This is a genomic window from Methylosarcina fibrata AML-C10 (assembly GCF_000372865.1).
Classification (GTDB): Bacteria; Pseudomonadota; Gammaproteobacteria; order Methylococcales; family Methylomonadaceae; genus Methylosarcina; species Methylosarcina fibrata.
Map to the genome: position 1 here is coordinate 1,240,553 of NZ_KB889965.1, position 57,671 is coordinate 1,298,223.

Genomic DNA, 57,671 nt, shown 5'->3' on the forward strand with positions numbered 1-57,671 from the left:
AGACATCGGCAGCCAGTTAATCACGGCACTGGCGGCACAATCGAAAATCATCGAAGTGGATGAACTGACCAAACGAGTGGAAGCCCTGGAGGGAGAGGTGGAGCCGAAAAATTGAACAGCCTGTTAAGTGGAAGACCTGCTACTGTAGAATGTCCAGAAGGACGTTAAATCGGAGCAGAAGATGTCACTCAAAACGAGAAGAAAACACTCACCGGCTTTCAAGGCCAAAGTGGCCATGGCGGCGCTGGCGGGTGATAAAACCCTGGCGCAGCTGGCTCAGGAATTCGAAGTTCACCCAAACCAGATTACCGACTGGAAGCGACAACTGACGGAGCGGGCGGCCGAGGTCTTTGGCAAATCCCCTGAAACGGCGTCGCCCGCTGTCGATCTGCAGGCGTTGCATGCCAAGATCGGCCAGTTGACGCTGGAGAATGATTTTTTAGAAGGCGCGCTCAGCAAGGCGGGATTGCTGAGCGCAAAGCGATGATAGACCGTGACTCGAAACTGTCAATCAGCCGTCAGGCCGACTTGCTCAATATGAGCCGGGGTAGCGTCTATTATTTGCCCAAATCCGTCTCGGAGCGTGATTTGGACCTGATGCGGCGGCTGGATGAACTGCATTTGAAACACCCGTTCATGGGGGCGAGAATGTTGCGCGATCAATTGCATGACCAAGGCATCGCGGTCGGTCGCAAGCATGTCAAAACCCTGATGCAGCGGATGGGTATGGCGGCGCTGTATTGCAAGCCCAACACCAGTAAGCAGCAACCTGGACATAAAATCTATCCTTACTTGTTGCGTGGCATGGCGATTCATCGTTCTAATCAGGTGTGGGCACTGGATACGACTTAATATTCGACTGGCCAAAGGCTTTGCTTACCTGACGGCCGTGGTGGACTGGGCCAGCCGCAAAGTATTGGCGGCCAAACTGGCGATTACCCTGGAAGCCTGCCATGCGGTGGATGTGCTTCAGGAAGCATTCAGGCGGTACGGCACACCCGAGATCGTCAACACGGACCAGGGGAGTCAATTGACTGCCCAGGTGTTTGTCGATACGGTGCTGGAAAACGGTTGCAAGCTGAGCATGGACGGCCGGGGAGCTTGGCGAGATAATGTCTTCGTCGAACGCGTGTGGCGCTCAGTGAAATACGAGTGCGTTTATCTCCATGCTTACGAGTCGGTCGCTCAGGCAAGAACCTCGGCCATGAACTATGTGGAATGGTACAATCGAGCCAGGCCACATTCCAGCCTGGGTCGGAAAACGCCCTATCAAGCTTATACCGGCATGTTGCCACCGGTCAAAATGGCAGCGTAATCAACAGCAGGATTCCACCTTAATTTCGGAGATATCTGTTCAAAGCTTTGGGGCCACCTCTGACTACGTGATAGGCTTCTATAACAGCCAACGATTACATTCCACATTGTACTATCGACCTCCAACGTCTACGAACGTGAAATGGCCGCAAAACAACTTATCGCAGCGTCCGAAAAAACTTGACCACTACAATAGTGGCTAGATTTTATAATTCTCAGCCTGAGAGAATGTACATCAGAAACCAGTAGTTTTCCCATGGATTACTACCGCTTTCTATTTCTAATGGTGACTTATTGGTAACTCAGAAATAAAAAAGGCCTAGCCATTTCCAGCTAAGCCTTTGATTTATTTGGCTCCCCCGGACGGGCTCGAACCGCCGACCCGGTGATTAACAGGGGGCAATTACAAAATAACTTATTAATAAAATCAAAGCCTTGCAATTGCCTGCACAATTAAGCAAAGCTACAGAAAACCTTGATTTAACTGAGTGTAAACAATATAACGGCTACGATTTGGCTACGGTGGATTTATGCAAGTGGAAATAGACGATAAGACAATACAAAGATTAAAACAATTATTTCCGGGCCGCTTGGCATCCGTCATGAATACTACGGATGTAAGTTTCTTTACTGATTTTATGGCAGGCCTCGGCATCGATACTGTTAATGCAGTGTTGGAAAAAAACCCAGATTTAACTTTTGGCGATTTAATAACGCGCTATAGTTCACGGCATTGAATTAATCATTGCTAGCAACGTGCAGTGATGATATCAAAACGTTAAAAATAGGGAAAATACATCATAAGACAAACCCTATGCCAATCATAAGTTATTGAAAATACATAATATTAATAAAAGAATAAATATATATATTCCACATCAAAAAACATGCCAAATCATTGATATTGTGCCAGGTAAACCATACTTTTATTGTGTTTTACCTGGCGGGCATCTTGCCGGTACTACAAAATAATTTCGTAGCCATAAACTGCTTTTTAGCCGGGCGAACGGTAAGGCGCCGATGCTATCAGCCTGTTAGAACTATCCAGCGGATAAGGCGTTTTCGGTGGCGTTACTTTAAATCGTGACAAAGGCGAGGCCCTTACCGTTCGCCCGGCTTTTTGCTTTTTTCGTTACTGTAACGTTATTTCAGGTTAAGGCGTACTTATCCATAACCCGTAGTTATCCACAATCCGCCGGCGCGGGGCAGCGAAGCGGCAGCCCCAGAGCGCCGAGCGGGTTCGTGGATAACTTGCTTTCGGGTTGTGGGTAAGTTCGCCGCTAGGAGTCTTGATCTTTTTCAATATTTCTTTATACTTTGCTTGCTTTTTATTTTTAACTTTCGATCATTGTTTAAATATGTAACATGACCCTTAGCGGGGATTGGCTTATGAAAAGCCTTTGTAGTCGGGCGTAAAGTTCGTTCATGGATGCGTTACCTTCCGGATGAAGGTGCCGACGTTGCGTTTAAATGATAATTTCCGCGAATACCGCTCTTTAATTTGGTTTGTTTGCTAAAGGGGATTGCCGTTTATAGGCCTTGTCCGTATAACAACAACCTAATTTTATTCCGGCGAATTGATCGGCTAACTTATAGGTATGCCGATATGTTTTACTTCGTAATTCATCAAGTGGCTTGCCTGCAATCTTTGCAGGTGGCCCATGTCAGATAGAACAATTCGTTATTCTCGAAACGAGCAAACGAGCCGACAAAGCACGGCCTCGCCAGAGCCGGGCTTTGTCGGGAGTGTCGTCGATTCGCAGGCGGCGCAAGATCAAGCTTCTATTGTCCGCGCTCATGACTCAGTCATCCCCCCGGATAGTAATACGGGGGGAAAGTCTCCAGTTAACGCTAAGCTGGCCTTTATCGATTGGTTGGCTTTTACGTTTATCCCTCCATCTGAATTTGATCCTTTACCTTGGATCAAAGAAATTCTTGTTCAAGTCTTTAATTTTCCTGAACGTTTATATTTAGAATCCGGTCAACGGGGTTGGAACGGCTATAAGCATCGCGTCGATTTAGACCAATACGGATTATTGGCCTTCGGGGGTGAAAGCCAACGTGGCTCTTACCATATCGAGCTGAACGCTCACGGTTGCGCATTGGTTCAAGATTGGCACAAGGTGAAGCACTGGGGTGAAACCTTCGGCGTCAAGATTACCCGTTCCGATTTGGCTCACGATGACTATGAAGGTCAAACCGTTTCTATTCAAAAAGCCATTGAATGGTATGAACAAGACGGATTTACCAATTCCGGCAGGCCGCCGAAGCGGCATCTTCATCATGATTTTGAATCCGGGGACGGTAAAACTTTTTACGTTGGCGCTCGCGAAAACGGCAAGCTTTGCCGAGTCTACGAAAAAGGCCGGGAACAAGGCGACAAGTCTAGCCCCTGGGTTCGCGTTGAAGTCGAACTTCGGAACAAGTCCCGCGAAATTCCTTGGGATGTAGTCGTCAATCCGGGCCATTACTTGGCCGGTGCTTACCCATGCCTCGCTTTCCTATCAGCCATCCAGCAAAGAATCAAAACCATACAGAAATCCGTCAATATTAACTATGCTCGCTTGGTGTCCTGGCTGAAACAAGCCGCCGGTAAAGCGGTTTCTCTCATGTTGGAAGTCAACGGGGGTGATGCCGAAGCGGTGGTAGCTCAGATACTACGTCCTGGCCGTCCTAAACGATTTCAACACTTTGAAGACTTTGATATTCACGTTCTTATCGACGGGGTTCCGGTATGAAAACAAAGCCCTTTCGCAATCAATGCCCTGTCTGCCGTCAATGGGTAACGAACCCGCTGAATTACATCAATAGCTTTCGCCTTCAACCCAACGGCGAATATCGCATTATCGAGCTCTGCCGCGCCTGTCGGGACGGGGGTAAAGCATGAAAACCCTTACTATCGAGCAAGCGGCTGAATTGCTTTGCATGCACGTCGTGACGGTCCGCAATAAAGCCCGAACCGGCGAACTTCCGGCGGCCAAAATTGGCAAGCGGTGGCTGTTCCTGGAAATTGATCTCATTAATTGGCTACGGTTACAATACCCGGTGCAGGCATTGCAGGGTGACGAACCGAAAAAGGAAATTAAATTATGTCACTCTACAAACGTAAAGATAGCTCTGTCTGGTGGGTCAAGCTCACAGTCAACGGAAGACGCATACAGAAAAGCACTGGGACTGATGACCGCAAAGCCGCGCAAGAATACCATGATCGTTTAAAGGTTGAGCTCTGGGAACAAACCCGGCTCGGCGTTAAAGAGCGTTATACCTGGCATCAAGCCGTTTTACGCTGGCTGGATGAAACCAAGCATAAGGCTTCACGCGATCATGATTTATCTAATTTGCGTTGGCTCGATCCGCACCTAAGCGGTTTAATGTTGGACGAAATCAATCGGGATTGTCTGGACAGGGTCACCCATGCCAAGCTTGCAACCGGCGTTGCTAACAGTAGCGTCAATCGCATGCTCGCGGTGGTGCGTTCGATCCTGCGTAAGGCAGCAATGGAATGGGAATGGCTGGACAGAGCGCCTAAAGTTCGCTTGTTGCCTGAATCCAGCCGGCGCATTCGATGGATAACAAGAGATGAAGCCGATAGATTGATTCAAGAATTACCCGATCATCTAAAGGCAATGGTGCGGTTCACGTTGGAAACCGGGCTACGTCAAGCCAATGTAACGGGCCTGCAATGGTCACAGATTGACTTGGTGCGGCGTTGCGCCTGGATACATCCAGATCAAGCTAAAGCACGGCGGGCTATCTCGGTTCCGCTGTCTAAAGCCGCGGTGGTAATTCTTCGGGAACAGATCGGCAAGAATCCGGTTTACGTATTCACCTATCAAGGCGAACCCGTAACTCAAGTGAATACCAAGGCCTGGCGCTCTGCATTGAAGCGGGCCGGGATTGATAACTTCCGTTGGCATGATCTGCGCCATACCTGGGCAAGCTGGCACGTTCAAGCGGGGACGCCTTTGCATGTGCTTCAGGAATTGGGTTCATGGGAATCGGTCGAAATGGTTCGGCGTTATGCGCATTTTTCCAGTAAACATCTGGAAAGCTACGTTGACCAATTTTCAGGACTCCGGGCGGTTCCGGACGATTTGAACGGCTACGATTTGGCTACAGGCAACAAAAAAGGCCTAGCCATTTCTGGCTAAGCCCTTGATTTATTTGGCTCCCCCGGACGGGCTCGAACCGCCGACCCGGTGATTAACAGTCACCTGCTCTACCGACTGAGCTACAGGGGAATAGTATGTCGATAACTTGTTGTTTAATGGCGCGCCCGGAGAGATTCGAACTCCCGACCGCTCGGTTCGTAGCCGAGTACTCTATCCAGCTGAGCTACGGGCGCCTGATTGAGCCGCTCATTTTCCATTTATTTTATGTTATTGTCAATCTTTTTTTAAAACTAAATAAAATTTAATGAGCTGTGCATTTTGGCGGAGAGAGAGGGATTCGAACCCTCGATGGGAGATAAAGCCCATACTCCCTTAGCAGGGGAGCGCCTTCAGCCTCTCGGCCATCCCTCCTAAAACTTGATTACTCTTCGGAACCTTCAGAGCCGGTGGATTCGGCCTGTTCTTTCTTAATCCTTTCGTAGATTTCTTCCCTATGAACCGATACTTCTTTTGGAGCGTTAACGCCGATTCTAACCTGATTTCCTTTTACTCCAAGAACAGTGACAGTCACCTCATCACCGATCATTAAAGTCTCACCTACTCGACGAGTCAAGATAAGCATAGCTTCTCTCCCTAATTAATTAAATTCTCACTGTTCTTAGACAGCTTCCAGTCATAAAAAGGGATTATATCAGCTTTTTTTTTCAAATAAAACTTAAACCCCCTGTCTTCTTAACCTCTCAGGGATTGGCGATCCATCTCATACAAGGAGAAAGCGATCGCACAGCCAAATGAATCAAATTTAATAAAGGAAATGCTTTCCCAGAGCGTCTATGCAATTCAGATGCGGCCTTCTTCAAGCCATACGCTCTACTATAAAGAGGATATAACCAGAATAATCTGACCGAACCACCGCAAAATAATTCATGATGTTCATTGATCAGACAGCGTCAAAATGGTGCCCAGGGACAGAATCGAACTGTCGACACAAGGATTTTCAGTCCTTTGCTCTACCGACTGAGCTACCTGGGCAAACGCAGTATTTGATAAGACACTGTAGAGATGTATGCGGCAATGGTGCCCAGGGACAGAATCGAACTGTCGACACAAGGATTTTCAGTCCTTTGCTCTACCGACTGAGCTACCTGGGCAAGCCTGCAAAAAGACGTGTATTAAACTCGATTACCAAACGGCAGTCAACAAAAAAATCTATTGTGGCGGATTTAATCCTGTTCCGGAATTTTCGCGCCGAAAAAAGTGAATTAAGGCGGCAAAAATCTTTTTGACAGCCGTCCACAGCCGGGGCAACAGCCATATCATCAGCAGAATAAATACCGACAACGCAATCAAAAACGCTAGCGGATGGTGGATGCTGGCCCATACTCCGCCGATAACGGCAACATCCTCCCCTATCGAGGCAAACCAGTTACTGAAAGGTTCGGGCGAAGTATTGATCAAAACCCGAGTGCCCGCTTTGGTAACATGAGTTCCTGCCGCCAGGCCGCCGCCTAGAATGGCTGCAGCCATTTCGACCGCCGGATTGAGCTCGCCGACGGCTCCGGCTGCAAGCATGGCGCCGGCCGGAATCCGGATAAAGGTGTGGATGGCGTCCCAGCCGGTATCCACGCCGGGCGTCTTGTCGGCAAAAAATTCGACGAAGTACATCAGACCGGCAGCCGTCATGACGATCGGATTCGCGACTATCTGCAAATCCGGCGGCAGCGCGATATTTCCGCTATTGGCAAGTACTCCGAGCGTCAGCAGGGTCGCGTACAAATTGATACCGCTAGCCCAGGCCACTCCCATAGTTAAAGCCAAAGTGGCCGAAACGTGATCCAACGCATCCACAATCACCCCCTTCAAGTTCTTCTTAAAATTAAAGATTAGCACGATTAACTGAATTCCCACTTAACAAACTCCCCTTCTTTTTCCGTCTTAGAGATCTATTTTTATTTATTCCCACTTTGCTTGCAGACCATGTAAAATGGGGATCGTCTATTTGCAATTTGGGATTTTAAGGTGAATTTCAGAGGTACAACCATTCTTTCGGTACGCCGGGGCGGCAAAGTAGTCATCGGCGGCGACGGTCAGGTGACGTTGGGTAACACGGTGATGAAAGGCAATGCCCGCAAGGTGCGCCGCCTTTATCACGACAAAGTGATCGCCGGCTTCGCCGGAGCAACGGCCGATGCTTTTACGTTGTTCGAACATTTTGAAGGCAAACTGGAAAAGCATCGCGGCAATCTGACCCGCGCCGCCGTGGAAATGGCAAAAGACTGGCGAATCGACCGCACGCTGCGCCGGCTGGAAGCCCTGCTGACCATTGCCGACGCCAGAACTTCCCTGATCATCTCCGGCACCGGCGACGTGATCGAACCCGAATACGACCTGATGGCGATCGGTTCCGGCGGTGCCTTCGCCCAGGCCGCCGCCCGCGCCCTGCTGGAAAATACCGAACTCAGCGCCCGCGAAATTGTCGAGAGATCGTTACAGATTGCCGCAGACATTTGTATTTATACCAACCACAACCTGCGCATTGAAGAACTGGACGCCGAACCGAACGAGTAAACGAATGACACAGATGACCCCGAAAGAAATTGTAAGCGAACTGGATAAACACATTATCGGCCAATCCAATGCCAAACGTTCGGTCGCGATTGCTTTGCGCAACCGCTGGCGCCGCCAGCAGGTCGATGTCTCGCTGCGCGAAGAAATCACTCCCAAAAACATTCTGATGATCGGTCCGACCGGCGTCGGCAAAACCGAAATTGCCCGTCGGCTGGCTCGTCTGGCGAATGCGCCTTTCATCAAGATAGAAGCCACCAAATTTACCGAAGTCGGCTACGTGGGCCGCGACGTGGAATCGATCATCCGCGATCTGGCCGATACTGCAGTCAAAATGATGCGGATGAACGAAATGGAAAAGGTTCAAATCAAGGCCTACGATGCCGCGGAAGAAAAAATTCTGGACATTCTGCTGCCGAAGGCCGACAGGGGGACTTTGTCCGAAACCGTCGAAGCCACCCGCCAGAAGATGCGCAAAAAGTTACGCGAAGGCGAACTTGACGACAAGGAAATCGAAATCGACGTTCAGATTGCCCCGATGGGCGTTGAAATCATGGCGCCTCCGGGCATGGAAGAAATGACCAGCCAATTGCAGGGCCTGTTTCAGAACATGGGTGCCAACCGCACCCGGTCGCGTAAAATGAAAATCAAAAAGGCTTTCAAAGTATTGCATGAAGAAGAAGCAGCGAAGCTGATCAACGACGAAGACATCAAACTAAAGGCCGTCGAAGCCGTGGAACAGAACGGCATCGTCTTTCTCGACGAGATCGATAAAATCTGCAAGCGCTCCGAAATGAGCGGAGGCGGCGAAGTATCCCGCGAAGGCGTGCAGCGCGACCTGCTGCCGCTGGTCGAGGGCAGCACGGTCAGCACCAAGTACGGCGCGATCAAGACCGATCATATTCTGTTCATTGCTTCGGGCGCTTTTCATTTAACCAAACCTTCCGACCTGATTCCGGAATTGCAGGGACGTTTTCCGATCCGCGTCGAACTGGATGCCCTTTCCGCCGACGATTTCGTCCGCATCCTGACCGAACCGGACGCATCGCTGACCGAGCAATACGCCGCCTTGCTGGCTACGGAGGGTGTGTCGCTTTCATTTTCCGCCGACGGCATCAAGCGCATTGCCGAACTGGGCTGGCAGGTGAATGAAAAAACCGAAAACATCGGTGCACGGCGCCTTCATACGATTCTCGAACGCCTTTTGGAAGAAGTTTCCTACCATGCGCCCGATCTGATCGAAAAAGAAGTGGTCATCGATGCAGCCTATGTCGACCGGCACTTGAGCGAATTTGTCGAAGACGAGGATCTGAGCCGATACATTTTGTAGTCCGAAAAGCGCAAGGCGAAAACCCGCCGTTCTCCTTGCGCCCTTCGTCTTTAACCGTTGGCCTCGAATTTATGCGCCTGAATACCAAACCCTGCAACACGTTTCCGATCGAAATAAAACTTCATCAGGTTTCGCGTCTCCTTGAAATCAGCTTTCAGGACGGCAGTGTTTTTAAACTGCCCTACGAATATCTCCGCGTCTACACGCCTTCGGCGGAAGCCCTGGGCCATGCGCCGGGCCAGGAAATTCTGCAGGTCGGCAAAGAAAACGTTACCATCACCGAGCTCAAGCCGGTAGGTAATTATGCGATCGCCCCGCAGTTCAGCGACGGCCACAACACCGGCATTTATACCTGGGACCTGCTGTATCAACTGGGCTCCGAATATTCAAGCTTGTGGGCCGATTATCTGAAACGCCTGGAAGCCGCCGGCTATCAACGCCAAGCCCCCTTATCAAGTTAATTCCAACCATGACAAAAGATAACACCACCCATTTTGGTTTCAAGCAAGTCGCCACCGAAGAAAAAGTCAAACTGGTGCGCGGCGTCTTCGATTCCGTCGCCGAAAAATACGACATCATGAACGATCTGATGTCGCTTGGCATCCACCGCATCTGGAAGCGGATCGCCGTGCAGTTGAGCAATGTGCGCCAGGGCGAGCGGGTACTTGACCTCGCAGGCGGCACCGGCGATCTGACTTCGCTGTTCGAGCAGCGCGTCGGTAAAACGGGAGATTGCGTGCTGGCCGACATCAATGCACAAATGCTGCGCACAGGGCGCGACCGATTGATCGACAAAGGCCTGGCCGGCAATATCCATTACGCCCAGGTCAATGCCGAATGCCTTCCGTTTGCCGACAACACTTTCGATTGCGTCTGCATCGGTTTCGGGCTACGCAACGTCACCGATAAGGACGCGGCATTACGATCGATGCATCGGGTGCTGAAACCGGGCGGACGCGTGATCGTGCTCGAATTTTCCCATCCCACCGACAAGGTGACCGAAAAAGTCTATGACTTCTATTCCTTCAAGCTGCTGCCCAAAATCGGCAAGATCGTCGCCAAGGACGAAGACAGTTACCGCTATCTGGCCGAGTCGATCCGCATGCACCCCAAACAGATCGAACTAAAACAAATGATGGAAAATGCGGGCTTCGAACGCTGTGAATTTTTCAATATGACCCAGGGCATCGTGGCCGTCCATCGAGCCTATAAAATCTAGCATGCTCATTAAACCGTTGCTGATCGGCGCCATGGAAAGCGCCGTCAATCGTTATCTTGATCTGGACCGGAACAAAAACTCCTTCCTGGCGCCTTTGGCCGGCAAAGTCATCGCCGTGACCGTGCAGCCTTTCGGCGAAACGGTTTACCTCTGCCCGACCGCGGACTCCATTCAGATACTGGATCATTCCCCTACTCCACCCGACACTCAAATCAGTGGCTCGCTCTGGTCGCTGGGTTTGATGGGTCTCAGCTCCCGGCCGATGCGTTCGGTGTTTTCCGGAGAAGTCAAGATCGAAGGCGATATTCATACCGGCCGAAAATTTCAGGAACTGTTTGATAAGCTGGAAATCGACCTGGAGCGAAAACTGTCTCCTTACCTCGGCGATGGGCTGGCTCATCAGATCACCGGATTTTTTCGCTCCGGCCGGAACTGGACAAAAGATGCCGCGGAGACATTCAGGATCAATCTGACCGAATTTCTTCAGGAAGAAACGCGCGACTTGCCGGCTGTCCCGGAGACGGATATTTTTTATCAGCAGATCGATGAATTGCGTACCGCATTCGACCGCCTGCACAGCAAAACGGTCCGCCTGGAAAGAATTTTAGCGGCCAAGCGGTCGGCTTCCGGTTCCTGACGGTTATCGCGCCTTCCTCCCCAGCAACAGGTAACACGTGATCCGCCCAAAACTTCTATTTCGCCTGGTTCATATCAATTGGGTCCTGGTTTTTCACGGACTGGATGAAATCGTATTAAAAACCCATCTGTTCCGCCCTGTTCGGTTTCTGGCCGCTTTTTCTCCTTATTATTGGCTCAGCAAACAGTCGGATCCGCGCGGTGTCAGGATTCGCCGCACCCTGGAAGACCTGGGCCCCATTTACGTCAAATTCGGCCAGGCCTTGTCCACCCGCAAAGACCTGCTGCCGGACGACATCGCCGACGAACTGGTCAAACTCCAGGACCGAGTGCCGCCGTTTCCGAGCGATACCGCCCGCGCCATTATCGAACAACAACTGGGCATGCCGATCGCCGAAGCCTTCGCCGAGTTCGATCCGGTTCCGCTGGCTTCGGCCTCGGTCGCACAGGTGCATACCGCCGTCCTGCACAGCGGCGAGCGCGTCATCGTCAAGGTGCTGAGGCCCGACATCGAGGAAAGGATACATTCCGACATCGGCCTGCTTTACGAACTGGCCCGATTTGCCGAACGTTTTTGGGCCGATGCCCGGCTCTTGCGCCCTCTGGAAGTGGTGGCCGAATTCGAAAAAACCACGTTGGACGAACTCGATCTGATCCGCGAGGCGTCCAATGCTTCCAAACTGCGCCGCAATTTCGAGAATTCAAACATCATCTACATTCCCGAAATTCACTGGCCGCTGACACGTCAGAAGGTGCTGGTCATGGAAAGAATCGAGGGCATTCCGATCGGCGAAATCCGGCAGCTTCGAGAAGGCGGCGCGGACTTTAAACTGCTGGCCGAACGCGGCGTGGAAATCTTTTTCACACAGGTTTTCCGGGACAATTTCTTTCATGCCGACATGCATCCCGGCAATATTTTTGTCGACCTGCCCGCAAAATACATTGCCGTCGATTTCGGCATCGTCGGTTCGTTGTCGCTGTCCGACCAGCATTATCTGGCCGAAAACTTTCTGGCGTTTTTCAACCGCGATTACCGCAAAGTGGCGGAAATGCACGTCCAGTCCGGCTGGGTATCGAGCACGACCCGCATTGAAGAGTTCGAATCGGCGATCCGCAGCGTTTGCGAGCCGATCTTCGAAAAGCCGCTGAAAGACATTTCCTTCGGCCAGTTGCTGCTGCGCCTGTTCCAGACCGCGCGCCGTTTCGACATGCACGTGCAGCCGCAACTGGTTCTGCTGCAGAAGACCCTGCTCAACATCGAAGGACTGGGGCGCCAGTTGTATCCCGAGCTCGACCTCTGGCAAACCGCCAAGCCCTTTCTGGAGCGATGGTTTCAGGAACGCATGGGGCCCAAGGCCAAACTGACCAAGTTGATGAAACAATTCCCGGAATTGGCCGAACAGTTTCCGGAAATCCCTTCGCTGATCTACAAGGCTCTGGACAATGCCGCTTATGCGAGGCAGAATGCCGAATCCCACAACCGGGAACTGGCCCTCTTGCGCCAGCAAATGGAAAACAATCATCGAGTCTCGATGTGGGCCATGCTGATCAGCGCGGCGCTGATCGGCGCCGCCGTGTTCTTTCGCTGAGGTTCGCTCTGTCGAGGCGGCTCCAGGCAGGCTCCACGAGGCATCCTGCGGAGCCGAACCCGGGCTAGGACAACTGGCTGATGCGCCAGACGCTGGTGGCCAACCTGGCCAGCCATCTTTGCCGGGTGGCGATTCGGCCGGGCGTCCATTCGAAATAATCTTCCGCGATCTTTCGGGTCAGCTCGAAGTCGCTGTTGGCAAAGGCACTTTTCTTGACGGCAAATCCCGAATTACCCAGGATCTTGTTGGTTCCGGTGTTCAACAGCGTCATATTGCCCAACCGGTAAATCATCGCATCGGCTTCTTCATCACTGAAAATCTCCCAGCCGAATTCCGGGTTTTGCGGCAAGACGTGTTCGACGTTGAAACTGTCGCTGTCGAATTCGTAATCATGCCCGCTGATCTGCTTTTCCAGCGCGCAGAGAATGTAGCGTACGATCCGCAAATTGTGCGAATTGGTAGTACGGATGATTTTCTCGGCAAAAGCGCCTCTGAACACGTCGTCGTTCGGGTAAATGCCTTTCAATTCTTCCAGGGCGCCGACGGCGGTGGCAACTTCGCCGCCGGATATTTTTTGCGCAGCCGCATGATAGATCTGTTCCTGTTGATGAGTCGGCTGGCACCCGATCACGTTGTAACGGAGCGAAATGATCACGCTGCTTTTCAAAATCAACAGAAAATCCTTGTCCTCGAACCGGCGGTGCGCGGCAATGATCAGAGGAAACGGCTGGCGAACGTTGAACATGCGCAGGTTTTGCGCGTAGCCTTTGAGCTCCGGCGGCCAGTGCGAGGCTTCCGGCGCGGTCAACGCCAGGTAAGTATCCAGATCCTCGTCCATTTCGCGCAGCAATTCAAAGACGTCTTCCCGTTTCGACACGTTGGCCCGGATGGTCTTGAACAGCTCCGACTGGCGCACGAAAGATCTGCGGCTGATCCAGTGGATGCGCAGAAAATCGGGAAAACTTTCATTCCCCAGGCGGGTCACCATCGCCTCCCAGCGGTCTTCCAGCGCGTTCATTTCATTCGGATGCTCGCTGTTCCGGTGAAGCACCGAAAACAGATAATTTTTCAGCAAGTCGGTCGAGGACAGCCTGACGCCTCGGGCGTTCAAGGTTTCGAAAACCCGATAAGCGTTCAGTTCGTCCGTGACGCTGATGATCGTGAAAAAAAGGCGGTCGCTCATGGTTTCCACCAGCGAAGCCAGAACGACGCCTTTATCCTGTCCGGAAGCCGTTACGTAATCGCCTACTTTCCTGTCGAACCATTCGAACGCTTTCCTCAGGCTGTGCTCGGAGGCCCGAAACCCGCGCTGAGGCAGATGGACGAGAGGCACCAGATAGGTTTGAAAATAATGATCGTTGTTCCGGTTGAGCGTCAGTTTGGTTCGGGAAATCAGAGTCACCGGATCCAGATAGCCGATGTAGGTATGGCGGATCTGATCTATGCGCTGGCGGTTGCATTCCGGCTGATCGTTCTCATCAATCAAACGGTGCAGATTCTTGAGCACGGCCAGAATCACCAGTGTTAACGTGGTCAATCGTTGCTGTCCGTCGATCACGTCGTAGCTTTTTTCATCCTGCGACTGGAGCACCAGATAACCCATGTAATGCGCGGACTCGCCGCCGGGCCGGATCGTCTCCATGATGTCGGCCCAGAGATCTTCCCATTCCTCCTCGGTCCAACTGTAATCGCGCTGAAACCGGGGGATGCGATAGATCAGCCCGTTGCTGATCAGTTTTCGGTAGGTGATGTTTTCGGTTTTGAAATTTTGCGCGGACATGATGACCTCACCCTGACGATTGTGAGAATCCGTATTGCCAAGAAGCTTTATCCCTTTTCCGATTATGCCATCTTACCTCCGACGGCCCGCTCAAGTTAAGACGGACAGCCGATGAATGAGCCTCGGGATATGGAGACATTCGTTTAAGCCACGCCCGATCCCTGGCTTTCCTCTCTCCCGGACGGAACAGTCTCAGGCCAAGGTTAAACTCCGCATCAAAAAGGCAAAGATTACAAGGCATCTTCGTCTTTCCCGATTCGGAGGGAAGACGGGTCAAAGCAAACAAGACTTACCAACCTCTAATATTTTATAATGAACCCATCTTATTTAACCCAAACCAAGAGAGAATAATATGTCGATTAAAAGAATGGTTGATCTGGATTTATCGGGAAAACGGGTATTGATCCGTCAGGATCTGAACGTCCCGGTCAAAGACGGTAAAGTCACCAGCGATATTCGCATTCAGGCCAGCGTGCCGACGATTCAAAAAGCCCTGGAAAAAGGCGCGGCGGTCATCGTGATGTCGCATCTGGGACGTCCTACCGAAGGCCAATACGACGAAGCCTCTTCCCTGAAACCTGTGGCCGAGCGCCTGTCGAGCCTGCTCGGCAAACCGGTCAGGCTCGAAAAAGACTGGCTGGACGGCGTCGACCTCCAGCCGGGCGAGGTCGTTCTGTGCGAAAACGTGCGCTTCAACGTCGGCGAGAAAAAGAACAGCGACGAGCTGGGCAAAAAAATGGCCGCCCTTTGCGATGTCTTCGTCATGGACGCTTTCGGTACCGCTCATCGGGCCGAAGCCTCGACCCACAGCGTCGCCAAATTCGCGCCCGTCGTTTGCGCAGGGCCTCTGCTGGCCAGCGAGCTGGACGCCCTAGGCAAAGCACTGGAAACGCCGGCCAAACCCTTGGTGGCCATTGTCGGCGGCTCCAAGGTGTCGACCAAACTGACGGTGCTCAAATCGCTGTCGGAAAAAGTCGACCAGCTCATCGTCGGCGGCGGCATTGCCAATACTTTTATTGCCGCCTCCGGTTTCCCGGTCGGCAAATCGCTCTACGAACCGGATCTGATCGGTGAGACCAAGGAGCTGATTGCCGCGGCGAAGGCAGCGGGATCGGATATCCCCATTCCGGTCGATGTCGTCTGCGCCAAGGAATTTTCCGAAACCGCGACGGCAACCGTCAAAAAAGTAACCGACGTGGAAGAAGACGATCTCATTCTGGACATCGGACCCGAAACGGCCAGGCAATACGCCGACATCCTGAAATCCGCGAAAACCATCGTCTGGAACGGCCCGGTCGGCGTCTTTGAAATAGATCAGTTCGGCAACGGCACTCAATCCCTGGCGAACGCGATTGCCGAAAGCACGGCGTTTTCGATTGCCGGCGGCGGCGACACTCTCGCTGCGATCGACAAATACGGTATCAACGACCAGGTCTCCTACACTTCGACCGGCGGTGGCGCCTTTCTAGAATTTCTCGAAGGCAAGGAGCTCCCGGCCGTGGCTATTTTAAAATCCCGAACTTAATGGTATAAGTATATACTTTCCTTTATTGCCGGAGAATGCAACGTTATTCTCCCAAGACCGGTCAAACGGTCTGATTATTTTTAAATTTTTATACGTTAAGGTACTGGAATCACTCATGGCCAGAGTTACTATCGAAGATTGCTTGGAAAAAGTGGAAAACCGGTTCAAGCTGGTTTTATTGGCGGGCGCCAGAGCACGCCAGTTGAGTCACGGCGCGGCCGAATTCGTGCCGCGCGGCAAGGACAAAGACACCGTGGTCGCTTTACGAGAAATTGCAGCAGGCCATGTGACGGCCGGCAACATTAACCTGCTGCATCGTAACGTCGAATCGCACGAGCCGCCGCCCATGTTCTAAAATCCGACTTATGCTGGAATTAGCCGACACTATCGAGCTTGAACGTCCTCAGGACAAACTGATCAGGCGTTTGTGCACGGTCTTGTCCGGCTATCTGGACTCCGAACAGGTCGACGAATGCTATCGGGCATATGAATTCGGCGCCGCCGCGCACGCCGGTCAATTCCGCCGAAGCGGTGAAGCCTATATTTGCCATCCCGTTGCCGTCGCCATCAGCCTGGCCGAGCTTCGGATGGACGTTAACTGCATTATGGCGGCGATCCTGCACGATGTTCTGGAAGATACGCCGGTTACCAAACAGGAACTGGCGCAGCGGTTCAACCCGGACGTGGCCGAACTGGTCGACGGAGTCACCAAATTAACCAAGATCGACAGCAAATCGCATGCCGAAGCCCAGGCCGAGAACGTCCGCAAGATGTTTTTGGCGATGGCCAAGGATTTGAGGGTCATCATGGTCAAATTGGCCGACCGCCTGCACAACATGCAGACCCTGGGCGTGATGCCGGCAGGCAAAAAACGCCGCATTGCCCGCGAGACGCTGGATATTTACGCCCCGATCGCCAACCGTCTGGGCATGAACAACATCCGGCAAAAACTCGAATCGTTAAGCTTTGAAGCGATGTATCCGAGGCGCCACGCCATCTTGAAGAACGCCGTCAAGAAAGCGCGGGGCAATCGCCTGAAAATTGTCGAAACCATCGAAAGCGCGATCAAACGGCGCATCGAACAGGCCGGACTGGACTGCGACGTCGCCGGCAGAGAAAAAAACCTCTACAGCATTTACCAGAAAATGCTGCACAAAAAGATTTCCCTGATCGATATTTTCGACGTCTACGCCTTCCGGATTTATTGCGACAACGTCGATACCTGCTACCGGGCCCTGGGCATTGTTCACAACCTGTACAAACCGATACCGGGCCGCTTCAAGGATTACATCGCCCTGCCCAAAGCCAACGGCTATCAGTCGCTTCATACGATCCTGATGGGACCTTACGGCGTGCCCATCGAAATCCAGATCCGCACTCATGAAATGCACCGCATGGCGGAATCGGGCATTGCCGCACACTGGCTTTATAAATCCGACGACGATAAATCATCGGAAAAATTCCAGGCCCGCGCCAACGAATGGCTTCGGGATCTGCTGGAAATTCAGAAGTCGGCTGGCGATTCGCTGGAATTCATCGACAATTTGAAAGTGGATCTCTTTCCTCAGGAAGTGTTCGTCTTCACGCCCAAGGGCGAAATCGTCAAAATACCCCGAGGTTCGACCACCATCGATTTCGCTTACGCGGTACACACCGACATCGGCAATGCCTGCGTTTCCGCCCGGATCGACAAGCAGTTGGTACCCTTGCAGACCACGCTGGAGAACGGCGTTACCGTGGAAATCATCACCGCCTCCTGGGCCCGCCCCAACCCGCTCTGGCTGAATTACGTCATCACCGCCAAGGCACGCTCCAGCATTCGCAGCTATCTCAAGAATTTCAAGCAAAAAGAAGCGATCAGCCTGGGCCGCCGTTTACTGGAAAAGGAACTTCAGGCGATGAATCTGGAGCTCGACTCGATTGAACCGGAACGGATACAGGCCCTGCTTAAAGCGAGCGGCCTGCAGAGCCTGAACGATCTGCTCGAAGACATCGGCATGGGCAACAAGATGCCGTTTCTGGTCGCCAAGCGTCTCGCCCAGGACGACGTGCTGGCCGCCATCAAGCTGGAAGACTCCGACCAGGCCAAAAAGACCCCCTTGATCATCAAAGGCACCGAAGGCATGATCATCACCCTGGCCAAATGTTGCCGACCGATACCGGGCGATTCGATCATCGGTTTTTTCTTTCCGGGCAAAGGCATTGTCGTGCACCATCATGAGTGCCACAACAGCAATGACGTCAGGAAAAAGCAAAGCAGTTGGCTGGACGTGGAATGGAGCCAGGAAATCAACGGCGAATTTCCGAGTGAACTGCGGCTGGAAATTCTCAATCAGCGAGGCGCTTTGGCCACCATCGCCTCGGTCATCTCCGAAATGAATTCCAATATCGAAAACGTGAACGTCGTCGACCAGGACGACCGGGTCTGCGTCGACCTGATCACGTTTACCGTAAAGGACCGCGTTCATTTGGCCAAGGTCATGCGCCGGCTGAAGGAATTGCCGATCGTCTTGAAAATCACGCGGGTCAGAGCCTAGATACGGTTTTGCAGACCGCTTTCTAGAAGAACCTTCTCATGCAGCTTCATCCTACCAGGACTTTCAATGATAAAAGAGATCATTCAGACCGTTAACGCGCCCGAGGCCATCGGCACCTACTCCCAGGCGATCCGGGTGGATCGGCTGGTTTTCCTTTCCGGACAGATTCCATTGCTGCCCGACAAGATGACGCTGGTCGATAGTGAAATTTCTCCACAAATCGTGCAGGTTTTTGAAAATCTGAAAGCGGTGGCCGAAGCGGCCGGCGGCGATCTGGGCGACATCGTCAAACTGAACGTGTATTTGACCGATTTGATCCATTTTCCGCTGGTCAATGAGATCATGGGCCGTTTTTTTCAGGAACCTTATCCTGCCCGCGCCGCAGTCGGCGTGTCCGCGCTTCCCAAAGGCGCCCTGATCGAAATGGACGCCGTCATGTATTTGAAACCCCAGGAATATCCCGCTTCCTGAGTTTTTGCGGAAGACCTCCATCGGGAAAGCGCCGCCGTTAATGAATCTTCTTAAACAGCCGGTGACCGCTTTGGCCGGCATCGGCCATCAGACCGCCCAGCGATTTGAAAAACTCGACATTCACTTCGTGCAGGACCTGATTTTTCATTTGCCTCTGCGCTATGAAGACAGAACCCGAATTTATCCGATCGGCTCCCTTAAACCGGGAATGACGGTCCTGATCTGCGGCACCGTGGAATACACCGACACCCTTCCCAGAGGCCGCAAAAGCCTGATTTCGAGAATCAGCGATGCGACCGGCTTTATTACCTTGAAGTTTTTCTATTTTACCGCCCATCAGCACAACCTGCTGAAACCGGGCGCCATCGTCAGTTGCTTCGGCGAAGTCCGGGTCGGTTATGCCGGCCTGGAAATGGTGCACCCGGACTATAAAATCCTTGCCGACGGCGAGCAGGCAGCGACCGAATCCCGGCTGACGCCGGTGTATCCGTTGACCGAAGGACTGAGCCAGTCGACCATGCGCAAAGCGGTCAAACAGGCCTTGTCTTTATGCCGGAGCGATAACGGCGTATTAACGGACTGGATACCCGCCGAAATTCTCCAACGCTACCACTACCCTTCCCTCGCCGAAGCGATCTCGACCCTGCATGCGCCGGAAGAGTCGATGCCGATCGAAGCGTTACAGAACGGCAGCGCCCCCGCTCTGAAAAGACTGGCTTTCGAAGAGTTGCTGGCGCATTATCTGTCGCTCAGGCAAGCGAAGACCCGTGGTGAAAACCGGCACGCCCCCGTATTCGACGGCGACCGCATCGCCATCGATGCCTTCCTTCGCTCGCTGCCGTTCGCGTTGACCGGCGCCCAACAGCGGGTCATGACGGAAATTGCACAAGATTGCCGCCGCAGCCGGCCCATGATGCGGCTCATCCAGGGCGACGTCGGCTCCGGCAAAACGGTGGTCGCCGCTTACGCCGCCCTGCTGGCCTTGAGCGCCGGCTATCAGACGGCCATCATGGCGCCGACCGAACTGCTGGCTGAACAACACTACCGCAATTTCAACACCTGGCTTGAAGGGTTTGACGTCCGGGTCGTTTTACTGACCGGGCAATCGAAAGGCCAGCAACGTAAAAAATTGCTCCAGGATCTGGCCGACGGTTCGGCCCATCTCGTCATCGGCACCCACGCCCTGTTTCAGGAAGACGTCGAGTTTCACCGCCTGGGCTTGTGCATCATCGACGAGCAGCACCGTTTCGGCGTGCATCAACGCCTGGCGCTTCGGGAAAAAGGCGCGGACACAGGCCTTCGGCCTCATCAGTTGGTGATGACCGCCACGCCGATCCCGCGCACGCTGGCGATGCTGCAATATTCGGACCTCGACGTTTCCATCATCGACGAACTTCCCCCCGGCCGAAAACCGGTGGTCACCAGCGTGATTCCGGCCGAGCGCCGGGATGAAGTGATCGCCAGAATTCGGGGCTGGATAGAGAAAACACGGCAGGCTTACTGGGTCTGCACCTTGATCGAGGAATCGGAAGCCCTGCAATGCGAAGCCGCCGAAAAGACGGCCGAACGTTTGTCCGAAAGCCTGCCCGGCATCCGTATCGGTCTGGTCCACGGCCGTATGAAAGCTGCCGATAAGGAGGCTGTGATGACGGCTTTCAAGCATCGGGAGATCGACTTGCTGGTCGCTACGACGGTGATCGAAGTCGGGGTCGACGTGCCGAACGCCGGCCTGATGATCATCGAAAATCCGGAACGGCTCGGACTTTCCCAACTGCACCAGTTGCGCGGCCGGGTCGGCCGCGGCGAAGGCGACAGTTATTGCTTGTTGATGTATCAATCGCCTTTATCCGATACTGCCCGGCAACGACTCGGCATACTGCGCGACAGCAACGACGGTTTCGTCATCGCCGAAAAGGATCTCGAATTGCGGGGTCCCGGCGAAGTCATGGGCACGCGGCAAACCGGCGCCATGCATTTTAAAATCGCCGATCTGGCCAGGGACAAGGAACTGCTCGATCAGGTACAGTCCATCGGCGACCGGCTGTTCACCGAATCACCCGCGGCGGTCCAGCCTCTCTGCGACCGTTGGCTCGGCACTGCGATCGCTTACGCCGAAGTTTGACCGTATGGACACACGTCTTGAAACCGGGCAAAGATTGTTCCCAGCCTGATTCGTTGCTCCAGTCCCATGTCCATCCTTTATTCCGCCTACGGAATCCCGGGTCCGCCCGGACGAAAACCGCTCCTTACTTTAAATAAACCGGCACTCTACGTCATCATAAAAATCTTTGCCGCCTCTTTTATTCCTCCGACACTGGCCGAAGCAGCGGAGAGACAAGTTGGATGAGCATAAAAACCATTTAACTTGAAGGTAGCAAGTAGCTCGAATAGAGCTTTGCGGAATCAAAAATCAAACGAGGCTCCGACTCTTCCGGATTCCACTGTGTTTCATCCGGGCTGTTTGTTATGAGTCATTGCGTTTTCAGGGATAAAAAGGAAATGATTTTCCCGGCGTCATCCCCTTCCCGTTTCGGATCGAGCGCAGGATCGAGTATGTAAACCCGTTCGTTTTGCACGCCTCCCTGCTGCACCAGATACTTGGCGATGGCTTGCGCCCGTTCCGAGGCGAGATTTTTAAGCCGGTTCGGTTCCGGCTTGATGATCGCGGCCAGCTTTTGTTTGGCGACCTCATAAAAATCGCCGGCTTTCGGATCTTTCAACCGGGGCGTTCCGAACAGCGAGCGGTCGGCCAGCAGCGGAAATTTTTCGATGAACAACTGCGCCAGCAGGCGTTTGTATTCTTCGTCGGAAAGCTCGACATACTCGGCCAGAATTTTCTTATCGCTTTTCTTGTTGATCTCGTCGGCTTTCATTTTTTTCAGCCGGTCGTATAGAGCAGATTCGCGCAGGGCCGGCCAGTCCTGTTCCTGATAAGCGGCGCCTTTGATGTCGATGCTCAGGATGGGGCGCTCCTTCAGTGCGTCGGCGATGCCGTACAGCTTTTTGACCTGTGCCTGGTCGAGTTCCGCCTTGCCGGGGGCAAAACGGACGACGTCCAGATTTTCTTCGCTGCCGACCAGCGAGGCGATGGCCTTGAATGGAGAGGTAACGATTTTGGTAATCGAATTCAGCAGGGCATCGGCGACGATCTTCCCGACGCTGAATTGGGGATCTTCCAGGCTGCCGGTAATCGGCACGTCCATTTTAATTTTCCCGTTCGAATCCTTCAGCAATCCCACGGCCAGTTCCAGCGGCACCGACACGGCATCGGGATTGTCCACCTTTTCGCCCAGTTCGAATTGATCGATCAAGATGTTGTTGGAAGCGGTCAGTTGCCCCTTGGCCACCTGATAGTGAAGCCCCAGGTTCAATTTGCCTTTTTCGACCTTATAACCGGCGAATTGCACCATGTACGGCGAAATCAGCGGCATCGGCATGCCCATGAAATTCATTTCGACGTTGAATTCGCCCTGATAGGGACTGATCTCCCCACTGATGCTGACGGGCGCCAGGTCGTAGGCATTGCCTTTCAAAGATACCTTGATTTTGGATTTGGCCGCCGAAGAAATGCCCGAGGCGCCGCCGTTCAGGCTTTTGATCTGAGCGGCGAAAGGCAGGATCAGGGAAAGATCGGCAAAATCGGAGGCACCGTCGACCACCTGGATCCTGTCCAGTTTGAAGTTCGGCTGACCACGGCCACTTTGGGCGGATTTTGTGGATTTTGCGGATTTTTCCGGTTTTACCGGTTTACTCCCCTGCTCGGCCTTGTCTTTGTCCACCCTGAAGACATCGTTGACATTGACCGTCTTGTCTTTCTCAATGATGACGCGGGCGTAGGGTTGATTGATCAGCAACCGCTCGGCCGTATACCGGTTGGCCAGCACGTCGGCATCGATGTCCTCAAGAGTCAGTTTTTTCCATTTGACAAAATCCTTGTGCAGAATCTGGTCGCGGGTCAACAAGTCCGCAATGACGGTAGTGCCTTTGAATTTCAAATCCAGCCGGTCTCCGTCTTGAACTCCGGCCGACAGTGTTCCGTCGGCGTTCCAGTTTCCGTCGATGAGATCGAGCCGCGCGTATTTCTCGACGTAGGGTTGCAATGCGTCCAACGCGATGTTTTGGACGTCGACGTTCAACCGAGTGGAGAAAGGTTCGGCTACGGCATCTCCGTCCAGCTTGATCGAACCGGTCTCGTTGATGCCGGCGCTGAATTCAAGAGTCAGAACGGTTCCCTTCCGATTGACATAGTTGTCCAGCTTGAAACGGATCGGCTTGACGTTCATGACAACCGGAGTTTTTTGCGAGCGGTCTTCGAAGGCCAGCGCGAAGTTGTTCACTTCGATCTTTTTGACGGCGATGTTCCAGGGAGGTACTTTCGAGGGCGCGGACGAAGCCGCTTGAGAAGATTCCAAAGCGGCTTTCTCAGGCCCGGCTTCGGGCAAAAGCTGCTGGTAATTGATCCGGCCTTCGGCGTCCAGCCATGCCTTGATCTTGCCGTTTTCGGTCCTGATACCTTCAACGGAAAACTCCTGCTTGGCCAGATCCAGGCCGATGCCGCTCACCGCCAGCAAAGGAACCTCGACCAGGGGCTCGGTTTGGCCTGTCTCGGTCATTCGGGCTTGCTGAAGTTGAAACCGGTCTCCGGCCAAGGTAAAGTGGATTTGATTGCCTTGGTTTTCCGCCTGGTAGCGGGCTCCAAACTCGGCCGAAGGAATAGCGACGGCCGCTTTCCCCAGACCGTCCAACCGGATATCACTCAGATTCAGCAAGGTCTTGTCGGAAGCTACTCGCCATTGCTGACCGGAAAAGCCGACTTTGTAATCGGCTTCAAGCACGACTTTGGACAGATTGCCCCGGATCGGCTCCGCCCCTTTCATCGAAAGAGCCAAATCCTGTATTTCGAAACGGCTTTTGCCGATTTCAAGCTCGAGCCCTTTCTCCGAAGAAGTCATCCGGTAGTCCAGCTCCAGAGACTGATTGCCGCGCAGCTCAAACGCCAATGGTTCCTGTACGGCCAGCTCCTGAATGCGTTGCAGGCTGATCTTGTCCAGGCGAAGGTGTCCGGATGAAGAAAGCGCCTGCAGGCTGCCGACGCCCTGCCAATCCATTTGCCCGCTCGACTTCAATCCGGTCGACAGGTGCATCGAGAACGGTTCCGCCGCGTAAGTGGATAACCCTTCTATTTCCAGATCGATCGGAACGACTTCTTCCTGCCGGGGCTTGCCGGAACGGGCGTCCTGCCATAGCAGATGGCCTTTTTCCAGGGATAATTTTTCAATCGAAAGCGGAAAAGCCGTTTCGTCTTTTTGCTCGGGTTCGGGCTCGCTCGCAAGAAGATCGGCAAAATTGAATTGTCCGTTCTTGAGCCAAGCAATCCTGGCCCACGGCTTGACCAGAAGGATCCGGTCGAGAGCCAGCGCCCGGTCGGCAAGCGAATGGAAGGTATTCAGATCGGCATAAAATCGAGCGAAACTGACAAAAGGCTCGCCGTTCGCTTCCTGAAGCGAGAACCCTTCCAGATTGAGTCTCAGCAGAAACGGATCGAACTCCACCTTCTCGATGGACGATTTTCTGCCGATTTCCTGCTCGATCACGTCGGGAAGTTTCGCCTTCAATACCGCCGGCAGGAAATAAAATCCCGCCAATCCGTAGAGCATCAGGATACCGACGAAGATACCCAAATCGTTGAATACTTTAATCAATACGTCTCGAGCCTGCATAGCATTCCCTGGTTGCCTTAAGCGGTTTATCATAGCCGATCCGAAACAAAAAAGGCGACTGTCCGGGCCGCCTTTTTATTCTGAGGAGAATCTACTAAAGATTCAGATAGCCCGTTTCTTCGTGGAGAACCTGATCCAGACCCTGAAGTTCTTCATCGGAGGATACCCTGAGGCCGATAACCCGATCGATAAGCTTTAAGATCAGATAACTGAACAACGCGCTCCAACTCAGGGTGACGGCAATTGCGAGCGCCTGCACGCCCACTTGATGAAGAATGGTGACGCCTTCGGCCAGGCCGAGACCGCCCAAACCGGCCGAAGCGAATACGCCGGTCAGCAACGAACCGGTCACTCCTCCGACTCCGTGCACCGGAAACACATCGAGAGAATCGTCGATGATCAGGGTGCGTTTGACGTACTGGGTGGCATAAAAACAAACCGCTCCGGCCGTAATGCCGATGACCAGGGCTCCGCCCGGACCCACAAAACCGGACGCAGGCGTAATGGTGCCGAGCCCCGCGACCATTCCGGTCACGATACCCAATACGCTGGGTTTGCCGAAACGCCGCCATTCGACGATCATCCAGGTGATCGCTCCGGCTGCGGCTCCGGTATGCGTCACCAGCAAGGCCATGCCGGCGCGCCCGTCGGCGGTCAAGGCGCTGCCCGCGTTGAAGCCGAACCAGCCCACCCACAGCATGCCGGCTCCGGTGACGACCATGGTCATGTTATGGGGCGGCATCGGCGTCGTCGGAAACCCCCTGCGGTTGCCGATCACCAGCGCGGCCACAAGCGATGCGATGCCGGCGTTCACGTGGATGACGATGCCTCCGGCAAAATCCAGCACGCCCAGCTTGGCCAGCCAGCCGCCTCCCCAGATCCAGTGGCATACGGGCAGATAGACCAGGATCAGCCACATACCGCTAAACCACAGCATCGCCGAAAATTTCATCCGTTCCGCGAAACTGCCGACGATCAAAGCGGGCGTAATAATGGCGAAAGTCATTTGAAACATGAAATAAACCGTTTCGGGGATGTCGCCGGTCATGGAAGCCGTGCCGACTCCCGACAAAAAAAACTTGGAGGCGCCGCCTATCAGTTTTTGAAATTCTCCGCCGTCGGCGAAAATCAGACTGTACACGCCGGACAACCAGAGGATCGAAACCACGCAGGTAATCGCAAAACATTGCATCAACACGGACAGAACGTTTTTGCTTCGGACCAGGCCGGCGTAAAACAAGGACAGGCCGGGCAACGTCATGAACAGGACCAGAGCGGTTGAAGTCAGAATCCACGCAGTATTGGCCTGATTCAAGTCCTGCGCGAAAGCCCCCTGCGGAAGCAGCAGCAAGCCGAGCAATAGTTTGGTTTTATTATTATAAAAAGACATTCTCTATGTACCTTAAGCGCTAAATCGCATCTTCACCGGTTTCGCCGGTCCTGATCCGGATGACTTGTTCCAGATTGGTTACGAAAATCTTGCCGTCGCCGATTTTGCCGGTATTGGCCGCTCTGACGATGGTTTCTATGGCTTGTTCCAGAACGCTTTCGGCAACGGCAATTTCCAGTTTGACCTTGGGTAAAAAATCGACCACGTATTCGGCGCCGCGATAGAGCTCGGTATGGCCTTTCTGACGGCCGAAGCCCTTGACTTCCGTGGCCGTCACACCGGTTACTCCGATTTCCGACAACGCTTCTCTCACATCGTCCAGTTTGAAAGGTTTAATAATGGCGGTAATTAATTTCATAAGCTCTCTCTATCATAAGTGACGAAAAATGAATGGTTTTTGCAATCATACACAATCCCGGTCAATTTACAATTCCAAGGTCGACAGGACCCGTATAAATACGATTGCGATTAAAAAAAAAGGGCGCTTGCAGCCCCCTCTATTCAAGATTATCCTGGTTTAATTCTATTTTGGCCTTTAAAACAATCCGGTTAAACACAAACCGCCAACCCTGTACAATAAAACGGATAGGGTTGGCGGCTTACGATCATGTCGGTTATTTAGAGATGGTAGGCTGTTTCCCCGTGGCTGGAAACATCCAGACCCACCCGTTCAAATTCCTCGCTGACCCTGAGACCGATCAGTAATTTGATTAAATAATAGGCGACAAAAGAGACTACTCCCGACCATACAATAGTGATGATCACGCCTTCGGCCTGAATCAGCAGTTGGCCGGGGATGGAAAAATCGTCGCCGCCTGTTCCGCCCAAACCTGGAGCGGTAAATACACCGGTGAGCAACGCGCCCACGATTCCGCCCACGCCGTGTACGCCGAAAACGTCAAGCGAGTCATCGGCGCCGAGCATTTTCTTCAAACCGTTGACGCCCCACAGACACAGGAAACCGCCCGCCAAACCCACCATAATGGCACCCATGGGGCCCACCGAGCCGCAGGCCGGGGTGATCGCCACCAGACCAGCCACAGCTCCCGAGGCCGCGCCCAACATCGAGGCTTTGCCCTTGCTCAAGGCCTCGCCCATTGACCAAGCAAGGACCGCACCCGACGTGGCCAGTAATGTGTTGATAAAGGCCAGCGTGGCGCTGCCGGTTGATTCCAGGTTGGAACCGGCGTTGAAACCGAACCAGCCCACCCACAGCAGCGAGGCGCCGACCATGGTTAACGTTAAACTGTGCGGAGCCATGGATTCCTTACCGTAGCCGATGCGTTTGCCCACCATATACGCACCTACCAAACCCGCCACGGCCGCGTTGATGTGGACCACGGTGCCTCCGGCAAAATCAAGCGCGCCCTTATCCAGCAGATAACCGCCCGGACCCCAGACCATGTGAGCAATCGGCAAATAACTGAAAGTGAACCAGAGCACCGAAAACAACAGAACGGCGCTAAATTTGATACGCTCGGCGAACGATCCGATGATTAAAGCGCAGGTGATTCCGGCAAACGTGGACTGAAAGGCGATGAAGATAAATTCGGGAATTTTGACATTGTCGGTGAAAGTATCGGCCAGCGAATCCGTCGTGACGCCCAAAAGAAACACTTTATCAAAATTGCCGATGATCAGCCCACTGCTTCCGAACGCCAGGCTGTAGCCGTAAATAGCCCACAATACGATGATCAGGGAGAACACCATCATCACCTGCATCAATACCGACAGCATATTCTTCGCACGCACCAGGCCGCCATAAAACAAGCCCAGACCTGGCAATACCATCATAATGACCAGCACGGTGGAAATCATCATCCATGCGGTATCGCCTTTATCTACCGTGGGCGGGGTGGCGGTGGCGGCGGGGCCGGGAGTCACCGCGGCGGGAGAAATCTCCGCGACGACCGCTTGCACCGGATCGGCAAGGGTTTTAACTTCCACCGATGCCGATACGGTTTCGGCAACGGAAAATCCCACAAAACTCAGCAAGCCAAAAAAAATAAAAGTGGTTAAAACATGTTTCATAGTTCCGCCTTATAGTTAGTATTTATAGTGCTTCTTCGCCGGTTTCCCCGGTCCGGATCCGGATCACCTGTTCCAGATTGGTAACGAAAATCTTGCCGTCGCCAATCTTTCCGGTATTGGCCGCCTTGGTAATGGCTTCAACCGCCTGATCCATCAGTTGATCCGCCACAGCCACTTCCACTTTGGCCTTCGGTAAAAAATCAACCACGTACTCGGCGCCTCGATAAAGCTCGGTATGGCCTTTCTGACGCCCGAACCCTTTCACCTCCGTTACGGTTACTCCGGAAACTCCGATATCGGAAAGCGCTTCTCGAACGTCATCCAACTTAAAGGGTTTTATGATAGCGGTTATTAGTTTCATACAATGCCTCTCACCTTCTTTAAAATTAACTGCTTCGACTGGTATTTTTTAAAGCACAGATTGTGCCAACACCAAGTTAAATCGACAGAACGCTGATGGGCTCCCAATCGATTCACAAAAGGCCGATATCCGGTACTTCAAAGCGCGGGGACAGCCTTGAGCCGGCTACAGGATTTCTCGTTCCGATACTTTCCCATGGCGTTTCTGGCTAAACTCGGTTAATCGTTTACCCGATTAATCAAAGAGGAGGAGTCAATTTGGCAGAATGTGCTTTTTATAAATTTTATAAATGGTTCAAAACGACTCGGCGTGAAAGATTTATTTACCGGGAGCTATGAGGTCACGTTAATTCAATGCTCTATTTTGGTGCATTTTGAAATATAACGAACTATTTTGGTGCATCTCTTAGAAATCTCGAATTGCCGCTTTGCCGTTTTTTATTTTCCGCTCGAGTGTTGTAAGAATTTATAAAAAAATCAACTGACTGCGTACCTTGAGCAAGCAATCGGGGTGGGTGGGTCGGATTCCGGGGATGAGGATGGGCTTCGCTTACTCAACCCTACTTTCTAATCACGAATCACGAATCGAACCGCTGAAGCTGTCGTCATTAACCGTAGGCTAACGAAAAACAGAGAAGAGCTCCAAAAAAATGCGCCCGAAGGCGCATTTTTAGTGCAAAAAAGAGTCGCTCGTTCCGCAGGGAATTAAAAGTTCACGGTCAGGTCGGTGGAGAACAGGAATTGATCCAGTTTGCCGGTGGTAGCACCGCCGTCGCCGAATGGACGGGCGCCGTCCGCCCAGTCATAGCGCACGTTCGGACGCAAATTGAGCCATTTCACAGGCTTCCAGGTCACGCCCGCGGTAACGGCATAATAACTGGCCGCGGAACAGGTCGCGGTAAAATTGCCGGCCGCGGCGAAACTGTTGCCGGCGCCGTCCGTCGCAGCAGCCACGCGTCCCGGCGAGCATACTCGGAAACCGTTCTGGTCGCGGAACCATTCGCCTCGAACGCCGGCCGTCACCGTATCGCTGACGTCATAATACAAATGCGTGTTGATGCCGTACCATTCGGTATCTTTTGGCGTGCCCAGCAGAATGCCGTTGGCGAAGCCGTGATCGTGCTGTAACACAAGGTGGGTTTTCTCATTGAGATCCTGCTTCAGCACCACGCTGTACAGCGCCCAGGGCTCGCTGCTCTGCTCGGAGGTGCCGCCGTAAGTGCCGCTGACGTTCAACGACGTGCCGGTGTCGGTGTTGGTCCAGGTAGCGCCGGCGATACCTGCCCAGTTGCCGAGATGCTTATCCCAGCCGCCGTCCCAGCCGCCCGTAGAGCTGCCGGTCACGACGCCGCCGATAACGGACCAGTGATCGTCCACGGCATAGCTTCCCAGCACGCCGGTATGGGTGAACGGTTCGCCGTACTGCATGGTATAAGCGTGGGTATAAAAGAAGTTGTCCGGAGCCGGAACCGTTTCATATCCGATCGGCGTATAGAAATGGCCGGCCTTCACGTTCAGACCGTTGCCGATCGGGATATAGGTTTCCAGATAGGCCTGCGGCATGGCCAGGTCGTAAAAACGGTTGTCGTTGCTGTTGAGCAGATTGAGATCCCAGTGATTTCGATTCAGCGGCACGCCCGAATTGACGTCGAACGCCGGCACGCCGTAAGCCTGGGTAAAAATCGCATCGGTGCCGAACATGATGTCGAAACGTCCGCCGATATCGAAGTTGTCCCCTTCGGTCGCAACCGCGCGCTGAATGAATAAATTCAACTGATTCAATTGAAACTCGCCCGAGCGGTCGCCAAAAGTGACGGGACCGTTGAAATTGTTTTCCGGACTGACCGAATTATAGGTAATGCCGGCATTGGCCCAGCCGCCGACCGTTAAACCCCATTTTTTCATAAACGCACTGCCGTTCGGATCGCCCACGGCCTCCAGCAGACGTTCCGCCTCGGTAAACGAGGCCGCCTGCGTCGCATGCTCTGCCGAATCCGCCTCGGTCAGCTCCGCCGCCTGGGTCGCGCTCGTTGCCGAAATCATCATGATGCCTAAAGCCAATGGCTTTAGAGGGAATCGATCGGCGCTTGAATGATTTTCCATAATTAATAACCCCATTGATCTTATTGTAAAAGTGAATACCACTGACAACACGAAATTAGCAATATACATGCCAGTTGTTTTTCCGCCATTACATTTGCAATTGTGCAACACAATTCAAGGCTTAACCGGGCGCTTCTTTTTCAGACCCCATCGCTATTCGCACCGATATGGTGCAAACTTCGTCTTAACCGCACCATAAAAAAGCATGCGCCTTGACGCCTGTAATTTTCATAAGAGATTGAATTATATCGAGTATTTTTTTTGTAGCTCATTCAGCAAGAAAAGTGGTATCGTAATTGCTTTTCTAAATAATAAATTGACACCAACCGACCCCAGGAGAAAAATTAAATGTCTGTAGAAAACGTTCTTAAAATGATCAAAGACAACGACGTAAAATTCGTTGATTTTCGATTCTGCGATACCCGCGGCAAAGAACAGCACGTCACTTTTCCTGCCCATTCGATCGACGAAGATACTTTCGAAGAAGGCAACATGTTCGACGGCTCTTCCATTGCCGGCTGGAAACACATCAATGAATCGGACATGATTTTAATGCCCGATCCGTCCACGGCCGTGATGGATCCGTTCTACGACGACGCGACCCTGATCCTGCGTTGCGACATCATCGAGCCCAAAAACATGCAGGGATACGAACGCGATCCCCGCTCGATCGCCAAACGCGCGGAAGCCTATCTGCAATCCAGCGGCATTGCCGATACCGCCTTCTTCGGGCCTGAGAACGAATTCTTCATTTTCGACGACGTCCGCTGGGGCGCCGACATGAGCGGGTCTTTCTACAAGATCGATTCCGAAGAAGCGGGCTGGAACTCGGAAAAAGTCTATACCGACGGCAACATCGGCCACCGTCCGGGCATCAAGGGCGGCTACTTTCCGGTCCCGCCGGTCGATTCATTCCAGGACATGCGTTCGGCCATGTGCCAGGTTCTGGAAGAAATGGGTCTGCGCACCGAAGTTCACCATCACGAAGTCGCCACCGCCGGCCAATGCGAAATCGGCGTAAAATTCAACACGCTGGTCAAAAAAGCCGACGAAGTATTAGCCCTGAAATACGTCGTTTCCAATATCGCCCATGCCTACGGCAAAACCGCAACGTTCATGCCGAAGCCTCTGGTCGGCGACAACGGCAGCGGCATGCACGTACATCAATCGCTGGCGAAAGGCGGCGTCAACCTGTTTACCGGCGACCTTTACGGCGGCCTGTCCGAAACCGCGCTGTATTACATCGGCGGCATCATCAAGCACGCCAGAGCGCTCAATGCCTTCACCAACGCCTCGACCAACAGCTACAAACGTCTGGTTCCCGGTTTCGAAGCGCCGGTCATGCTGGCGTATTCTGCCCGCAACCGTTCCGCATCGATCCGGATTCCTTTCGTCAACAATCCGAAAGGCCGCCGCATCGAAGTCCGCTTCCCGGATTCGACCGCGAACCCTTACCTGGCTTTCTCCGCCATGCTGATGGCGGGCCTCGACGGCATTCAGAACAAGATCCATCCGGGCGATGCCATGGACAAAGACCTGTACGATCTGCCGGCCGAGGAAGCGAAAGAGATTCCTCAGGTTTGCCATGCGTTCGACCAGGCCCTGGAGGCTCTGGACAAGGACCGTGAATTTCTGACCCGCGGCGGCGTGTTCACCGATGACGTCATCGACGGCTACATCGACCTGAAAATGGCCGACGTTACCCGTCTCAGAATGAGCACTCATCCGGTGGAATACGACATGTATTACAGCCTGTAATCCGGGTTTCGGTTAAGCTCGACAAAACGCCCCGAACGGGGCGTTTTTTGTTTACCCCGGGATAAAAAAACATCTTCATACGCATCATATCCAGTGAACTTAGAACCGATTTTTCATTTCTGGCGCATAAATTGCTAAAAATTTAGAAACAAACTGTCCAGCTCCCAAGAGAAGCCCATGTATAAGCGGATACTTGATCACCTCAATGCGGCCATCCTCGTATTTGATTGCAATCTGATTCTCACTTACCTCAACAATGCAGGAGAAATCTTGCTCGCCGACAGCGCCAATCATCTGATCGGCAACAGTGCCGCCGACATTTTCAAATCCTCGGACCCGGCGTTTCTGATCAATCTGAAACAATCCATCACCATGGAGAAGCCCCTGGTAGATCATGCGCTCACCCTGAACCGCCTCAGCCAGAGCGTTACCATCAACTTCAGCGCGACGCCACTGGTAACGGACGAAAAAGTCAGTGAATTGCTGGTGGAACTCCATCAGGTCGATAATCATTTGCGCATTTCGAAGGAGGAACAATTGCTGACGCAGCAAACCACCGCCAAGCTGCTGGTCCGGGGCCTCGCCCACGAGATCAAGAACCCGCTCGGCGGCCTCCGCGGCGCCGCCCAATTACTCGACCTGGAGCTGAACGATCCCGACCTGAAGGAATATACACAGATCATCATCGCCGAATCCGACCGCCTGCAAGGATTAATGGATAAAATGCTGGGGCCCAACAAGCCGCCTAATAAAAAACCTTTAAACATCCATGAAATTCTGGAGCGGGTCAGACAATTGATTCAAGCCGAGGCGAGCAGCCATCTCTTGATAACTTGCGACTACGACCCCAGCATACCCACTATCCTGGGCGACAAGGATCAGTTGATCCAGGCGGTACTGAACATCGCCAGGAACGCGGTCCAGGCTTTGGAAGGCAAGGGAAACATCGTATTTAAAACCAGGATTCAACGCCAGATGACCATAGGGCGCAAATGTTACAAGTTGGCCGCAAGGTGCGATATCATCGATAACGGCCCCGGCATCGACGCCGAGATATTGAACCAGATTTTCTATCCGATGGTGACCGGAAGGGCGGAAGGCACCGGCCTGGGTTTGTCCATAGCGCAATCCTTAATTAATCAACATAACGGTTTAATCGAATGTAAAAGCGAACCGGGCAAAACGGTATTTTCAATATTCTTACCGATGGGAGCAAGCAATGAATAGGCAAGAAACTGTTTGGATTATTGACGACGACAAATCCATTCGCTGGGTTGTAGAAAAAGCCTTGCAAAAAGCTCACATCGATACCCGATGCTTCGCCAATTCGACCGATCTGCTGGCCGCGCTCCGGCATGACCAACCCGATGCGCTCCTGACCGACATCCGCATGCCCGGAATGGACGGACTGGAGCTTTTAAGCCAGATTCAAAAAATTCATCCCGAATTGCCGGTCATCGTGATGACCGCTCATTCCGACCTGGACAGCGCCGTTTCGGCGTTCCACGGCGGCGCTTTCGAATATCTGCCGAAACCGTTCGACATCAAGGAAGTCGTCGACCTGGCCCGGCGCGCCTGCACCCACAGCCGGCAGCAAAAAGAAACCGAACAGGCGGCCGCCGCCGTGATCGAATCGGCGCCGGAAATCATCGGCGCGGCTCCCGCCATGCAGGAAGTGTTTCGTGCGATCGGGCGGCTGGCCCGCTCCAATATCACCGTTTTGATCAACGGCGAATCGGGCACCGGCAAGGAACTGGTCGCCAAAGCCCTGCATCGGCACAGCCCCCGGGCCAAGAATCCTTTCATCGCTCTGAATATGGCGGCGATTCCCAAGGACCTCATGGAGTCCGAGCTTTTCGGCCATGAAAAAGGCGCCTTCACCGGCGCGCAAGCGCGGCGGGCCGGACGCTTCGAACAAGCTAACGGCGGCACACTGTTTCTCGATGAAATCGGCGACATGCCGGCCGAGCTGCAAACCCGGTTACTGAGAGTTCTCGCCGACGGCGAGTTTTATCCGGTCGGAGCGCATCATTCGATCAAAGTGGACGTGCGCATAATCGCCGCGACGCACCAGGATCTGGAAGCGCTCGTCGAGCAAGGCCGTTTCCGGGAGGATCTGTTCCATCGACTTAACGTGATCCGCATCCACATCCCTCCCCTACGCGACCGCAAGCAGGACATTCCTCTGTTGCTCCGGCATTTTCTGACTCAGGCCGCGCAGGAACTCAATACCGAAGTCAAAACCCTGAGACCCGACACCGAATCGTATTTAAGCAGTCTTGAGTGGCCAGGCAACGTCCGGCAACTGGAAAACTGCTGCCGCTGGCTGACGGTCATGGCTTCCGGCCGGGAAATTCATCTGCACGACCTTCCGCCCGAATTGCTGATGACGGCCACCGAAAAGGAAGTCAACGGAAACAATTGGGAAGCCTTGCTCCGGACCTGGATAGACCGTCAGTTGATGACCAAGGAAGCGGAAGTGGCCAAACACACCATTCCGGCCGTGGAAACCATCCTGATCAAGGCCGCCTTGAACTTTACCCACGGCAAACGGCAGGAAGCCGCCCTGTTATTGGGTTACGGCCGGAACACGCTGACCCGCAAAATAAAGGAATTGGGAATCGAGGAATGATGCCCGGCCGGTACCGCAAGCCCGATAGCTCGAATTCCTATCGGCCGGCTAAAGCGCCGCCAGGCAAAGACTCCGAATTAAACGAGCTTGCGATAGAGGGTGCTGCGGTCCAGACCGAGTACCCGGGCGGCTTGAATTTTATTGCCGCCGGTCATCTCCAGGACATGACGGATATAAGCCCGTTCGACGTCCGCCAGAGTCCATCCCTGCAGCATGGCCGCATCAAGAAAATCGCCCTCGTTCACGGGCAGTTTCGAAGCTTGCGCCAGGTCTTCCAGAAGCAAGGTATCGTGCTCGGCAAGCACAATGGCCCGTTCCAGCGTATTGGCCAGTTCCCGCACGTTGCCCGGCCAATGATAAGCCCGGATCCAGCGCAGAACTTCGACGGACAGGTTAACCGATCCATTTTTACCGAGCCGCCGGCAGATGGCATGGATTAATGCATCGACCAATTCGTCCATGTCCTCCTTGCGTTCTCTTAACGGAGGCACTTTGAGATTGATCACGTTCAACCGGTGATACAAGTCGGCGCGAAACATTTTTTCGTTGACGCGGTGCTCCAGCGGCTGATGAGTCGCCGCAATCAGGCGGACGTTCACCCGGGTTTCCCGGGTGTCGCCCAGCGCGCGCACAATCCCGGTTTCCAGTGCCTGCAACAGTTTCGGTTGTATTTCCAGGGGCAGCTCGGCGACTTCATCCAGAAACAGAGTGCCCATGTCGGCCTGTAGAAACAGTCCGGGCCGGTCCTTGCTGGCATCGGTAAAAGCGCCCTTGCGCACGCCGAACAGCTCGCTCTCGACCAGATTGTGCGGCAACGCCGCACAATTCACCGCAATGAAAGGGCCTGAACGGTTGGGGCTGTTCTCGTGAATCCAGCGGGCGACGGCGCTCTTGCCGGTGCCGCTTTCGCCCGTCAGCAGCACCGTCGAATTCACCGCGGCCGCCCGTGTCGCCAAGCCGATCAACTGCCGCATGCAGGGGCTGCGCGTCACGAAAATGCTTTCATCGCTGTTCCCGTCGGCAGAATGGCCGAGTTTGACCGCAGTCCGGCGCATCCGGCGGTCTTCCAGCGCGCGGCTTACAGCCGCATAGAGTTCTTCGATGCGGAACGGCTTGGTTAGAAAGTCGCAAGCGCCCGCGCGAATGCTTTGCATCGCCAGATCGATGCTGCCGAAGGCCGTGATCAGTAACACCAACTGTTCCGGCCGTTTATGGTGAATCGCCGCCATTAATTCGAGACCGCGCATTTCGGGCATGACCACGTCGGAGATCACCAGGTCGAAAGGCTCCTTTTCGATCGCCTTGAGCGCCTGTTCGGTCCGGGTAAACCCGAGGACCGAGCAGCCCTCTTTCCGCAGCATTTCCAGCAGATAATCGACTACGCCGGGATCGTCGTCGATGACCAGAAGGCGGGCGTTTTTCTCAATCATACGGGTTTCTTCCACGGCAAACGAACAATGAACCGGCTGCCTTGGCCGGCTTCCGTTTCGGCGACCACCGTGCCGCCCATTTCGGTCACCAAGGTTTTAACCACGGCCAAGCCGAGGCCGGTCCCGCCTTGTTTACCGCGAGTGGTAAAGTAAGGCTCGAAAAGATGAGGCAAATGCTCGGGAGCGATACCCCTTCCCGTATCGCTGACGGTCAGTTGCAGGGACGGTATTTTCGTGTCGGCATAAACAATCGAACTCTGCGCCAGATCGATATGAATGAACCCCGTCCCGGCAATGGCCGACAAGGCGTTGGACAGCAGATTCAACACGATCTGCTGGATGCTGTCCTGGTTGATCAGCAGCAACGGCAAAGCCTCGGGATGCGTGAAGCTGACGTTCACGCCCTGGCGCCGGGCTTCGAAACTCAGCATGTCGATCACTTCCGCAATGGCCCGGACGACGTCGCACCATACCGGCTCGGAAGTACAGCGGGGCGAAAACTCCAGAAGACGCTGGACAATGCGCGTAATACGGTCGGTCTGATCGACCAGAATGGCGGCGATTCGCCGCACCTCCCGCAAATCATCGCCCTCGCCCGCCAAAGCTCTTGCCCGGCCGTTGATGATTTGCAGAGGCGAGCCGATTTCGTGGGCCAGTCCTGCGGACAGTTGACCGATCGTGATCATTTTATCCGCGTTCTGCAGCGCCCGCTGGAGCTGCCGCCGCTGTAGCGTTTCTTCATCCAGACGGCGGTAGGCGGAAAACAGCTCGGCGGTCATCCGGTTGAATTCCTGCCGCACCGAAGCGAGTTCGTCATTGCCGGTTACCGGCAACGGCTCCGGCGGATCCGTGCCGTTCCGGAACGCCAGCATTGCCTGGCGGAGCTCTTGTAAAGGCCGGGAAATATAAAGATGGCCCAAAGCGAAACAGAGTAAGGAGGTGAATAAAATGAACGAGAAAAAGGACAACAGAATCGAGGTTTTGGTTTTGCTTAAGTCCTCTTTCATTTTTTGCAGCGAGCGCACCACCACCAGATTGCCCGGCATGGCGTCTGATGCCTTGTTAAACGGCAGTGACAACACCAGGAAGTCGGGTTCGTCCCCAGGAAAATAAAATAGTGTTGTTTTGCCGTCTAGTGCCGCCTGCAATAAAGGAGACTCGATTTGCGCCGGCCATGGCAGGTTTTCCTCACCCGAACGGATAATGTGGCGGTTTTGTATGTAGATGCGCACGTCAATGGAAGGCTTAAGACGCTCTATTTGTTGCAAAAGCTCCTGCACGTCCTCGGTTTGCCGATCGCGCAAAGCGTTTTCGACGGCAACCAGCAAGCTGTAAGCCAATAGGCGGGTTTCATTTTCAACGTCATTTCGTAAATTTTCCGATTCGGTGCGAAGCTGATAGTTTCCGTAGATGCCGAACACCAGCAAGGACAAGACAAACAAAGATAAAGTTAATTTATAGATGACCGACATAATGGCGTATTTTGCGCCGTCGTGATGCAATATGCAACAGGCGCCGGCACGCGGCAAAACGCTCGGAAAGACTAAGAACAGGAAAAATAAGGGAATTTTTTCACTTATACTGGCTGGCAAGCATTTTGCTTAACTAGGATATCCGTTTCGGTGAGACGAAACCTTAATCCACTGCTTTATTGAAATGAAAAAAGGCCAACTACTCTTGCCAGCATTGTGCTTGTTCCTGGCAGCCTGCTCCTCGAAAAATGAAACCGATTCGGTCGATACCCATCAAGTCATCACTCCTATCGTCAAAGACATTGTTTACAGCAGCGAATACGTAGCCGAAATCCATTCGATAAGAAACGTCGAGATTCGGAGCAAGGTCCGAGGCTATATTGAAAAAAATCACGTCGACGAAGGCCAGCCGGTAAAAAAAGGCCAACCGCTTTTCGATTTGAGCACTTCGGAGTTTGAAAAAGAGCTCCAGAAGGCCGACGCCGTGTATAAAAACGCGATCGCCGATTTGAAGGCCTCCGAAGTCGAACTGGACAACGTCAAATTGCTGGTGGCGAAAAACATCGTCTCCGGGGCCGAACTTCGTGTCGCACAAGCCAAAAGCGAGGCATTGCGCGCCGACGTTGAGGAAGCCAGGGCAAATAAGGACAAAACCGCGCTGCATATTTCGTTTGCCCACATCAAAGCACCCTTCGACGGAGTGATCAACCGCATACCGAACAAGGTCGGCAGCCTGATCCAGGAAGGGGACATGCTGACCACGATTTCCGACAATCGGGAAGTTTTCGCCTATTTCAATTTGTCGGAAATCGATTATCTGAATTACATCGTCGCCGAAAACAATAAAATCAAGAACGTGAGTTTAAGGCTCGCCAATAATGCCCTTTATCGGCACGAAGGAAAAATTGAAGCGATCGAGAGCGAATTCGATCCGTCCACGGGCAATATCGCCTTCAGAGCGCGGTTTCCGAATCCCGAAGCGATTCTGAAACACGGTGCCAATGGCAAAATCATTGTTAAAAAGCATCTTAAAAAGGCCATGCTCGTTCCACAAAAATCCACCTTTGAAATTCAGGACAAGCTCTATGTTTTCGTGGTGAATCCCGAGAACGTGCTGAAGCAAAGGAACATCATTCCCCAAATGCGTTTTCAGGAGTTTTATGTCGTGGAATCCGGTTTATCCGAAAGTGAGCTCATACTGTTCGAGGGCGCGGAGACTATGAAGGACGGTGCCAAAATTCAGCCGGAGCCTGTCGAACCGGCCAAAGCCATGCCGTTGAACAGCAAGGATTAACCCTGAATAAGGATCATCATGACCTCTAAATTCATTCATCGGCCGGTCTTGTCGATCGTCATCTCCATTTTGATCACTTTGATCGGCCTGCTGTCCCTGACCCGGCTTTCGGTGACTCAGTTTCCGGACATTGCGCCTCCCGAGGTCAACGTCACGACGAAATATACCGGTGCCAATGCGGAGGTCGTGGTCAAGGCTGTCATAACCCCTCTCGAAAGAGCGATCAACGGCGTGCCCGGCATGGCCTATATGTCTTCCGTTTCGGGAAACGACGGGGCCGGAGAAATTCAGATTATTTTCAAAGCGGGAACCGACCCGGAAGTTGCCGCCGTCAACGTTCAAAACCGGGTTTCTTCGGTGCTGGACGAATTGCCTGCGGAAGCGATTAAAGCGGGGGTGATTGTCGAGAAAGTACAAAACGCGATGCTTTTGTATATCAACATCCTCAGTTCGGACCCGTCGCTGGACGAAAAATTTCTTTATAACTTTACCGACATCAACGTCTTGAAAGAGCTCAAACGGATCGACGGGGTCGGATTTGCCGAAATCCTGGGGTCCAGGGAATACGCAATGCGAATCTGGCTAAAACCCGACAAAATGCTGATGTACAACATCTCGACCGATGAAATCGTTCGCGCTCTGAAAGCGCAAAACGTGGAAGCGGCACCAGGTAAAATCGGCGAGAGTTCGGGTAAAAAAGCTCAGGCACTTCAATATGTTCTAAAGTACACAGGCAAGCACAACAATAGAAAAGCGTACGAAGCCTTGGTCCTGAAAAGCAAAGACGACGGGGAAATTTTGCGGCTGAAAGACGTCGCCGAAGTCGAGCTCGATTCTCAGGACTATAATGTGCTTTCGAAGGAAAACGGGCAACCCTCGGCCGCCATTTTGTTAAAGCAGCGTCCGGGCAGCAACGCCAAGGAAGTCATTGAGAACATCAAGCGGACCATGGAGGAAATTAAAGCCGCTTCCTTTCCGCCGGGTATGGATTATACGCTGAGTTACGACGTCTCCGAGTTTCTGGATGCGTCCATTCATGAAGTCGTTAAAACCCTGGTGGAAGCCTTCCTGTTGGTTGCCGTGGTGGTGTTCGTCTTTTTGCAGGACGTCCGTTCCACTCTTATTCCGATCCTGGCGGTGCCGGTATCGCTGGTCGGCACTTTTTTCTTCATGCAGGTCATGGGTTTTTCGCTCAACCTGATTACGCTGTTTGCCCTGGTGCTCGCGATCGGCATCGTGGTGGACAACGCGATTGTGGTCATCGAGGCGGTGCACGCCAAAATGGAGCATTCGTCCATCGGTCCCCGAAAAGCGACCGAACAGGCCATGCGCGAAATCAGCGGCGCGATCATCGCGATCACGCTGGTGATGTCGGCGGTTTTCTTTCCGGTCGCCTTCATGGAAGGCCCGGAGGGCGTTTTCTTCAGGCAGTTTTCCCTGACGATGGCTTTTTCGATCATTCTCTCGGGTTTGACCGCGCTCACTCTGACCCCGGCGCTGTGCGCACAGTTTCTTAAAAATGTCCATCATGAAAAACCCCACTCAGACACAAGGCTTCAGAGTTTTTTCTCGGGATTTAACCGCTGGTACGGCGGGCTGTCCGCCAACTATAAAAAACTGATCGGAGCGATCGCCGATAGGCGGACCGTCACGTTCGGCCTATTGCTCGGATTTTCTGCCGGCGCCGGTTTGATCGGCAATTTCGTGCCTTCGGGTTTTATTCCTCAGGAAGACCAAGGGACCATCTACGTCAACATCACCGCGCCGTCGGGAGCCACCCTCGAGCGCACCGAAATAGTCTCGGACGAAGTGCAGCGTATCGCATCGAGTTTAAAGGAGGTCAATTCGGTTTCCAGCCTGGCGGGGTTCAGCCTGCTCTCGGAAGGCACCGGCGCCGTATACGGCATGAATCTGATCAGCCTGAAAAGCTGGGAAGAAAGAACGGCTTCTGACAAAGACATCATTGAACTTCTTGAAAAGAAAACCCGGCACGTCAAGGATGCCGAAATCGAGTTTTTCACCCCGCCGCCGGTGCCCGGCTACGGTAATTCCAGCGGCTTCGAAATGCGCCTCTTGAACAAAACCGGATCGGACAATCTGGGGCTCTTGCAGACGGTGGCCGACCATTTTGTCGAAGAACTTAACAAACGGCCCGAGATCGTCGATGCGTTTACGACCTTCAATAACCGTTTTCCGCAGTTCCTGTTGCACGTCGACGGCGACAAGGCCGCGCAAAAAGGCATCACTGCCGAGAATGCGATGAGCACGCTGCAAACCCTGATCGGCAGCGAGTACGCGACCAATTTCATCCGCTTCGGGCAGATGTACAAAGTCATGGTGCAGGCACTGCCCGAATACCGCGCCCAACCGGAAGACCTGATGAAGCTGTACATCAAAAACGAGGACGGCAAGATGGTCCCCTTTTCATCCTTTCTTCACGTTGAAAAAGTCTATGGCCCGGAACAGGTGACGCGCTACAACATGTACGCCTCGGCGATGGTCAACGGACAGCCGGCGCCCGGCTACAGCAGCGGCCAGGCCATCGCCGCGATCAAGGAAGTGGCCGCGCAGAAGCTGCCGAAAGGCTTCGGCTACGATTGGGCGGGCTCGTCGCGCGACCAGGCGCAGGCAGGGAATCAGGCGGTCTACATCTTTCTGATCTGCCTGCTGTTCGTTTATCTGTTGCTCGCCGCGCAATACGAAAGCTTCCTGCTGCCGATGCCGGTCATTCTGTCGCTGCCGACCGGCATCTTCGGGGCTTTGTTCTTCCTGCTGGCGATGGGCCTGGAAAACAACATCTACGCGCAAATCGCGATGATCATGCTGATCGGCATTCTCGGCAAGAACGCGATTCTGATCATCGAATTCGCCGCCATGCAGCACCGGCTCGGCAAAACGCCGCTGGAAGCCGCCATCGAAGGCGCGGCGCTGCGTCTTAGGCCCATTCTGATGACCTCTTTTGCCTTCGTCGCCGGCCTGATTCCGCTGATGTTCGCCTCCGGCGCGGGCAGGATCGGCAACAACACCATCGGTTCGGCGGCGGCGGGCGGCATGATTTTCGGAACCCTGTTCGGAGTCGTCGTGATTCCCGGCCTTTACGTAGTGTTTGCGAGTCTGGCCGACAAGCGCCACCGCGGACGAACAAAAGAAGAATCGGCGTTCACGGAAACAATTTGACATTCATGAAAAACAGAATCCATTTCACTCTGGCGCTTGCGTTATTGCTGGCAAACGCCGGGGGTTGCGCGCTCAATACCGAGCTGTCCATTCCGGAAAAGAAAATACCGGCAAATTACCCTGATCAAAAAAACGCCGCCACGATCGCCAATATCAATTGGCGGCATTATTTCGACGATCCGCAGTTGATCCGGTTGATCGATACCGCAGTCGCCAATAACGTCGATCTGCAAATGGCGCTGCAACGGATCGAAGTTGCGCGCTCCAGCGTAAAACTGGCCAACGGCACACTGCTGCCTAAAGTGGACCTGAGCGTCGGCGGCGGCGTGCAGAAATTCGGGCTTTATACGATGGACGGCGCCGGAAACGCGTCCACCTACATCACCCCCGGCCGGATCGTGCCCGAAAATCTGACGGACATCTATCTGGGATTGCAGGCTTCCTGGGAAGTGGACGTCTGGGGTAAACTGCGCTACCAGCGCAAATCCGCCATTTCGAATTATTTGTCTTCCATCGAAGGCACCCATTTTGTGATTTCGAACCTGGTAGCCGAGGTCGCGGTTCACTATAACGAACTGCTCGCATTGGACAATGCACTGGACATTATCCGGCAGACTCTCCAGAAGCAGCAAGAAGCCCTGGAAGTGATCAAGGTGCAGAAAGAAGCCGGACGGGCAAACGAACTGGCGGTGCAGCAGTTCAACGCGCAGTTGCTTAATACAAAGGTCCTGGAAACGCAGGCCTTGCAACAGATCATCGAAACCGAAAACCGGATCAATTTCCTGCTGGGGCGCTATCCGCAGCCGATAGCGCGCAATAAAGAAATGTTGTTTCAGGCCGTGCCGGAGCAAATTGCCGCCGGCTTGCCTTCGCAATTGCTGGCGAACCGGCCCGACGTTCGCGCCGCCGAATATCAGATCGAGGCTAGCAAGTTCGACGTGAAAGCGGCCAAGGCGGCTTTTTTTCCGAATTTCACCATCACCGGAGCTTTGGGTTTCCAGGCGTTCAATCCGGAGTTTTTGTTTCAGTCGCCCGCCTCGCTCGCTTATTCGCTGATGGGAACCCTGGTGACGCCGCTGATCAACAGGAATGCGTTGAAGGCGCAGTTCAATACCGCCCAGGCCAACCAGTTGACCGCCATGTATAATTACCAGAATACGATTTTGAAAGCGTATGTCGAAGTGGCCAATACTCTTTCCAATATCCGGACTCTGCAAAAGGTCCATTCGCTGAAAGAGCAGCAAAGCCGGGTGTTGAAAAAATCCGTCGAAGCCTCGGGCGAGCTTTATAAAACCGCCAGGGCCACTTACCTGGAAGTGCTGATTGCCCAGCAAAGCGCGCTGCAGGCCAATCTCGAATTGATCGAGGCGATCAAGCGGCAACGGCTCTCGACGATCACCATTTACAAGGCGTTGGGCGGCGGCTGGAAGTAAGGGTCGAGATCTCCGGCGGCTCCCGTCCGGAATTGCATCCTGATCAATAGGCCGACAAGGCTCTTCTGCGCGCGAAAGGACTCAGGGTTGCACAAAGGTCTTGGGAAATTCGGCGACAACACGCATTAACATGCCGAATTCGTCTTGTTCCAAGCCCTCTCCCCGGCTCATCGACCGCAACATTTTTTATATTTTTTGCCGCTGCCGCAAGGGCAAGGATCGTTGCGGCCCGGTTTTTTCGGGGGAATTAACGCGGAATCGTGTAACAAAGGGAATTCGGTCTTCCTCAATTCGCGGCGCAGATAATTGTATAGATCGGCAAAGTCGTGAGCAAAATTAGAAAACGGGGTTAAAAACACCCATTGCGCCTTGTGTTCCAGCGTACTCTGCAAAATCCCGAAAGCCTCGTCCAACCGATCCGAATTAGTCAGCGCATTAGCCAGCGTAAACTGCACGTCGACCGCCATGGGAGCCAATTGCGCGGCCTTGCGATAGGCCTCTAACGCAGCTTGGGGCCGATTGAGCGGCGACAGCAAGTTGCCCAGCACCAGCCAGTCTTTTGCCGAATCCGGATGCAGGGTCAGGCGGGCACGCACCATGGACAACGCATCGAACGCCGGCATCACTTTGCCGTCGAGGCTGCAATCGAGCCTTCTGACCAGTGGCTCGGCAATATCGTCGACATACTCGCTGATTTGCAGTTTGAGCAATTCCGCAGTGACAGTGAGAAAAGCCTTCGACGTAAATTTAAATTCCACCTCGGCATCGCAAGAAGCGCAGGGAAATTCGTCGGCCAGAAGGCAAGCTGTTTCCGATCCCTTGCCTCCGCCGACGATCGCGCCTTTGGCTCGATAACGATTGACGGCGCCGCAAGCGGGGCATTCCAGTTCCAGCGACAAATGATCCGTGCGTGGCAATGAGTCCATGGACCATGACTCAAGGAGTTGACTGGATCGCTCGTATTCAGCCATTGCTCTGGTACCGGCCGCTTCCAGCTCGGTATCCTGATGATCGAGCAGCCTTGCCACGATGTAAAACGCCCGATCGATTAACGGCTGTTGACGCCGAAGTTCGGCTTTCAATAATTCAAGCAGCCGCTGATCCGGCACCGAGGCCGCTAATTCGCAGGCAAACTCCATCTCGTCCTCCAGCAACTCGGCAAATCGGGTAACCGCAAAATCCGCCGCGGCTTGTCCGTCAGCACTACGAATGGCCGTCAAACCGTAGATTTGTTGCGACCCGTCCAGTTGATCCCAACGTTCGATCAAGGCCGCTTGTGCGCCACTGCCTAGCTCGATTAAAGCATCATGCGCGGCCTCGCAAAGAAAATCGCTCATATCCTCACCGATGGCGTCTATCAAGGGATCGGTAAATTCGGGATATTTAAGTTCCGCCATGACCTCTGCGACATGGACGCCGCCATAATCGTCGACGTTGGCTTGCAAGCAATCGATCAATCCGTTGGTGACCTCGGCACGTTCGAATTGCTTCAGATGCTCCGTCAATACCTGTTGCCAACGGGGCTCGGCGACATCCACCGCCAATAAATCCAGGGTTTCGGTCAAACTCAAGCGCGAGGTTTCCAGCTCGTTTTTCACGTAACCCTGGATGCAGGCCGCCAAGGCCAGTTGACTCTGTAGCGATTTGGACAAAAGGCCCGAAATAGTCGGAGTATCGCGTATCAGACTCAACACGGTCTTACAGCCCTCGGATCTTTCGTCAAGAGTTTGCAGGCAATTCAAAACTTCATCGAGCCTGGGCGATTTGGCCAGCCATTGGTCGAATTGTTCCAGCGGCGCGTCATCGCTGAAAAAAGGACTTAACTTGGCGAATGTCAAAAACGAGTCGTATTGCTCCCGATCGAATATTTCGGCCAAATAGTTGTGACGGCCGAACAGACTGTCGAATAACGATTTCCACAGTGCTTGCCGTCGGCCTGCGTCGGTTTGATGTTTCAACGCGGTTTCCAACAGAGAAACCAGGGTTTGCCGGGACAACAACGGACTCAGCGCCAAGAGCGAACCGATCTGCATCGATCGGGTTAATTGATCGGGCCACGCCAGAACCGCCTGGGCCAGCTTTTCGGCGATCTCGCGGTGCTGCTCGTTCTTCGCGTCATGCAGCACCTTGCCGGCCGCTCTGAATCGGATTAAATCTTCATGATCACCTTGCGGCAACCGGTCGACGGCGTCCCGGTATAGCGGGATCAGCTCATCCGGCGCTATTGCCGTCAGAATTTCCGAGACGGTGGCCGACAACGTCCCCGGCCAGGCCGGCCAATGCTTGACGAGCAAATGGCCGAGACCGGTTAAACGCCGGGCCGGAAACTCCCGTAACAAATCATTCAACAGCGAGGTTTCGCCGCTCTCGATCAATTCGGCAAGCATCACGTCATGGAACCAGGTTTCTTCGATTGCCGAACGCCCGCTTTCCGCGCTTTTGGGCAAATCACTGTAATAACGAATGGCCCATTCCAGCATTAAAGGATTGTCCAATTTGTCTTTGGCAACGGTGATGACGTTAATCATAACGGTCTATTATGGATAGGTTAAGGGTTTTGCCGGGCGGTAAATTCCGCCTGATGGCTCATGTTCATTCCGTTGCTGATTGTACCGTGACTTGGCCGTTCATCCGCATGGGGAGGAATGACATAAAGAACCACCGACTTTTCATTTTCCCGTTCTAAAACTAAGATGCATTGGAATGTGTTGAACAACGCTGCCGTACAGATTACCGATAGTAAGCAAGCCTACCTTTCTTTCTCGACAGCGCCCGATATGCCCCGAGGGCATTCGTCCAACAGCCTGTTGGACAGATGGATTCCGCTTTAATGGCATGCTTAATCATCATCGAACGATTCAAACACTTCCTTCAAATCAACAGCCAACTCGGGAAACAGATGCGATGAAACCGTATCGGGGCTGACATACATGGCTTTTAATTGATAATGGCCGTTTTGATCCAGCACAAATTGATGAATCATTGATTCGTAAGGATAAACCAGCCAGTATTCAATTACGCCGCTTTCCTGGTAAAGCTGGTATTTTATTTTTAAATCCTTTTGCATTGAGCCTTTTGATACGATCTCAATGATCCAGTCCGGCGCGCCGTTACAACCTTGTTCATCCAGCAGTTCACGGTTGCATATCACGCAAAGATCGGGCTGTACGACGGTGTGTATGTCCTGACTGGCCAAAATGGATTTTTTGCGGTCATAAAGGCGCACGTCGAACGGCGCGGCATAAACGCGGCATTTTTTATGTTTAAAATAGCCATGCAATAGACTGCTGAGATTTATCGAAACACCTTGATGCCGCACATTCGGCGCGGGCGACATCAAGGATATTTTGCCCCTGATCAATTCGACCATTTCGCTGAATTGCCAAGTCAGGTAATCAGCGTAACTATAAGTCCGGTTTACGTCCAATTGTGAAAGCTGCGTTATTTTGGCCATAGCCGCCTACCTCAAATAATTACTTTAACTCTCGTAGCGCAATCGGGCCGGTTGCTTGTTGGTTTCGACCTGCGCTTGACGCGTGTATCATCCGTGAATTTCATGACATCATTTCGACAGAACTTAAACCACACTATCGATTTCGATGCCCAAGATACATACACTTTTAATGGCTGCAACTGTTTGAGCACATTTTGATAAGATTATCCGTAAGTCAAAAAACACATCCGGGCCTACTCTGAAACTCTTTTTTGCACATAGGTCCGGCGTATATTGTAATCGATGCAACTTTAAACAATTTTCAGGGCGGAAACAAATAAGCCTCTTTTTACAGAGGCTTAGGATTATAATTTACATTAATTGTCTATGGTGTAAATTAGAACGGAATATCGTCGTCAAAATCGTCGTAATTGGGCGGAGGCGGCATCGAGTCGGAAGGCATCGCCTCGGAGCGGTGTCCTGACGACGACGGTCTGCCGGCAGGGGCATGGCCGCCTTGAGGCTGGTCTCCGCCGAAGCTGGCGGTGCCGCCGCTGCGGCTGTCCAGCATATGCATCTCTTCCGCGACGATTTCGGTCGTATAGCGGTCCTGTCCGTCCTGTCCTTGCCACTTCTGGGTCCGAATGCGTCCTTCCACATAAACCTGGCTGCCTTTTTTCAAATATTCGCCGGCCACTTCGGCAAGACGGCTAAAAAAAACCACGCGGTGCCATTCGGTCTCTTCCTTGCGCTCGTTCGTCTGTTTGTCTCTCCATCTTCTGCTGGTAGCCAGGCGAATGGTCGTTACCTGGCCGCCGTTCGGCATGAAGCGAACCTCAGGATCGGCACCCAACCTTCCTATCAATATAACTTTATTCAGCATCTTTTACTCCAAAATGTTATTTTCCACTGCATCTAAGCATTTCTATTTCAACTGAGACATGTTCGAACGGAGAAAGTTGTCAGGCCGGTGCATGGAGTCACAGTTAAATTTGATAAAATGGCAGTATATCAAAACCGGGGCTCTTGCGAATACGACCCGGAAAAAATCTTTACCCATCATTCCGGAATTGTTATGTCAGAACCACTTCTCTATCCTCAGGACGTTTCGCTGGAAGCGTTAAAGATCCCGCCCAATTCGATTCAGGCCGAACAATCGGTGCTGGGCGGATTGATGCTGGACAATCAGACCTGGGATTCCGTTTCGGATAAAGTGTCCGAAGAGGACTTCTATCGCAAGGACCATCGCCTCATTTTCAAAACCATCGCTGCTCTCGCCGAAAAACAGGTTCCGTTCGACGTCATCACCATTTCGGAAGCCCTGGAAGCGGTGGGCGAACTGGAAAACGTCGGCGGCCTGGCCTACTTGGGCCTGCTGGCCAAGGAAACGCCGAGCGCCGCGAACATCGTCAGTTACGCCAACATCGTCCGGGACCGGTCGGTGCTGCGCCAGTTGATCCACGTCGGCACCCGGATTGCCGATTCCGCGTTCAATACCGAAGGCCGGGATACCTCCGAACTGCTCGAACAGGCCGAGCGCGACGTCTTCAAAATCGCCGAGCAGCGTCAGCGCGGACAAGGCGGCTTCCAGTCGATCAAAACGCTGCTGGCGCGCGCGGTGGACAAGATCGAAATCATGTTCGCCCAGGAAGGCTCGATTACCGGCGCCGGCACCGGCTTTACCGAGCTGGACCGGCTGACTTCCGGCCTGCAGCCGGCCGACCTGATCATCGTGGCCGGCCGTCCCTCGATGGGCAAGACCACGATCGCGATGAACATGGCGGAAAATATCGCCATCAAAAGCGGCACGCCAGTCGCAGTCTTCAGTATGGAAATGCCGGGCGACGCTCTGGCGATGCGGATGATGTCGTCGCTGGGCCGCATCGACCAGCACCGGGTCCGCACCGGCAAGCTGGAAGACGACGACTGGCCGCGCCTGACTTCGGCGATGAGCCTTCTCGCCGAAACCAAGCTGTTTATCGACGACACGCCCGCGCTGACGCCCACCGAAGTGCGTTCGAGAGCCCGGCGGCTGACGCGCGAACACGGCCAATTGGGACTGATCGTACTGGATTATCTCCAGTTGATGCAGTCGCCGAGCAGCGGCGACAACCGGGTTCAGCAGATTTCCGATATCTCGCGCGGTTTGAAGGCGCTGGCCAAGGAATTGAACGTGCCGGTGATCGCGCTCTCGCAGTTGAACCGCAACCTGGAGCAGCGGCCGAACAAGCGTCCGATGATGTCCGACTTGCGGGAGTCCGGCGCGATCGAGCAGGACGCCGACCTGATTCTGTTCGTTTACCGGGACGAAGTCTATAACGAAGACAGTCCGGACAAAGGCATCGCCGAAGTGATTGTCGGCAAGCAGCGTAACGGCCCGTTGGGCACAGTCCGGCTGACCTTCCTCGGGCAATATACCCGCTTTGAAAATTACGCAGGGAATCCTTATGGCAGCGACGACTATGAATAAAAGCCGCCTCTCCGAAACCATCGGCCACGACGAGGGCTTCCGATGATGCCGGCCACCTACGCTCTCGTCCATCTGGAAGCCGCCCAGCATAATCTTGAGATCGCCCGCCGCCATGCCCCCAAAGCCCGGATCATGGCGGTCATCAAGGCCAACGGTTACGGCCACGGCCTGGTGCGCATCGCTCAGGCTCTGGCTAACGCCGACGCCTTTGCGGTCGCCCGGGTCGACGAAGGCATCTATTTGCGCAACGCGGGCGTTCGACGCCCCATTACCGTCCTGGAAGGCTTTACCTTTAACGAAGAACTGGACACGCTCCTGCATTACGGTCTCGACTCGGTAGTACACTCATTCATTCAGTTCGACGTTCTCGAACGAAGGACCGAGACCGGGCAAATGGACGCCTGGCTGAAGCTCGACACCGGCATGAACCGGCTCGGATTCAAGCCGGAAGAATTTGACGCCGCCTATCGAAGGTTGAGCCGATGCCGAATCGTCCGCGGCCCCTGCCATCTGATGACCCATCTGGCCAACTCCGACGCCGTCGACGACGGCAAGACCGCAAGACAACTCAAGCTGTTCAACGAAACGGTGCGCCCCTATCCGGGTCTGCGCAGCATCGCCAATTCGGCGGGCATTCTGGCCTGGCCCGATGCGGTCAGCGACTGGGTCCGCCCCGGCATCATGCTGTACGGAATCTCTCCGTTTCCGGACCGTACCGGAGCAGAGCTCGGCCTGCAACCGATCATGGAGTTATACTCCCGGCTGATCTCGGTAAAGCCGCTCAAAAAAGGCGAAACGGTCGGTTACGGAACGGGGTGGGTTTGCCATAGGCCCACCACCCTGGGCGTCGTGGCGATCGGCTACGGCGACGGCTACCCCCGCCATGCCGAAACGGGCACGCCGGTGCTGGTCAACGGCCGGCGCGTTCCTTTGATCGGCCGGGTTTCCATGGACATGATCACCGTCGATCTGGAAACCCAACCCGATGCCAAACCCGGAGATCCCGTCTGCCTGTGGGGAAGAAATCTTCCGGTCGAAGAAATCGCGCTGCACGCAGGCACCATTCCCTACACGCTGGTCTGCGGCATCACTCAACGCGTGCAGATCATCGTCGACGAGCCGCGGAATTGGCCGGCCAGAGCATGACGGCGCGCCGGATCATACGACTATCGCAATGAGTCCCTTGCTACATTCATTTCATCCGGTCGTGGCCGGTTGGTTTTTCGGCCGCTTCAAGGCGCCCTCGGAAGTTCAACTCCGGGCCTGGCCCGCGATCCAGGCCGGGCAATCGACGCTGATCGCGGCGCCGACCGGCTCCGGAAAAACCCTGGCCGCCTTTCTGGCGGTCATCGATCAACTGGTTCGGCAGGGACTGGAATCAACGCTTCCCGACGAGACCCGGATTCTTTATGTCTCGCCGCTGAAGGCCCTGTCCAACGACATTCACAAAAATCTGGAATTGCCGCTGTCCGGCATCGGCATGGCGCTGCTGGAAGCCTCCCTGCCGGGCATCGTCATCAGAGCCCAAACCCGGACCGGCGATACCTCCCAGGCCGAGCGCACGGCGATGAAGCGCTATCCGCCGCACATCCTGGTAACGACGCCGGAATCCTTGTATCTTCTGCTGACTTCGGGCTCCGGACGGGACATGCTGAAAACCGTACGCACCGTGATCGTCGACGAAATCCATGCGCTGGCCGGCAACAAACGCGGCGCGCATCTGATGCTCTCGCTCGAACGCCTGTGCCAATTGACCGAAAAACCTCCGGTCAGAATCGGTTTGTCCGCGACGCAAAAGCCGCTCGATGCGATCGCCCATTACCTGAACGGCTGCCGGGACACGCCCTGCACCGTCATCGACACCGGCCACGTCCGCCGCCGCGACCTCAGAATCGAAGTCACCGGCTCGCCGCTGGAAGCGGTCATGGCCAACGAAGTCTGGACGGAAATCTACGACCGCCTGGAACAGCTCGTTCTCGAGCACCATACCACGCTGATTTTCGTCAATACCCGCCGTCTGGCCGAACGCGCGGCCGCGGCCCTGGCCGAACGGCTCGGCGAGGACGCGGTCACCGCCCATCACGGCAGTCTGGCCAAGGAACACCGTCTTTCGGCCGAACAACGCCTGAAACAAGGCAAGCTGAAAGCGCTGGTCGCAACCGCTTCGCTCGAGCTGGGCATCGACATCGGCGACGTCGATCTGGTCTGCCAGCTCGGCTCGCCGCACGCGATCGCGACCTTTTTGCAACGGGTCGGACGCTCCGGCCACCGTCTCGGTGCCACGCCCAAAGGCCGGCTGTTTCCGCTGTCACGGGACGATTTGCTGGAATGCACCGCCCTGCTTGCGGCAATTGCCGAGGACCGGCTCGATCAAATTCGGATTCCGGACCATCCTCTGGACGTGCTGGCGCAGCAGATCGTCGCCGAAGTTGCCTGCCGGGAATGGAGCGAGCAGGCGCTGTACCGCGCCTTCACGAGGGCCTGGCCTTACCGTGCACTGACCGAGGAGCAATTTTCGGCCGTGGTCAAAATGCTCGGCGAAGGCTATCACACCCGGCGCGGACGGCGCGGCGCCCACATCCACCGCGATCTCGTCCACGGCATGCTGAGAAGCCGCAAGGGCGCCCGGCTGACGGCGCTCCTGAACGGCGGCGCGATACCGGACCAGTTCGATTACGACGTAATATTGCAGCCTGAAAGTTTATTCGTCGGCACGCTGAACGAAGATTTCGCTTTTGAAAGCATCCCCGGCGACATCTTCCAGCTCGGAAACAACTCCTACCGGATGCTCAAGATCGAACAGGGCAAAGTATTCGTCGAAGACGCCCACGGCCAACCGCCCAACATTCCGTTCTGGTTCGGCGAAGCGCCGGGCCGCACCGTCGAATTGTCGGAAGCCGTCTCGGATCTTTCGGAAAAGCTCGACTGCATGCTGGAACAAGGGCCCGAGGCGGCGCGCGCCTTCCTGGAGCGCGAGCCGGCGCTTCCTGCCGCGGCGGCCGAACAGTTGCTGAATTACCTGGCCGCCGCGAAAGCCGCGCTGACCGTATTGCCGACTCTGAATACGCTGGTCTTCGAGCGGTTTTTCGACGAGACCGGCGACATGCATTTCGTCATCCATTCGCCCTACGGCTCCAGGGTCAATCGGGCCTGGGGCCTGGCGCTGCGCAAACGGTTCTGCCGGCGTTTCAATTTTGAACTGCAAGCCGCGGCCGGCGAAGACAACATCATTCTATCGCTGGGCCCGACCCACAGTTTTCCGCTGCTGGAGCCTGCCTCCTATCTGAAAGCCGACAGCGTCGAACAGGTTCTGGTGCAGGCGCTGCTGGCGGCGCCGATGTTTCCGTCGCGCTGGCGCTGGGTCGCGAACACGGCTTTGGCGGTGCCCCGCAACCGGGCAGGAAAAAAAGTGCCGGCCCAGTTTCAGCGCAACGACGCCGAAGATTTGATTGCCGTCGTTTTTCCCGATCAACTGGCCTGCTTCGAGAACATTGCCGGCGACCGGGAAGTGCCCGATCACCCCCTGGTCAATCAGACCTTGTGGGATTGCCTGCACGAACTGATGGACATCGACGGCCTCAAACAATTGTTGAAAGGCATCGAGAACGGCGCCGTTCGCATCGTCGCGCGGGATCTGACCACGCCGTCGCCGATGGCGCAGGAAATCATCAACGCCCGGCCCTACGCCTTTCTCGACGATACGCCGGCAGAGGAACGGCGCACGCTCGCGATACAGCAAAGGCGTTTCGCCGGCGCGGCGGAGGCCGCCGACATCGGCCGGCTGAATCCCGAAGCCATCGAACGGGTACGGCAGGAAGCCTGGCCCCTGGCGCGCGATGAAGACGAATTGCATGACGCGCTGGTGGTGCTGGGCTGCCTGACCGAACAGGAAGGCCGGAGCGCTCCCGGCTGGTCTGCGTTGTTTGCGAATCTGCAGCAGGATCGGCGCGCCACGGCCATGACGCTTCCTCAAGGCCAGCGTCTGTGGGCCGCCGCCGAACGCTTGCACGAATTACAGATCGTCTATCCGGAGGCTTCCTTGTCGCCTGCCATGGATGCCGCTGCCGGCGATTCGGCTCAGGATCGGGAAACCGCCTTGGAGGAATTGGTGCGCAGCCGGCTGGAAGGATTAGGGCCGGTCACGGCCGAGCGCCTAACAGCCTCTCTGGCTTTGCCGAACGCCGGCATCGAGCGGGCGCTGCTGGCCCTGGAACAACAGGGTACGGTTCTTCGGGGTAGCTTCACTCCGGGCTGCGGGGAAACCGAGTGGTGCGAACGGTCGCTGCTCGCGCGCATTCACCGCTATACCTTGAAACAATTGCGCAACGAAATCGAGCCGGTAGCGCCCGCCGACTACATGCGTTTTCTGTTCCGCTGGCACAGGCTGCACGAACCGGTGGCCGGCGAGGCCGCTCTGGCCAAAATTCTGAAGCAACTCGAAGGCTGCAATTTGCCGGCCGCCGCCTGGGAATCGGACGTCCTGCCGCGCCGAAGCAAGCCTTATTACGCTTCGGAGCTGGATCAACTGTGCAATTCCGGCCAGTTCATCTGGCTTCGGTTGAAGCCTGTGACCGGAAGCCATCCCAAATCGGCCGGAAAAACGACGGCGATCGCCTTGATCGAGCGCGCTCATCTGGAGGAGTGGCGCCATTTCTCGCCGCTGCCGGACAAAGACAAGCTGGATCTGTCCGGGAACGCCCTGAGAGTCTATGACGCACTCAGCCGATGGGGCGCCAGTTTTTTTCAGGAACTGACGAGCGAAACCGGCCTTCTGAAAACGCAGCTCGAAGAAGCCCTGGGCGTTCTGGTCGCCGCCGGCCTGGTCACTTCGGACAGTTTCCAGGGCCTGCGCACTCTGGTCGTGCCGCAAAAAATTCTGCATCGGCGCAGCAAACGCTATCCTTTTCATGATCCTTTGGCCGCCGCCGGCCGCTGGTCTTTGTTGCGTCCTCAACGTTCCAAACCCGAGGATTCCTATCAGCCGGTGGAACACGTTGCCCGCACGTTGCTTTTGCGCTACGGCGTGATTTTCCGCAAGTTGCTGGACAATGAAGAAAACCTTCCGACCTGGCGGGAACTGCTTTATGTCTACCGCCGCCTGGAAGCCCGCGGCGAACTGCGCGGCGGCCGCTTCGTACAGGGGTTCGCCGGCGAACAATTCGCCCTGCCGGAAGCGCTGAGTGCCCTGCGCGACGTCCGCAAGCACCCCAAAACCGGCGAACTGACCGTAATCAATTGCGCCGATCCGTTGAACTTGTCCGGTATCATTACACCCGGCGAGCGGATTCCGTCGATTTCCGGCCAGCGCATGATCTACCGCGACGGCGTACCTCTGGCGTTCGGCCAGCGCGATAAAGTCACTTATCTGGAACCGATGGATGCCGAGCATCAATGGCGGCTGCAATGGGCGTTGATGGGAAAATAGGAAATCAATCTTTATGATGCACATTCCCCATGGCCCTTCCGCGAACATTGGAAATCGAAGAAATCACTATTTAATGAAACAGTTTCTTAGCAATGCCTATATCGCCTCGATCCTGGGGGTTGGGGCCATTTTATTCGTATTAAAAAAGCTACAGTTCATTTTCGGAAATTCTTCGCCGCTCCTGCTGTTTCTGATCGTCATCGCTTTTTCCGGCTGGCGGGGCGGATTAAAGGCCGGGCTTTTCACTACGGCGTTGAGCACCGCAGCCAGCATCTACTTTCTGACCGAGCCGGATCACTCGTTCTATATTACCCACCCCAGCGAATTGCTTCGGACCATTCTTTTGGCGAGCGTGGGCGCCATCTACAGCTTGATCATTGCCCGTGTATACCAGCAGGAAAAACGGGCCTTGCAGACGGTTATGGAGCGGGAAGCACAGCTTAAACAGGAAATCGCCGAACGCAATCGAACCCAGGCCGACAGGAATCTTTATGTAGCCCTTGTTAAAAGCAGCACCGAGTTTATCGGCATGTGCGATATGAACGGCGTGCCTTTTTTCATCAACGATGCCGGCATGCGCCTAGTCGGTCTGGACAGCCTCGAACAGGCTCTTGCCACCCCGGTCAAGGACTTTTTTTTTCCGGAAGATCAGGCTTTTATCCTGGACAAGGTCTTCCCTTCGGTATTGAAGAGCGGCCGTTCCGTGCTTGAAATCCGCTTTCGCCATTTCAAAACCGGAGAAGCGATCTGGATGATCTATAACGTCTTCGTCTTGAAGGATTTGAACGATCATGCCGTCGGTCTGGGCACGGTCAGCACCAACATCAACGAGCGCAAGCGAGCCGAAGAGACGCTGCGGGAAATCCAGGTCGACCTGAACCGGGCTCAGGCGGTCGCCCATGTAGGCAGTTGGCGTCTGGATATTCATAAGAATAAACTGGAATGGTCGGATGAAAATTATCAGATTTTTGGCGTAGCCAAAGGCACTCCTTTAACCTATGAATCGTTTTTGGCCATCGTTCATCCGGCCGACCGTCAGTTTGTCGATGACGCCTGGAAGGCCGCGCTGGCCGGCAGCCTCTACGATGTCGAACACCGGCTGTTGATCGACGGACAGGTCAAATGGGTGCGGGAATTGGTCGAACTCGAATTTGACGAGAACGGATCGGTGCGCGGCGGTTTCGGAACCACCGAGGATATCACCGGCATTAAAACCGTTCAGGAAGCCTTGCAGCGGGAACGGGCTTTTTTAAGACAGGTGATTGATGCGGCGCCGAGCGCCATCTTTGTCAAGGATCGGGATGGGCGATTCCTCCTCGGCAACGAAGTATTGGCGAAATCCTACGGCACCAGTATAGAAGCCCTGGTGGGGCTGACCGAAAAGGACTTCAATACCAATGCCGACGAAGTGGCTCACTTCCAACAAAACGACCTGGAAGTCATCAACAGCCGCACGCCCAGGGTCTTCCCGGAAGTGAAGGTAACGCATGCCGACGACTCCGTACACTGGTACAACACGGTCAAGATCCCTTTATTCGACGGCGATCAATGCAATAAACTGCTCGTGGTGGCCACCGACATTACCGAGCGCAAGCGCGCCAACGAAGCTCTTCTGGAGGCGAACCGACGCAAGGACGAATTTCTGGCAATGCTGGCCCACGAGCTTCGCAATCCGCTCGCGCCGATCAAGAATGCGGTGCAATTGCTGAAAAAACAAAAATCGGCCGATCCCAAGCTGGAATGGATTCGCCGTATCATCGATTCGCAGGTAAACCATCTGGCCCGCCTGCTCGACGATCTGCTCGACGTCGCCCGCATCATGCAAGGTAAAATCAGGCTAAAAACCGAACGCTTCGAATTGAACGACATGGTCATGGCTGCGATAGAAACCTGCCAGCCGCTGATTGAATCGCGCCGGCAGGAGTTGATCATCACTCAAAGTATGAAAACGCCCTGGATCGAAGGCGATCGGGCCCGGCTGGGGCAAGTGCTGGCCAACTTGCTGAACAATGCCGCCAAATACACCGGCGAGGGCGGCAAAATCCGGCTCGACATCCGCCAGGAAGGCACCGATGCTGTCCTCGAGGTCAGGGACACCGGCATCGGCATCGCTCCCGATATGTTGCCGAAGATCTTCGATCTCTTCACGCAGGCCGACCATTCCCTGGCTCATTCTCAGGGGGGGCTCGGCGTGGGCTTGACGCTGGTGCGCCAGTTGGTCGAGATTCACGGCGGTGCCGTCACCGCCGCAAGCGCCGGCATCGGCCGGGGCAGTACCTTTACGGTGCGATTGCCGGCCTTGCCGACGGAATCAGCCACACCAGAACCGGCACCGGTTGAATCGGCGTTGGCGTCTGCCAAATTCCGCATTCTGGTGGTCGATGATTACCCCGCCGGGGCCGAAAGCCTGAAAATGCTGCTTCAGGAGGAAGGGCACGAGGTCGCAACAGCCGGGAGCGGCATGG

39 protein-coding genes, 5 tRNA genes and 2 pseudogenes (2 of these 46 running past the window's edge) are annotated in these 57,671 nt (G+C 54.3%); 27 read left to right on the forward strand and 19 right to left on the reverse strand.

Annotation, left to right across the window (positions count from 1 at the left end; translation table 11 throughout):
• From A3OW_RS0106015 to A3OW_RS0106040, 6 genes and pseudogenes are all read left to right on the forward strand, one after another.
• Positions 1-115, forward strand: the final stretch of a protein-coding gene (locus A3OW_RS0106015; RefSeq protein WP_020562526.1) for a DUF5681 domain-containing protein. It extends 296 nt beyond the left edge of the window; 115 of the gene's 411 nt are visible here — the last part of the coding sequence; its start codon lies beyond the left edge, outside the window; it ends in the stop codon at positions 113-115.
• Positions 116-181: 66 nt separating this feature from the next.
• Positions 182-1,315 (forward strand): annotated as a pseudogene (locus tag A3OW_RS25885) (IS3 family transposase).
• Positions 1,316-1,844: 529 nt separating this feature from the next.
• Positions 1,845-2,051 (forward strand): hypothetical protein, encoded by a 207-nt coding sequence (locus A3OW_RS27655; protein WP_157385800.1) that lies wholly within the window; start codon positions 1,845-1,847, stop codon positions 2,049-2,051.
• A gap of 924 nt (positions 2,052-2,975) precedes the next feature.
• Positions 2,976-4,052 carry a replication initiation factor domain-containing protein gene (locus tag A3OW_RS26935; RefSeq protein ID WP_020562530.1) on the forward strand — a complete coding sequence of 359 codons (1,077 nt, stop codon included), beginning with the start codon at positions 2,976-2,978 and terminating at the stop codon, positions 4,050-4,052.
• A gap of 145 nt (positions 4,053-4,197) precedes the next feature.
• Positions 4,198-4,335, forward strand: a pseudogene (locus A3OW_RS29020) (helix-turn-helix domain-containing protein); the annotation flags it as partial.
• A 68-nt stretch (positions 4,336-4,403) separates the two neighbouring features.
• Entirely contained in the window at positions 4,404-5,465 is a 1,062-nt protein-coding gene (locus A3OW_RS0106040; RefSeq protein WP_020562531.1) for a tyrosine-type recombinase/integrase, read from the forward strand.
• Positions 5,466-5,479: 14 nt separating this feature from the next.
• On the opposite strand, the gene A3OW_RS0106045 is transcribed toward A3OW_RS0106040, so the two are convergent.
• The 7 genes from A3OW_RS0106045 to A3OW_RS0106075 form a co-directional block, all read right to left on the reverse strand.
• A tRNA-Asn gene (locus A3OW_RS0106045) sits at positions 5,480-5,555 on the reverse strand.
• Between the two features lie 27 nt (positions 5,556-5,582).
• Positions 5,583-5,659 (reverse strand) — tRNA-Arg (locus A3OW_RS0106050).
• An 86-nt stretch (positions 5,660-5,745) separates the two neighbouring features.
• Positions 5,746-5,837 (reverse strand) — tRNA-Ser (locus tag A3OW_RS0106055).
• A gap of 10 nt (positions 5,838-5,847) precedes the next feature.
• Positions 5,848-6,048, reverse strand: a complete 201-nt coding sequence (gene csrA, locus A3OW_RS0106060) for a carbon storage regulator CsrA (RefSeq protein WP_020562532.1) — start codon at positions 6,046-6,048, stop codon at positions 5,848-5,850.
• Between the two features lie 334 nt (positions 6,049-6,382).
• A tRNA-Phe gene (locus A3OW_RS0106065) sits at positions 6,383-6,458 on the reverse strand.
• 43 nt (positions 6,459-6,501) lie between these two features.
• Positions 6,502-6,577, reverse strand: a tRNA-Phe gene (locus tag A3OW_RS0106070).
• A 58-nt stretch (positions 6,578-6,635) separates the two neighbouring features.
• Positions 6,636-7,274 carry a DUF4126 domain-containing protein gene (locus tag A3OW_RS0106075; protein WP_026223366.1) on the reverse strand — a complete coding sequence of 213 codons (639 nt, stop codon included), beginning with the start codon at positions 7,272-7,274 and terminating at the stop codon, positions 6,636-6,638.
• 171 nt (positions 7,275-7,445) lie between these two features.
• On the opposite strand from A3OW_RS0106075, the gene hslV reads away from it, so the two are divergent.
• From hslV to ubiB, 6 genes are all read left to right on the forward strand, one after another.
• Positions 7,446-7,994 carry an ATP-dependent protease subunit HslV gene (gene hslV, locus A3OW_RS0106080; protein WP_020562534.1) on the forward strand — a complete coding sequence of 183 codons (549 nt, stop codon included), beginning with the start codon at positions 7,446-7,448 and terminating at the stop codon, positions 7,992-7,994.
• 4 nt (positions 7,995-7,998) lie between these two features.
• Positions 7,999-9,321 carry an ATP-dependent protease ATPase subunit HslU gene (gene hslU / locus A3OW_RS0106085; RefSeq protein WP_026223367.1) on the forward strand — a complete coding sequence of 441 codons (1,323 nt, stop codon included), beginning with the start codon at positions 7,999-8,001 and terminating at the stop codon, positions 9,319-9,321.
• Between the two features lie 71 nt (positions 9,322-9,392).
• Positions 9,393-9,782, forward strand: coding sequence for a gamma-butyrobetaine hydroxylase-like domain-containing protein (locus A3OW_RS0106090; protein ID WP_020562536.1), 390 nt, complete (start codon positions 9,393-9,395; stop codon positions 9,780-9,782).
• An 8-nt stretch (positions 9,783-9,790) separates the two neighbouring features.
• Entirely contained in the window at positions 9,791-10,540 is a 750-nt protein-coding gene (ubiE, locus tag A3OW_RS0106095; protein ID WP_020562537.1) for a bifunctional demethylmenaquinone methyltransferase/2-methoxy-6-polyprenyl-1,4-benzoquinol methylase UbiE, read from the forward strand.
• Between the two features lies 1 nt (position 10,541).
• Entirely contained in the window at positions 10,542-11,177 is a 636-nt protein-coding gene (locus A3OW_RS0106100) for a ubiquinone biosynthesis accessory factor UbiJ (protein ID WP_020562538.1), read from the forward strand.
• Between the two features lie 37 nt (positions 11,178-11,214).
• Complete coding sequence (gene ubiB / locus A3OW_RS0106105; RefSeq protein WP_020562539.1) at positions 11,215-12,765, forward strand: ubiquinone biosynthesis regulatory protein kinase UbiB; 1,551 nt, start codon at positions 11,215-11,217, stop codon at positions 12,763-12,765.
• A 64-nt stretch (positions 12,766-12,829) separates the two neighbouring features.
• On the opposite strand, the gene A3OW_RS0106110 is transcribed toward ubiB, so the two are convergent.
• A complete protein-coding gene (locus A3OW_RS0106110; protein ID WP_020562540.1) occupies positions 12,830-14,545 on the reverse strand; it encodes a DUF262 domain-containing protein in 1,716 nt (571 codons plus the stop codon).
• Positions 14,546-14,897: 352 nt separating this feature from the next.
• Between A3OW_RS0106110 and A3OW_RS0106115 the strand changes: the two genes are divergently transcribed.
• The 5 genes from A3OW_RS0106115 (at position 14,898) to recG (ending at position 21,200) form a co-directional block, all read left to right on the forward strand.
• On the forward strand, positions 14,898-16,070 hold the full coding sequence (locus A3OW_RS0106115) for a phosphoglycerate kinase (RefSeq protein ID WP_020562541.1): 1,173 nt from the start codon (positions 14,898-14,900) through the stop codon (positions 16,068-16,070).
• A 115-nt stretch (positions 16,071-16,185) separates the two neighbouring features.
• On the forward strand, positions 16,186-16,425 hold the full coding sequence (rpoZ, locus tag A3OW_RS0106120) for a DNA-directed RNA polymerase subunit omega (RefSeq protein WP_020562542.1): 240 nt from the start codon (positions 16,186-16,188) through the stop codon (positions 16,423-16,425).
• Positions 16,426-16,435: 10 nt separating this feature from the next.
• Entirely contained in the window at positions 16,436-18,607 is a 2,172-nt protein-coding gene (locus A3OW_RS0106125) for a RelA/SpoT family protein (RefSeq protein ID WP_020562543.1), read from the forward strand.
• Positions 18,608-18,673: 66 nt separating this feature from the next.
• The gene (locus A3OW_RS0106130) at positions 18,674-19,078 is read left to right on the forward strand and encodes a RidA family protein (protein ID WP_020562544.1); all 405 of its coding nucleotides are present in this window, start codon (positions 18,674-18,676) and stop codon (positions 19,076-19,078) included.
• A gap of 40 nt (positions 19,079-19,118) precedes the next feature.
• Positions 19,119-21,200, forward strand: coding sequence for an ATP-dependent DNA helicase RecG (gene recG / locus A3OW_RS0106135; protein ID WP_020562545.1), 2,082 nt, complete (start codon positions 19,119-19,121; stop codon positions 21,198-21,200).
• 349 nt (positions 21,201-21,549) lie between these two features.
• Here recG and A3OW_RS0106140 read toward each other — a convergent pair whose 3' ends face one another.
• The 6 genes from A3OW_RS0106140 to A3OW_RS0106165 form a co-directional block, all read right to left on the reverse strand.
• Positions 21,550-24,798, reverse strand: a complete 3,249-nt coding sequence (locus A3OW_RS0106140) for a DUF748 domain-containing protein (RefSeq protein WP_020562546.1) — start codon at positions 24,796-24,798, stop codon at positions 21,550-21,552.
• 94 nt (positions 24,799-24,892) lie between these two features.
• A complete protein-coding gene (locus A3OW_RS0106145; RefSeq protein WP_020562547.1) occupies positions 24,893-26,188 on the reverse strand; it encodes an ammonium transporter in 1,296 nt (431 codons plus the stop codon).
• Positions 26,189-26,207: 19 nt separating this feature from the next.
• A complete protein-coding gene (locus A3OW_RS0106150) occupies positions 26,208-26,546 on the reverse strand; it encodes a P-II family nitrogen regulator (RefSeq protein ID WP_020562548.1) in 339 nt (112 codons plus the stop codon).
• 260 nt (positions 26,547-26,806) lie between these two features.
• The gene (locus A3OW_RS0106155) at positions 26,807-28,219 is read right to left on the reverse strand and encodes an ammonium transporter (RefSeq protein WP_020562549.1); all 1,413 of its coding nucleotides are present in this window, start codon (positions 28,217-28,219) and stop codon (positions 26,807-26,809) included.
• Between the two features lie 22 nt (positions 28,220-28,241).
• Positions 28,242-28,580, reverse strand: coding sequence for a P-II family nitrogen regulator (gene glnK, locus A3OW_RS0106160; RefSeq protein WP_020562550.1), 339 nt, complete (start codon positions 28,578-28,580; stop codon positions 28,242-28,244).
• Positions 28,581-29,284: 704 nt separating this feature from the next.
• Positions 29,285-30,682, reverse strand: a complete 1,398-nt coding sequence (locus A3OW_RS0106165) for a porin (protein ID WP_026223368.1) — start codon at positions 30,680-30,682, stop codon at positions 29,285-29,287.
• A gap of 348 nt (positions 30,683-31,030) precedes the next feature.
• Between A3OW_RS0106165 and glnA the strand changes: the two genes are divergently transcribed.
• The 3 genes from glnA (at position 31,031) to ntrC (ending at position 35,072) form a co-directional block, all read left to right on the forward strand.
• The gene (glnA, locus tag A3OW_RS0106170) at positions 31,031-32,440 is read left to right on the forward strand and encodes a glutamate--ammonia ligase (protein WP_026223369.1); all 1,410 of its coding nucleotides are present in this window, start codon (positions 31,031-31,033) and stop codon (positions 32,438-32,440) included.
• Between the two features lie 177 nt (positions 32,441-32,617).
• Complete coding sequence (glnL, locus tag A3OW_RS0106175; protein ID WP_020562553.1) at positions 32,618-33,667, forward strand: nitrogen regulation protein NR(II); 1,050 nt, start codon at positions 32,618-32,620, stop codon at positions 33,665-33,667.
• Positions 33,660-35,072 carry a nitrogen regulation protein NR(I) gene (gene ntrC / locus A3OW_RS0106180; protein WP_020562554.1) on the forward strand — a complete coding sequence of 471 codons (1,413 nt, stop codon included), beginning with the start codon at positions 33,660-33,662 and terminating at the stop codon, positions 35,070-35,072. Before glnL ends, ntrC begins: the two co-directional genes overlap by 8 nt.
• Positions 35,073-35,149: 77 nt before the next feature.
• Here ntrC and A3OW_RS0106185 read toward each other — a convergent pair whose 3' ends face one another.
• On the reverse strand, positions 35,150-36,502 hold the full coding sequence (locus A3OW_RS0106185; RefSeq protein ID WP_020562555.1) for a sigma-54-dependent transcriptional regulator: 1,353 nt from the start codon (positions 36,500-36,502) through the stop codon (positions 35,150-35,152).
• Entirely contained in the window at positions 36,499-38,094 is a 1,596-nt protein-coding gene (locus A3OW_RS0106190) for a sensor histidine kinase (RefSeq protein WP_232422339.1), read from the reverse strand. The genes A3OW_RS0106185 and A3OW_RS0106190 overlap by 4 nt, the downstream gene beginning before the upstream one ends.
• 85 nt (positions 38,095-38,179) lie before the next feature.
• Between A3OW_RS0106190 and A3OW_RS0106195 the strand changes: the two genes are divergently transcribed.
• The 3 genes from A3OW_RS0106195 to A3OW_RS0106205 are packed head-to-tail and all read left to right on the forward strand — an operon-like array spanning position 38,180 to position 43,878.
• Positions 38,180-39,268: an efflux RND transporter periplasmic adaptor subunit gene (locus tag A3OW_RS0106195; RefSeq protein ID WP_232422340.1), complete on the forward strand. Its 1,089-nt coding sequence runs from the start codon at positions 38,180-38,182 to the stop codon at positions 39,266-39,268.
• 18 nt (positions 39,269-39,286) lie between these two features.
• Positions 39,287-42,445, forward strand: a complete 3,159-nt coding sequence (locus A3OW_RS0106200) for an efflux RND transporter permease subunit (protein ID WP_020562558.1) — start codon at positions 39,287-39,289, stop codon at positions 42,443-42,445.
• Positions 42,446-42,450: 5 nt separating this feature from the next.
• A complete protein-coding gene (locus A3OW_RS0106205; protein ID WP_020562559.1) occupies positions 42,451-43,878 on the forward strand; it encodes an efflux transporter outer membrane subunit in 1,428 nt (475 codons plus the stop codon).
• Between the two features lie 167 nt (positions 43,879-44,045).
• Here A3OW_RS0106205 and A3OW_RS28490 read toward each other — a convergent pair whose 3' ends face one another.
• From A3OW_RS28490 to ssb, 3 genes are all read right to left on the reverse strand, one after another.
• Positions 44,046-46,406 carry a TPR domain-containing protein gene (locus tag A3OW_RS28490; RefSeq protein WP_020562561.1) on the reverse strand — a complete coding sequence of 787 codons (2,361 nt, stop codon included), beginning with the start codon at positions 46,404-46,406 and terminating at the stop codon, positions 44,046-44,048.
• Between the two features lie 311 nt (positions 46,407-46,717).
• The gene (locus A3OW_RS0106220) at positions 46,718-47,332 is read right to left on the reverse strand and encodes a Uma2 family endonuclease (RefSeq protein ID WP_020562562.1); all 615 of its coding nucleotides are present in this window, start codon (positions 47,330-47,332) and stop codon (positions 46,718-46,720) included.
• Between the two features lie 376 nt (positions 47,333-47,708).
• Positions 47,709-48,194: a single-stranded DNA-binding protein gene (ssb, locus tag A3OW_RS0106225; RefSeq protein ID WP_020562563.1), complete on the reverse strand. Its 486-nt coding sequence runs from the start codon at positions 48,192-48,194 to the stop codon at positions 47,709-47,711.
• 192 nt (positions 48,195-48,386) lie between these two features.
• Here ssb and dnaB point away from each other — a divergent pair, with 192 nt between their 5' ends.
• The 4 genes from dnaB to A3OW_RS0106245 form a co-directional block, all read left to right on the forward strand.
• Positions 48,387-49,781, forward strand: coding sequence for a replicative DNA helicase (gene dnaB / locus A3OW_RS0106230; RefSeq protein WP_026223370.1), 1,395 nt, complete (start codon positions 48,387-48,389; stop codon positions 49,779-49,781).
• A 42-nt stretch (positions 49,782-49,823) separates the two neighbouring features.
• Entirely contained in the window at positions 49,824-50,927 is a 1,104-nt protein-coding gene (gene alr / locus A3OW_RS24235) for an alanine racemase (protein ID WP_020562565.1), read from the forward strand.
• A 28-nt stretch (positions 50,928-50,955) separates the two neighbouring features.
• Positions 50,956-55,206, forward strand: a complete 4,251-nt coding sequence (locus tag A3OW_RS0106240) for a DEAD/DEAH box helicase (RefSeq protein WP_020562566.1) — start codon at positions 50,956-50,958, stop codon at positions 55,204-55,206.
• Between the two features lie 73 nt (positions 55,207-55,279).
• On the forward strand, positions 55,280-57,671 hold the 5' portion of the coding sequence (locus A3OW_RS0106245; RefSeq protein WP_020562567.1) for a PAS domain S-box protein. 251 nt of this gene lie beyond the right edge of the window; 2,392 of the gene's 2,643 nt are visible here — the first part of the coding sequence; the start codon lies at positions 55,280-55,282; its stop codon lies off the right edge, out of view.

Coding starts and splice junctions, on each gene's coding strand:
- A3OW_RS0106145 (WP_020562547.1), bottom strand. CDS start 26,188: ATGTCTTTTTATAATAATAAAACCAAACTATTGCTCGGCTTGCTGCTG.
- recG (WP_020562545.1), top strand. CDS start 19,119: ATGAATCTTCTTAAACAGCCGGTGACCGCTTTGGCCGGCATCGGCCAT.
- hslU (WP_026223367.1), top strand. CDS start 7,999: ATGACACAGATGACCCCGAAAGAAATTGTAAGCGAACTGGATAAACAC.
- A3OW_RS0106110 (WP_020562540.1), bottom strand. CDS start 14,545: ATGTCCGCGCAAAATTTCAAAACCGAAAACATCACCTACCGAAAACTG.
- A3OW_RS0106040 (WP_020562531.1), top strand. CDS start 4,404: ATGTCACTCTACAAACGTAAAGATAGCTCTGTCTGGTGGGTCAAGCTC.
- A3OW_RS0106240 (WP_020562566.1), top strand. CDS start 50,956: ATGAGTCCCTTGCTACATTCATTTCATCCGGTCGTGGCCGGTTGGTTT.
- A3OW_RS0106220 (WP_020562562.1), bottom strand. CDS start 47,332: ATGGCCAAAATAACGCAGCTTTCACAATTGGACGTAAACCGGACTTAT.
- A3OW_RS0106165 (WP_026223368.1), bottom strand. CDS start 30,682: ATGGAAAATCATTCAAGCGCCGATCGATTCCCTCTAAAGCCATTGGCT.
- glnK (WP_020562550.1), bottom strand. CDS start 28,580: ATGAAACTAATAACCGCTATCATAAAACCCTTTAAGTTGGATGACGTT.
- A3OW_RS0106150 (WP_020562548.1), bottom strand. CDS start 26,546: ATGAAATTAATTACCGCCATTATTAAACCTTTCAAACTGGACGATGTG.
- A3OW_RS0106205 (WP_020562559.1), top strand. CDS start 42,451: ATGAAAAACAGAATCCATTTCACTCTGGCGCTTGCGTTATTGCTGGCA.
- ssb (WP_020562563.1), bottom strand. CDS start 48,194: ATGCTGAATAAAGTTATATTGATAGGAAGGTTGGGTGCCGATCCTGAG.
- glnA (WP_026223369.1), top strand. CDS start 31,031: ATGTCTGTAGAAAACGTTCTTAAAATGATCAAAGACAACGACGTAAAA.
- A3OW_RS0106130 (WP_020562544.1), top strand. CDS start 18,674: ATGATAAAAGAGATCATTCAGACCGTTAACGCGCCCGAGGCCATCGGC.
- A3OW_RS0106140 (WP_020562546.1), bottom strand. CDS start 24,798: ATGCAGGCTCGAGACGTATTGATTAAAGTATTCAACGATTTGGGTATC.
- A3OW_RS0106125 (WP_020562543.1), top strand. CDS start 16,436: ATGCTGGAATTAGCCGACACTATCGAGCTTGAACGTCCTCAGGACAAA.
- A3OW_RS0106185 (WP_020562555.1), bottom strand. CDS start 36,502: ATGATTGAGAAAAACGCCCGCCTTCTGGTCATCGACGACGATCCCGGC.
- A3OW_RS0106115 (WP_020562541.1), top strand. CDS start 14,898: ATGTCGATTAAAAGAATGGTTGATCTGGATTTATCGGGAAAACGGGTA.
- A3OW_RS28490 (WP_020562561.1), bottom strand. CDS start 46,406: ATGATTAACGTCATCACCGTTGCCAAAGACAAATTGGACAATCCTTTA.
- A3OW_RS26935 (WP_020562530.1), top strand. CDS start 2,976: ATGTCAGATAGAACAATTCGTTATTCTCGAAACGAGCAAACGAGCCGA.
- A3OW_RS0106200 (WP_020562558.1), top strand. CDS start 39,287: ATGACCTCTAAATTCATTCATCGGCCGGTCTTGTCGATCGTCATCTCC.
- A3OW_RS0106090 (WP_020562536.1), top strand. CDS start 9,393: ATGCGCCTGAATACCAAACCCTGCAACACGTTTCCGATCGAAATAAAA.
- A3OW_RS0106155 (WP_020562549.1), bottom strand. CDS start 28,219: ATGAAACATGTTTTAACCACTTTTATTTTTTTTGGCTTGCTGAGTTTT.
- alr (WP_020562565.1), top strand. CDS start 49,824: ATGATGCCGGCCACCTACGCTCTCGTCCATCTGGAAGCCGCCCAGCAT.
- glnL (WP_020562553.1), top strand. CDS start 32,618: ATGTATAAGCGGATACTTGATCACCTCAATGCGGCCATCCTCGTATTT.
- ntrC (WP_020562554.1), top strand. CDS start 33,660: ATGAATAGGCAAGAAACTGTTTGGATTATTGACGACGACAAATCCATT.
- A3OW_RS27655 (WP_157385800.1), top strand. CDS start 1,845: ATGCAAGTGGAAATAGACGATAAGACAATACAAAGATTAAAACAATTA.
- csrA (WP_020562532.1), bottom strand. CDS start 6,048: ATGCTTATCTTGACTCGTCGAGTAGGTGAGACTTTAATGATCGGTGAT.
- dnaB (WP_026223370.1), top strand. CDS start 48,387: ATGTCAGAACCACTTCTCTATCCTCAGGACGTTTCGCTGGAAGCGTTA.
- rpoZ (WP_020562542.1), top strand. CDS start 16,186: ATGGCCAGAGTTACTATCGAAGATTGCTTGGAAAAAGTGGAAAACCGG.
- ubiE (WP_020562537.1), top strand. CDS start 9,791: ATGACAAAAGATAACACCACCCATTTTGGTTTCAAGCAAGTCGCCACC.
- A3OW_RS0106100 (WP_020562538.1), top strand. CDS start 10,542: ATGCTCATTAAACCGTTGCTGATCGGCGCCATGGAAAGCGCCGTCAAT.